Annotated in this window: 26 protein-coding genes and 1 pseudogene; 11 read left to right on the top strand and 16 right to left on the bottom strand. The window is 45.1% G+C overall.

Annotated elements, in window-relative coordinates; translation table 11 throughout:
- Positions 1-129 precede the first annotated feature (129 nt).
- The 3 genes from JGK22_RS23760 to JGK22_RS23750 are packed head-to-tail and all read right to left on the bottom strand — an operon-like array spanning position 130 to position 3,301.
- Positions 130-1,380 (bottom strand): FIST N-terminal domain-containing protein, encoded by a 1,251-nt coding sequence (locus tag JGK22_RS23760; protein ID WP_293183005.1) that lies wholly within the window; start codon positions 1,378-1,380, stop codon positions 130-132.
- 56 nt (positions 1,381-1,436) lie between these two features.
- Positions 1,437-2,711 carry a transposase gene (locus JGK22_RS23755; protein ID WP_293183007.1) on the bottom strand — a complete coding sequence of 425 codons (1,275 nt, stop codon included), beginning with the start codon at positions 2,709-2,711 and terminating at the stop codon, positions 1,437-1,439.
- A complete protein-coding gene (locus tag JGK22_RS23750; RefSeq protein ID WP_293183009.1) occupies positions 2,702-3,301 on the bottom strand; it encodes an IS607 family transposase in 600 nt (199 codons plus the stop codon). Before JGK22_RS23750 ends, JGK22_RS23755 begins: the two co-directional genes overlap by 10 nt.
- Before the next feature lie 500 nt (positions 3,302-3,801).
- On the opposite strand from JGK22_RS23750, the gene JGK22_RS23745 reads away from it, so the two are divergent.
- From JGK22_RS23745 to JGK22_RS23735, 3 genes are all read left to right on the top strand, one after another.
- Positions 3,802-4,038, top strand: coding sequence for a Calvin cycle protein CP12 (locus tag JGK22_RS23745; protein WP_293151347.1), 237 nt, complete (start codon positions 3,802-3,804; stop codon positions 4,036-4,038).
- Positions 4,039-4,349: 311 nt separating this feature from the next.
- Positions 4,350-4,970, top strand: a complete 621-nt coding sequence (locus JGK22_RS23740) for a DUF3177 family protein (RefSeq protein WP_293183011.1) — start codon at positions 4,350-4,352, stop codon at positions 4,968-4,970.
- Positions 4,971-5,095: 125 nt separating this feature from the next.
- Positions 5,096-6,550, top strand: coding sequence for a hypothetical protein (locus JGK22_RS23735; RefSeq protein ID WP_293183013.1), 1,455 nt, complete (start codon positions 5,096-5,098; stop codon positions 6,548-6,550).
- Here JGK22_RS23735 and JGK22_RS23730 read toward each other — a convergent pair.
- Together JGK22_RS23730 and JGK22_RS23725 are read right to left on the bottom strand one after the other, a co-directional pair.
- Positions 6,483-9,944 (bottom strand): response regulator, encoded by a 3,462-nt coding sequence (locus JGK22_RS23730; protein WP_293190613.1) that lies wholly within the window; start codon positions 9,942-9,944, stop codon positions 6,483-6,485. The two genes, JGK22_RS23735 and JGK22_RS23730, sit on opposite strands and share 68 nt — an antisense overlap.
- Positions 9,945-10,007: 63 nt before the next feature.
- Positions 10,008-10,136 carry a hypothetical protein gene (locus JGK22_RS23725; protein WP_293183017.1) on the bottom strand — a complete coding sequence of 43 codons (129 nt, stop codon included), beginning with the start codon at positions 10,134-10,136 and terminating at the stop codon, positions 10,008-10,010.
- Positions 10,137-10,817: 681 nt separating this feature from the next.
- On the opposite strand from JGK22_RS23725, the gene JGK22_RS23720 reads away from it, so the two are divergent.
- From JGK22_RS23720 to JGK22_RS23710, 3 genes are all read left to right on the top strand, one after another.
- Positions 10,818-10,964: a hypothetical protein gene (locus tag JGK22_RS23720; protein WP_293183019.1), complete on the top strand. Its 147-nt coding sequence runs from the start codon at positions 10,818-10,820 to the stop codon at positions 10,962-10,964.
- A 942-nt stretch (positions 10,965-11,906) separates the two neighbouring features.
- Positions 11,907-12,188, top strand: coding sequence for a peptidoglycan-binding domain-containing protein (locus JGK22_RS23715; protein WP_293183021.1), 282 nt, complete (start codon positions 11,907-11,909; stop codon positions 12,186-12,188).
- A 70-nt stretch (positions 12,189-12,258) separates the two neighbouring features.
- The gene (locus JGK22_RS23710; protein ID WP_293183023.1) at positions 12,259-12,531 is read left to right on the top strand and encodes a peptidoglycan-binding domain-containing protein; all 273 of its coding nucleotides are present in this window, start codon (positions 12,259-12,261) and stop codon (positions 12,529-12,531) included.
- Positions 12,532-12,977: 446 nt separating this feature from the next.
- Here JGK22_RS23710 and JGK22_RS23705 read toward each other — a convergent pair whose 3' ends face one another.
- The 3 genes from JGK22_RS23705 to JGK22_RS23695 all read right to left on the bottom strand — a co-directional run bounded on the left by JGK22_RS23705 (position 12,978) and on the right by JGK22_RS23695 (position 21,048).
- Positions 12,978-16,376 (bottom strand): ATP-binding protein, encoded by a 3,399-nt coding sequence (locus JGK22_RS23705; RefSeq protein WP_293183025.1) that lies wholly within the window; start codon positions 16,374-16,376, stop codon positions 12,978-12,980.
- Between the two features lie 358 nt (positions 16,377-16,734).
- Positions 16,735-20,010: a response regulator gene (locus tag JGK22_RS23700; protein WP_293204741.1), complete on the bottom strand. Its 3,276-nt coding sequence runs from the start codon at positions 20,008-20,010 to the stop codon at positions 16,735-16,737.
- A 120-nt stretch (positions 20,011-20,130) separates the two neighbouring features.
- On the bottom strand, positions 20,131-21,048 hold the full coding sequence (locus tag JGK22_RS23695; protein WP_293183057.1) for an aliphatic sulfonate ABC transporter substrate-binding protein: 918 nt from the start codon (positions 21,046-21,048) through the stop codon (positions 20,131-20,133).
- Positions 21,049-21,511: 463 nt separating this feature from the next.
- On the opposite strand from JGK22_RS23695, the gene JGK22_RS23690 reads away from it, so the two are divergent.
- Positions 21,512-21,811, top strand: a complete 300-nt coding sequence (locus tag JGK22_RS23690) for a hypothetical protein (RefSeq protein WP_293151314.1) — start codon at positions 21,512-21,514, stop codon at positions 21,809-21,811.
- 179 nt (positions 21,812-21,990) lie between these two features.
- On the opposite strand, the gene atpC is transcribed toward JGK22_RS23690, so the two are convergent.
- The 3 genes from atpC to JGK22_RS23675 form a co-directional block, all read right to left on the bottom strand.
- On the bottom strand, positions 21,991-22,398 hold the full coding sequence (gene atpC / locus JGK22_RS23685; protein WP_293151311.1) for an ATP synthase F1 subunit epsilon: 408 nt from the start codon (positions 22,396-22,398) through the stop codon (positions 21,991-21,993).
- A gap of 163 nt (positions 22,399-22,561) precedes the next feature.
- Entirely contained in the window at positions 22,562-24,019 is a 1,458-nt protein-coding gene (gene atpD / locus JGK22_RS23680) for a F0F1 ATP synthase subunit beta (protein ID WP_293183033.1), read from the bottom strand.
- Between the two features lie 126 nt (positions 24,020-24,145).
- Positions 24,146-24,946, bottom strand: coding sequence for a PEP-CTERM sorting domain-containing protein (locus tag JGK22_RS23675; protein WP_293190619.1), 801 nt, complete (start codon positions 24,944-24,946; stop codon positions 24,146-24,148).
- A 934-nt stretch (positions 24,947-25,880) separates the two neighbouring features.
- Here JGK22_RS23675 and JGK22_RS23670 point away from each other — a divergent pair.
- Complete coding sequence (locus JGK22_RS23670) at positions 25,881-35,276, top strand: CHAT domain-containing protein (protein WP_293313882.1); 9,396 nt, start codon at positions 25,881-25,883, stop codon at positions 35,274-35,276.
- Between the two features lie 66 nt (positions 35,277-35,342).
- Here JGK22_RS23670 and tnpA read toward each other — a convergent pair.
- Positions 35,343-35,726, bottom strand: a pseudogene (tnpA, locus tag JGK22_RS23665) (IS200/IS605 family transposase); the annotation flags it as partial.
- Positions 35,727-35,796: 70 nt separating this feature from the next.
- On the opposite strand from tnpA, the gene JGK22_RS23660 reads away from it, so the two are divergent.
- Both JGK22_RS23660 and JGK22_RS23655 read left to right on the top strand, forming a co-directional pair.
- Positions 35,797-36,951, top strand: a complete 1,155-nt coding sequence (locus JGK22_RS23660; RefSeq protein ID WP_293183043.1) for a transposase — start codon at positions 35,797-35,799, stop codon at positions 36,949-36,951.
- A 144-nt stretch (positions 36,952-37,095) separates the two neighbouring features.
- Positions 37,096-45,480: a CHAT domain-containing protein gene (locus JGK22_RS23655; RefSeq protein WP_293313879.1), complete on the top strand. Its 8,385-nt coding sequence runs from the start codon at positions 37,096-37,098 to the stop codon at positions 45,478-45,480.
- A 462-nt stretch (positions 45,481-45,942) separates the two neighbouring features.
- Here the strand turns inward: JGK22_RS23655 and JGK22_RS23650 are convergent, their stop codons facing one another.
- The 4 genes from JGK22_RS23650 to JGK22_RS23635 all read right to left on the bottom strand — a co-directional run bounded on the left by JGK22_RS23650 (position 45,943) and on the right by JGK22_RS23635 (position 51,725).
- Positions 45,943-46,371 carry a hypothetical protein gene (locus JGK22_RS23650; RefSeq protein WP_293183047.1) on the bottom strand — a complete coding sequence of 143 codons (429 nt, stop codon included), beginning with the start codon at positions 46,369-46,371 and terminating at the stop codon, positions 45,943-45,945.
- Between the two features lie 387 nt (positions 46,372-46,758).
- The gene (ligA, locus tag JGK22_RS23645) at positions 46,759-49,029 is read right to left on the bottom strand and encodes an NAD-dependent DNA ligase LigA (RefSeq protein WP_293313876.1); all 2,271 of its coding nucleotides are present in this window, start codon (positions 49,027-49,029) and stop codon (positions 46,759-46,761) included.
- Between the two features lie 351 nt (positions 49,030-49,380).
- Positions 49,381-50,445: a vWA domain-containing protein gene (locus JGK22_RS23640; RefSeq protein ID WP_293216182.1), complete on the bottom strand. Its 1,065-nt coding sequence runs from the start codon at positions 50,443-50,445 to the stop codon at positions 49,381-49,383.
- Between the two features lie 293 nt (positions 50,446-50,738).
- Positions 50,739-51,725, bottom strand: coding sequence for an Npun_R2479 family HD domain-containing metalloprotein (locus tag JGK22_RS23635; RefSeq protein ID WP_293204729.1), 987 nt, complete (start codon positions 51,723-51,725; stop codon positions 50,739-50,741).
- Positions 51,726-52,137: 412 nt separating this feature from the next.
- Here JGK22_RS23635 and JGK22_RS23630 point away from each other — a divergent pair, with 412 nt between their 5' ends.
- Complete coding sequence (locus JGK22_RS23630) at positions 52,138-53,895, top strand: alpha/beta hydrolase (protein ID WP_293204727.1); 1,758 nt, start codon at positions 52,138-52,140, stop codon at positions 53,893-53,895.
- Positions 53,896-54,169: the final 274 nt, after the last annotated feature.

Below are 54,169 nucleotides of genomic sequence, written 5' to 3'. Positions count from 1 at the left end.
ACGGCAGTGCCGTGTCCCTACCGAAAATAATATTGTAGGGAAACGGCACTGCCGTCTCCTAATTTTGGCTACTAATAATTCCGATGCCACCGGATTTGAGATGATATCAACCATCAACAGTCAACAAAATTAGGAATTTTGGCGGCAAATCCCGAATACCGAGGTGTAACCGTGCAGAAATGTGCTGCCGCCGACGGGGCCGATTTCGCCGTTGCAGAAAAAGCCGCTCAAGGGGATGTTTTTGAGGTATCTGCCGAACAGTCGCGAGTCAAAGTTCGATTGACCGTAAAGCCCTTCCCCGCGCCCCAGACAGGAGAACATCAAGGCGCCGGCACTGGATGTACCCCTGTCCTCGGCCGATCGCTGATGCCGATCGAGCAGCATTTCTAGATCTTCTGCGGAGGTGCGGGCGTCCCGCAGGTGAAATTGGATGCGCTGTCCGGGACGGACTCGATCGCCGATCGCAATTGCCCCCACTTTCGGATCTACACCCAACAAATTGCGGATTAAAAAATCCCCAGGCTCTAATGTCATCTTGAATTCATCGCTGACTAAGCCGACAAATAACGAGTGCTGCGCTAATTCTCTGTCTGCTTCGCTCAAAGTTTGAACTAACTCTCGCAGGGCGTCTAAGGGCGATCGCTCGATGCCCCTGCTGCCCATATCGTCGGTTTGTTCTTCGAGTTTCAGCAAAATATTGCGCTCTCCTTCCGTCACCCGATAAGGATGCCCGATCGGTCTACAGCCTTGCGCGACGATCGTTTCCAGAACTATATTCCCGCTCAAAGCCACTCCCACCGTCCCTTCTCGGTACAACTGATAGTCGCAAAACAGCGCCGCACCTCTGCCCGCACCGTCCCCGCCGGCCAGTCCTCCTACCTTCGGCGCGCCCGGATAGGCATAATCGAGTCCTTGGAGCAAATCGTTAATTTGTGAGGAAAATGGGTCTGCCAAGATGATAAACTGCGGTTCTTCCTGGGCAGGCACACCCAAGACATTCACCCAAGTATCCGGGGGGCTGTCCAAGTCCGGCAGTTCTTCTGCACCGACGTGAAAAGTTCTGACGTTTACTCCAGGTAAGCGGGCTAAACTCAGGCTGACTGCGGGAGAACCCTCTACTTCTTCGGTGAGCCCGCCCCGGTTCGTGCCGATGACTCCTCCCCCGCCGCAGCCCAAAATCGCGGGCACGGGCAGCAATTCTCGCAGTAAAGGCATCAGCCGAGAATACTCGCTAGCAAAGGCAGATGAGATAAAGATCAGGGCTAAATCTGCCGGGCCTTCTAATTCGCGATCGGCTTGTTCTACAACTTCTTTCAGGGCTGATTCTAAAGACGGACGGGTTGATAAAGCACTGACCCATTGCATTTGGTTTTCGTACATAAGGCAAACTTCTCTATAAAAACTATTTCTATAGCTTGTAAAAGTATAGTCATTTATTACATGACACAGGAGGCATGAAGTCCCTCCCCCTTCTTTCTTACTTCGAGCGGATTGACCCGCCTCGGCTGAGCTACGCAGATCCCTATCCCATTGCTAAAAGCATTTGGGATTGCTTTTCTCATGATATTGTAAGACCCATTAACATCGGCATTAATTAATTGACCGCTCGATGTTTTGTACAATCCTCTCTTAATTCGTTTGCCACTAAACTTGACATCCTGGGCGCTATTCTGACCGTAAACAGAAATCGGGTCTAAAGAAATAAAACTGGAGACAGAAGTATATGATTCTTCCTGTAACATCACTCTTATCCCAACTAATGCAGCCTTATATTCCAACATCTCAATCAATCGATCATGAGGAATTGTGACGAAGTTCTGATTAGTTTTTTTCCCCAAATTTATCTCGTTTTTCCATTGTACATTTTTGCCAATTACCAGAGTCCCAATCTTGAGTTCTCTTAAAAGATTGATAATGTCACGACTGGCATGGTGCAAGTAATTATCGATTTTCTGGTTTCGACAACGAGTCAAGCGCTGAATTCTACGCGATGTTTGGCGCAGACCTTTCAATCGAGACTGTATATGTGCCTTACGTTTGTTGTAGAATTGATTAATTGATTTCAGTGGTCGCCCGTTAATCAGTAAAGGGACAAACCCCGGCTGATTTGAAGTTAGCGCTCCTAAATTATTCAATCCTAAATCTATACTAGCTACTGATTCTTTCTGATTTGCATCACTGGTGGACTCCGGCTCATCGTGAATTACCTCAATCGCATAAGAATCACACTTGGAAACTAACCTAACTTGACATATTTTCTCTGGTTTTACCTGAGTTTTAATTGAGATATCAGTCCCTGAAATTTTGATAATTCCTTTCGGTAATTGCTTACTACTAATCGCCTGAATTGTGTATACAACAAGGTTTCGCCCTTTGACTTTATCTTTATACTTAGGTAGTTTTGGGCATCCCGTGAATTTTGTGGGCTGCATTTTATAAGCTTTAACGGTTGCAAAAAAACCTTGCCAATTCTTGTCCAATATCATCAAGATTTGTTGGCTTACTTTCGCTGGCAATGCTTTGTATGCTGGATGAGATTTCATCAACTGAGCCATTTTGTTGTAGTTGAGATACCCCCATCCGTATACAAAGTTTTGGCGGATAACGTAGTTGGCAGCATTGTAGAGATTTTTTGATTTAAAGGCTAACCGATCGATAGTGGCGAAACGATGTTCTGTGGATTTAATGATATGTCTCTCTGCTAATTGCATTCAGACTCTCCATTTTTTAACTCGGCAATGATTCTCTCCGTTTTTCGTGCTCCCAGGCGTTGTCCGTAAAGTCGAGCAGCAAAACTTGTGACAACAGCCACTAAGTCTTGCATTAATTCATCTCGCCCATTGTCGGCTAAATTGACAATTTCTAGCTTAACTCCTGATCTTAGTAGAAGTATGTCTAGATAATGTGTGCCAAATCTAGCTAGACGGTCTTTATGTTCAATTAAAAGAATATTGTAGTCATCTTGTTGGAGTAAAGCTTCTAGTTGTTTTCTGTTGTCATTTAATCCGCTGCCAATTTCTTTGACATTTCTGACGATTTGATAACCGTTGGCTATCGCATATTCGGTTAATCGAAGTGATTGGCGGTTGAGATTTTCCTTGTTTTCAGAAGACGAGACTCGGCTGTAAATTGCAACTCGATTTTGTTTCAACTCCGAACGTGGTTTTTGTGGCGAATAGTCAACTATAATTAAACCGCTTTCTGTTTGCCGTGCCGGATGTGGTAGCTTGCCAGTCTTCCACCACCGCCAAGCTGTTGTATAACTGATGCCTATTGCTTTTGCGTAATCGGGTAGTTTCATTTTGCCCTCCTGACTATATGGTACTACTATTGCTTACTGTTGCTTATAGTTTTAATAAAGTTTTACAATACTTAGGCTAACCGGAACAGGCCACTGACGGGACGGTTTTATGGGGCGATCGATTCCCCTCGCAGTCCGCGATCGTGTTAACATAAGTTAACATGAGTCTCGACTCAATCTGTTTAGTGTTAAAAGCCGTGTTCAGCAAAATCTTAAAAGATAAAGCTCAATACAGTTTGACACACCAACTTCGTGTAGTGTTTTCATAAAAAGTCAGGTCAGCTCAACCTGCATTCATGCCTGTGGACTAGAACCCGCCGACGGGATCTGGGCAAAGCAGGAAGTAAAGACGGCGGCCGCGATCGCAGTTAGGGATGGTTTCTATCTGGGCTGCCACAGCAGCACATCTCAAGCTAGTATTAGTTGAGATCGCCAGACAGAAACGGCAAGTCAAACACAAGCTAACATCCAAAAAGAAAACCTTTCATACCAACAAGTTTATGACAACAACACCCGCAGGCAACATCGAAGAAAAAATTGAAGAAGAACTAGAAAGCGCTCGTACCGTCTGTGACTTGAAGGGCGCCACTTCCGGGGAATGTGCAGCAGCGTGGGACGCAGTTGAAGAACTGCAAGCTGAAGCTTCCCACCAAAAGCAAGTCAAACCTAAGAATTCTTTTGAAAAGTATTGCGACGACAATCCTGACGCTGCTGAGTGCCGCATCTACGACGAATAAACGAGCAACTTAGTTTTCTCCCTTCGATCCCGCGCCGAAATTAACTTTTGGCGCGGGATTTTTTGATCGGTTTATGAAGCAACTAAGGAATGAGAATTAAATAACTTACAATTTTTTTTATTGTTCTTGTGGGATGGGCGTCCCGCCCGTCCTTTCTGGACGGGCGGGACGCCCATCCCACAAATATGTGTAAATTATTTAATTCACGATCCTAAGAAGACCTAAAAAGACCGCCGTCTTATCTCATCCCTGCTTTTTGAGCGCTTTTGTAGTAAAATCTGTCAGAAATAAGTAAGTATATTTTCCCAAAGATGTTTAGTCTTTTATTGGCAGCCACCGGGCCTTGGTTTCAACCACTTGTGTGGATGGATTACCGGTTGTCGGTGTTATTAACCATTTCGATCCCGCTGGTAGTGCTGATTTGGGCTGTTTTTGCTTCATCTGACGCGATCGCCCGTTTGTTGATGATTTATTGGCGGGTGGCGAGTTTGTTGGCAATTACACTTTACCTGATGATGGCTGCACTGCCTGTAAGCTTTGTGTCGTCGGTGATGGGGAGGGCATTGATTCCTGCTTGTCTGTGGTTTTGGGAAGATTTAAACGACGAAATTGCCGATCGACCGCAGTCGTCTTTAAAGCTGGCTTTTACAGCTTGGCGGTGGGCGATTACTGTTTACAGCGGTTTGGGCGCCCTAGCTCAAATTCCCTTCTTAACCTGTGCCTTTAAATCTCAAATACAAGTAATTGACGAACCTTTTTGCAGCGTTTGGTTTGACCCGCCTTGGCTGTACAAACAGATGTTTCATGCTAAAGCAAGCCCTCAATTTTTGGGATTTTTGGGTTTGACAGGTTTAGCAATTTATGTGGTTTACTTATCATACTTTGTCCTAATTAGATTGGGAAAACAAGGCAGATCTGCTACAGGGAATTAAGTTGATTTCAAGGAAGTATTTGCTTCCTAAATTCCTGTTAATCTCTTCAAAAAAACTCAGAAATAAAAAACGGGGCAAATTTACGGAAAAATAAAAACAATAAGAGGATGGTAGAAGTGGGTGTAATGTTAGTGGAAAAGACTGTGATTGATAGCAAAGAAGCATACTTACAATGCTTAGAAAAGCTGATTTGGGCGATCGCTCGCCTCAACGCAGAAGTCGAACCAACCGAACTAGCTCGGATTGCCGAACTTATAGTTCAGCCGATGACCGGGCCCTGGCGGTTTTTCCATACTCCCGAACATATTTTTGAGGTCGGGGGAAATCAAGATGCGATCGAGGTTTTGGCAGCTTTATTTCACGATATCGTCTACGTACAAGTCGATCACAGCATTAACTTTAACGTCAGCTACTACATCACTCCTGTTACCAAAGAGGTTAACAAACAGCTACGGATTCGGGAGCAATCTGAACTCCCTGCTGATGCTACCTTAGAAATGGTAATGCTCATATTCGGTTTTGTACCCGGAGAAGTGCTCAATCCCTTCGTCGGACAAAACGAATTTCTCAGCGCTTTAGTTGCAGCAAAATCTCTCGAACCATTTCTCAAGCGCGAGCAATTGCTTCAAATTGTCGCCTGCATAGAAGAAACAATTCCGTTTCGCTCCGCCGAGTGGGGAGTAACCCCAACTCGGCGCCTTTATGACCGCTTGCAAGCAATAACTAGCCTGTTTCACCTCAGTTTAACTGATGAGCAAATACGGGAAACCGTGAAAAAAGCTGTGCGAATTGCCAACCGGGATGTAATTAGTTTTGCTCACGAAAGTTCAGCCCATTTTTTGGCAAATACCTGGAATTTACTACCGGAAACTAATCACAATATTACCAGCTACGGTTTTTATACGGTTCGCGACTACCGAGTTGCTTTGCTGAAGATGGAGGGTTTTCTGACTTATCTCAAGCCCGAGGTGATTTTTCGGCAGTTTGAGGGAACCCCAGACGATCGCACATATCAGCGCTGGGAAACTACTGCTAGGTACAATCTCGAAATTTCCCAGCTTTATCTGGGGTGCAAACTGGCTGCTATCGCCCTACTGGAAGCTCTTTCTTCCGGTTTGGGACTCGATGTTTCTCTGGCCATGATGATGGGAGAACTGCCAGATAGAGCCGATAAAGGCATCCGTCTGGAAAGCTTTTTTCCTGAAATAGAGAAACCTCACCAACCTCAAACTCCTTTAGAAACAGAAGTATTCAATTTATTAGAAAATGGGCGGGCGAAAAGCAGTTCTAATACCGATTTGGAAAACTCCCCCCTAGCAACGTTTATGGTCAAAATTGTGGGATTTGACGAAATGCGCTATCAGTGCGATCGGGCTAAGCAATTTTTTAGGGCCAATCTGGAAGCCGATGACTTTATTACCGACTTTAACCCCATCGTTACAGAAATTGTCGTTGACTCAATTCTTAAGTTGTTTGAAACCCGCAAATCTACTATCTACCGATACTACGATATCACTTCTGAGTTAAAGTCCAAACCCCAGACCAATTTTCCGGTACGCCTCTCTCAATCAAATGATTGACTCGCTCCAAATACAGTGCAGCCGTTTTATCGTCAGGATTAACGGCTAAAACTTGATAAAAACAGATTTTAGCAGCCTTAAATTCGTGAGAGCGATAATGTTCTAAACCCCGTTCAAAATCAGTCTGAGTTTGTAACTTCATTTCCCTGAGCAACTCTGTTTCTGCATCGAGGACTTCATAGATAGAAATTGGCTGCTGTTTTCCCTTGACAATTACTCTATCTAAAAAACGGATTTGATACTGTTCGCGATCCGTCAAATTATCCAAAACTTTCTCGGAAATTATCAAAGATACTCCATATAACTTAGTGAGACTTTCCAGACGAGAGGCTAAATTGACATTATCCGAAAAAGCATCTCCCTGCATTCTCTCCGCTTCCCCAACTATACCCACCATCATGTGACCAAAATGCACTCCTACGCCGACTTGAATCGGTGGATATCCGCTGTGTATGCGATCGGCATTATATTCGTACACTTGTTGCAGTTTAGCGATTCCACCTTTGACAGCATCGTCAGCACCGTTGGGAAAAACAGCCATCATCCCATCTCCTAAATACTTGACAATAAAGCCGTGATGTTCTCTAATTTTTGGACTTACTTCTCGCAGGTAATCATTAACAAAGTCAAAGTTTTGCTGCGGAGTCATCGTTTCGGAAAGGGCAGTAAACGAGCGAATATCGCTAAACATGACTGCCATTTGTTTGCTGACATGATTCCCTAATTGGATATCCACAATGCTTTCTTTTTTCAAAAAGTCTAAGAAAGCATCGGGGAAAAATCGCCCGTAGGCGCTATTAGTTTGCGATAAATTGATGTGAGACTTAATTCTGGTTAACAGTTCGTCTTTCGAGAAGGGTTTAGTTAGATAGTCATTTGCTCCGAATTGAAATCCTGCTATTAAGTCTGATACTTGATTTTTGGCAGTTAGCATCACTACGGGCAACTCGTGAGATGGGTATTTCTCTCTGAGTTTAGCGCAGACTTCATAACCAGACATTCTGGGCATCATGATGTCGAGAATGATTAAGTCAAAATGCACCCCGCTTTCCAAGAGTGATAAGGCTTGTTCGCCGTTTAGTGCCTGAATGACACTGTAATTTTGTAGAGAAAGGTGATTGTTTAAAACTTGCAGGTTAATCGGATCGTCATCAACTATCAAAAGTTTAAATTTTTCGACTTCTAATAGCGCAGTGGCTTGCTTTACTGGATTCGGAGCGGGTTTAGGCACATTCCAATTGGAGGATAGATAAGTTTTATTTCTGTTGTTTTCTGATTCTGAATCCTGAATTGGCGATGCTAGCTGCCGATTTATTCCTGCTTCGCTAGGATGAATGGTTTCGGGAGAAAGAGGTAGGGTAAATGTGAAACGCGAACCGATGCCGATTTGGGATTCTGCGTATATTTTGCCGCCGTGGAGTTCGACAAATTGTTTGGAGAGTGTCAAACCTAAGCCTGTGCCTCCGTATTGCCTGACTGTGGAACCGTCGCCTTGTTCAAATGGTTCAAAAATGCGATCGAGATTAGCGACAGAAATTCCGATTCCTGTGTCGGAAACCGTGACAGCTATTTGAAAATCTGGGTTTGATGCTGGGAGATTTGACGGGGACACTCCCAGAGATGTTTTGCCGTCGGTATCTACAATTGCTGCTGATATTTTTACCGTGCCGGATTCCGTAAATTTAATCGCATTTCCAATTAAATTGTAGAAGATTTGTTGCAGGCGGTTTTCGTCGGCTAAAACTAATGGCAAATCTGAATCGATGGCATTAATTAATTCTAAATCTTTGCCAGCCGTTAAATGTTGACAAACGGTGAGAATCACTTCGACAATTGACCTCAATCCTACACTCTGAAGCTGCAATTCTAGTTTCTGATTTTTGAGTTGGGCAAAGTCAAGAATGTTGTCAACAAGTTCGTTGAGTCGCCTGCCACTGCTGGCAATCATTGAGAGGTTTTGTTGTTGAATTTCTGATAACGTTCCGGTGGCGCCGTCAATCATTGATTCGGCAATGCCGATCATTCCGTTAAGGGGAGTTCGGAATTCGTGGGAAGTGTTGGCTAAGAATTCGTCTTTGAGTTTGTCGAGTTGCTGCAATTCTTGATTCTGAGTTTCTAGGGTATTGAAGGATATTTGCAGTTGAGATGCCATGCTGGTAAAGGATTTGGCTAGCTGCCCTACTTCGTCGGTGCGATCGAGATCCAGCTCAACTTTGTGCTCCCATTCTCCTCCCGCAAGGTTTTTGGCTGCTGCGTTTAATCGGAGAATTGGCTTTGTGAGCGATCGCGCTGTCAAAGTTCCAATAATTATTGATAGAAATAGGGCAGCGATACAAAGTAAAATAGTGCTGCGGGTGTTGCTATTGATTTCATCCATGAAATCGTTTGCTGGAATTACTACCACCACCAACCAATCCAGTCCTACCTGGTCTTTATAGGACAGAATATGTACAAAATTAGATTGATTGTTAAGTTTAAATTGTAGCTTTTGTGGTGGTTCAACTAAGCTCAAGTTGAAACTACTAATTATGTGTTTTGCTGCCGATGCAGTTAAGGGATTTGTGCTATCAATTGCTGGCAAGCGTTGCAATTTGCCACTGGCGTCAGTAATGTACGGTTTTTCCTCCGTCGAACTGCCAACTATTGCGCCCGATCGCTCCATAATAAATACCTGACCCGATCGACTAATTTTGATTTTTCTAAGAAAATCGCTAATTTGACCCAAAAGAATATCGACTGCCATGATGCCACGAAAGTCGCCCTTCTTATCATAAAATGGCTGAGCCACCGTGATTCCCAAATCGCCTTGAAAAAATGTATAAATCGCAGTCCATATCGGTGATTCGGCTGCGGTTGCACCAATGTACCAAGGGCGAGTTCGCAAGTCATAAGTTGGTTCAAAACGCAACAGCTTCGTTCGATCGCCGAAAGCATCTAGCTCATAAAAAGAACGTCGGGGAAAGTTTTCTGTAATTCTGGTAACTAATTGACCAGATTCCTCTCGACTAACTCCAATAAACTGACCTTCTTTCGTCCCTAAATAGATTTGACGCACCGATGAAAATATTTTTACCTGCTGCCAAAAGGAGCGTTCAGTTTCTAGAAAATCTTCAGGTCTCAGTTTCCCAAGTTGAGCTGCACCTGCGTTGAGTTGGACAATATTATAAGGTTTTTCTAAGTAATGCGCGAGGTGTTCTTGAATGCGCCCACTGATTTCGCCCTGCAAGTTGTCTGCAAGTTTTTGAATTGCTTGTTGTCCATTTTTGAACGACAAATATCCAACTATACTGACTACGGCGAAAGTTTGCACGACGAATGGCAATGTCAACGCTAAACCGAGGGGCATAGTACCAGATATTTTTGCGATCGATCTACTAATTATTTTCACTAACATAATAAATAGTCTAACTTCTCAGAGATCCAGCCCAAATCCGCAGATTGTTGCATTTGAGCATAATTAGTAATTAGTTTCAGCTAATTGGCGATCGCGAATTCCGCGCAAATTAGCAATACTGGCTGCGTGATGTAATAAAAAGCACCGAGTCAAACATACGCAAATTCCCCAATTTAACGCATTGTACCTCATGATATAAATCTCCGCTACACAATTATTCCCTGCTACTTTACATAATTAAGTGCGGCCTCATAGAATGTCTAATTAAGTCAACCCTCAACCCTCAACTCTCAACATCCATCTGTTACATCCATTAAAATATATTAGCCAACTTCCTTTCTTGTGTCACTCATCTAAGCTACCTCAAACAAGCGTCACTAGAAAAAGCGACTGTTAAACCGCTTTTCCCCACAGCTACAACTGGGGAATAGCAAGTCTAGCAACTCGCAAACAACCAAGGTCAAATCAAAAAACCATCCAAAGCACAAACGCAATTCACATTAAATGACGTTGGGGCTGTTATTGTTACTTACTACCTGAAACTATGCCGTTATCCAAAATGAAAATATCCGCTAACTTCAGCGATGGTTGAATGCCAGCGGAGCTTGTTGGGCAATTACTGATAGAGCATTCAGCGGGCTTATTTCCCGCACCAATACTAGAAGTTTGTGACAACGGCAGATGAGCGAGGGAACACTCGACTATTGATAGCAGCGCATCTAAACTTTATCGCATCAAATCGCCAAATTATATTTGTTTTGCAACATAAATATTAATTTTGGCAGTCAACTATCGTTCGCAATTGAATTAATCATGTATAAATCTGATAACTTTTGTTACCGCCTAATTGTTGGCAGTTTAGCAGGATCGATTATGATTTCACTTACTTTTGGCATGACACTCTCTGTCATGGGCAAGGAAATCCCTCCGCTTTTTGTTGTGATTGGCAGTAATGCGATCGGCGCCATCTCCGGTCTGCTAGCTCCTTCACCTTCAGAAAAAGAAGCAGAAAAAAAATAGGTTGTTTGTGCAGCAAGTCTATTCAACCTTACTGACTAGGTAAGTAGTTGCGCTTCAGCGCGCTCTTTATAAGACAATACAGTTGACTTAAGAAAAATCTGACTTGCCCAAAATGGCTATATTGCCAGAAAATCGTCAGATTAAATTCATCAAAAGCATTAAGTAAACCGTATTGAAATACAATCCACTCCATCAAGAGAAGAGTTTTGAACCACAGAGGGCGCAGAGGGCGCAGAGGGCGCAGAGTATTGCGAGGGTTTTGGATGTCGTAAAAAAACCTTTTATCCCTCCCCTCTCTGTGTTCTCTGTGTTCTCTGTGGTAAAATATTCTTAATATCTACTTCACCTCTTTATAATCCAAAAATCGTCAGATGAAATTCATCAAAAGCGTTAAGTAAACCGTATTGCTTTATAAGATTAGGAAAGAGCGCGATGAAGCGCAACTACATACCTTGGCTCAAGTGCGCCATATCGAGAAAATCCCCAGATCTTAATAGTTGGGGATTTTCGTATTTGAATATGTCATTAAAAAATAGTTGCGAGTAGCGATACTTAAGCTAATTTGAACCAAAAAATCCCGATATTATCTTCGTCAATATAAAATATTTTTTTATATGAAATAACCAAGCACTATCTCAATACGCTAAAGAATTGGTTGAAAGCCTCTCTCTTTGGCGTAGAAATTAAAATCAGACGATTCATTACTCCAATCCTCGGACTTCTAGGTAGAGGTCGCTATCCCAGGTCAACTGTCAACTGTCAACTGTCAACTGTCAACTGTCAACTGTCAACTGAACGAACCTCGTTTCTTCTGTCACTCATCTGAGCTACCTCAAACAAGCGTCACTGAAAAAAGCGACTGTTAAAGCACTTTCCACCACAGCTACAACTAGGGAATAGCAGGTTCAAACAACTTGCAAACCACTAATCCCCAATAAAACCATGCAAACCACAAACGAAATTCACGCTCAATTACCGATGTGCTCTTCCTTGCCCACACTGCGACGAAATGATAGCAGCCCTGCCGCCAATAAAGACGTGCGCTATCTCCAACAATCCTTAGTTAAAAAAGGATATCCCGTAGCAACTGATGGATTCTTCGGCGCCAAAACCGAACAAGCAGTCATCAATTTTCAAAAGAAAAATAAGATTACTGTTGATGGCATTGTTGGCCAGCAAACTTGGACGAAATTAGGCGCTTGCGTTAGCGAACCTCCTTGTTAAATCACTGCCAACATTTGCCCGCACTTCTTTGTCGATCGCAACTTGCAAACAATAAATGGAGAATCCAACCATGCAAACCACAAACGCAACTCGCCTTGAATTACCTTCCTGCCGTTATTTTCCCCTACTCCAACGCAACGATGCTGTCACCCAAAATGAGGATGTCCGCTACCTCCAACGAGTTTTAAATGTCAGTGGAGCTTCCCTAGATACTGATGGATCGTTCGGCGCGAAAACCCAACAAGCAGTCATCAGTTTTCAACAGCAACAAAAAATCGCTGCTGATGGCATTGTCGGCCCAAAAACTTGGAATAAATTGGGCGTTTGTACAACTATATTTTAAAGTTTGTACTACCATATTTTAAACAGAGTAGGGCGTGCCGTGCGCGCCCTATCTTTTATAGCAACCGCGCCCGATGCTGAGGACGTTTTTAATTGCTGACACCAATGCGATCGATTCGGGAGCATCTCATTTTTGAAAAAAGCATTTTTTATTATAGTGCTGTCCCCGCTCAAAAAAGGATCGTAGTACGGACTTCAGTCCGCTCTTTAAAAAATGCTTCTTGCAAAACTGAGATGCTCCCAACTAAAGTCTTCTTCCCGAATCCCTGTTTTTACCAGAAGAGCAAAGCCGAAGCGAACCCTCTTCCTTAGGAGCGCGAATTAAATAATTTACACATATTTGTGGGATGGGCGTCCCGCCCGTCCAGAAAAGACGGGCGGGACGCCCATCCCACAAGAACAATAAAAATTGTAAGTTATTTAATTCTCCTTCCTTAGAAAAGCTGCCTACTTTTCCGCCCCGTCTTCCACCCCAGACCACCCCTCGGGTACTCCATACATTCGATACTTGCGAGAGCGCTTGAAATATAGCGTTGCTACCAGATCCTCAGGATTGATTTCTAAAATATTCTCAAATACTTTTTGAGCAGCAACAAATTTTTTCTGGTAGTAAAAATTGAGAGCTTCTTGAAAAATCTCCGCAGTTTGCTGTTTGAGGAGAATGCTTTGTTCTGTTTCTGCATCATAAATTTCAAATACCGACACAGCAGTTGTCTTTCCTTTCACCGTTACTCGATCGACAAATCTGTAGTTGTATGTTTCTGAATCGTCCAGGCGATCGATAATTTCACCGCTAACGAGAATTCCAGAGCCGTAAACCTTAGTCAATCCTTCCAAACGAGACGCGAGATTCACCGCATCAGAAATCACGGTACTTTCCATCCGTTCTCGCTCGCCAATTGTACCCAACATCAAATTGCCCGCGTGCAAACCAATGCCGATCGCGATCGGCAACAAGCCGTTTTGTTCTCGCTGCTCGTTGTAGATACTCAATTCTTTTTGCATATCAATTGCTGCTCGCACACCATCTGATGGAGATGTCGGAAACAAAGCCATGACTGCATCGCCAATATATTTGTTGATAAACCCGTTGTTTTCCCTGATTGCAGGACTCACCCTTCCCAAGTAACTATTAATAAATGCAAAGTTTTCGGCTGGTGTCATCTGTTCTGAAAGTACCGTAAAAGAGCGAATATCAGCAAAAAGTACAGTCATATTCTTTTCCTGATTGTCGCCTAATTTGACTTCAATAATACTCGGTCTTTCAAGCAAATCTAAAAAATCATGCGGCACAAACTTGCCGTAAGCTGCATTCAGTTTTGCCATACTAATTTGCGTCTTGATTCTGGCTAACAATTCCTTTTTGATAAAAGGTTTAGTTATATAATCATTCGCTTCTGAGTTAAAAGCTTCTACCAAGTCACTCGTTTGATTTTTGGCCGTCACCATCAGAATTGGTATTTCTAAAGGTGAGTATTGTTGGCGAACTGCTCGACAGACTTCATAACCAGTCATCTGCGGCATCATTACGTCGAGTAAAATCAAGTCTGGCTTAAATCCTGATTCAATCAGATTTAAAGCTTCTCTGCCGTTGATCGCTTGAGCGATCGCATAGTTTTCCAGAGCGAGATTATTGATAATGACCTGAATGTTAATTGGTTCATCATCGACCACTAAAACTTTTACTTTTTCACCTTCTTCTATCAAGTCCCTTTTGGTTAAGATAGTAGAATTTACTAGAGATGATTCGGAGTCTAATTCAGGAGCAAGCAAAATCTCCTCGCCCTCGGTTAAACCAGGCTGTTTGCTGTTAATTTCCGGCTGACTCTCTGAGACTGGTAAAGTAAAAATAAATTGGGAACCTACGCCTACACTTGAAGATACCGAGATTTTACCGCCGTGTAATTCCACTAATTTCTTGGCAACAGTTAACCCTAAACCCGTCCCACCATATTCTCTAGCAGTGGAACCGTCAGCTTGTTCAAATGATTCAAAAATTTGCTCTAATTTATTTTCGGGGATGCCAATGCCTGTGTCGGATACAGTAATCGCCAATTGGGGATTAGGTGATGATTCTTCATGGCTCGTTATCAATGCTGCTGAAATCTCAACTGTGCCGCTTTCAGTGAATTTAATCGCGTTGCCGATTAAGTTATAAAGTATTTGCTCCAAACGATTCTCGTCGGCTGCTATTGGTGGCAATTCCGGAGCAACTGAGTTAATCAATTGCAATTTTTTTGTGCCTACCAATGGCTGACATAATTTGAGAATCACAAAGACGATTTCTCGGAGGTTGACTGACTTAGTTTGCAGTTCAAGACTTTTGTGTTTGAGCTGAGAAAAGTCGAGGATATCGTTTATTAAAGAAGCCAATCTTTTTCCTGACGATGCAATCAAAGCTAAGTTGAAATTGGTCGTTTCTGGCAGTTTTCCGGTAGCACCGTCTATCAAAGATTCTGCAATCCCAATAATGCCGTTGAGGGGAGTGCGGAGTTCGTGGGAAGTATTGGCTAAGAATTCGTCTTTCAGTTTGTCCAGTTGCTGCAATTGGGTATTTTTAGTTTCTAAGGCACTAAAAGATGTTTGCAGTTGTGCTGCCATGCTGTTAAAAGCAGTAGCAAGCACGCCCAACTCGTCGGAACGATCGAGCTTGACAGTTCTGTCAAATTGTCCTTGAGACAAATCTATTGCTGCATCTTTTAATTTTAAAATTGGTTTGGTAATCCAGCGAGAAGTGCAAATTCCGATCGCAGTAGCTACAGCCAAAGCTGCCAGACATAGCAAGATTGTAGTTCTATTGCCGGCATTTATTTGTTCCATAAAATCGGCTTCTGGAACGACGACGACAATGAGCCAATCTAAACCTTTGCCATCTTGGAATGGCATAACTTTTAAAAATTGCTGCTTCCCGTTGATTTCAAAATGGATTAGTTTCGATTCGGTAATTTGCTGCAAGTCTTGAAAGTGACTTTCTAAGTATTTAGCTGTACTCTGGGTTACGATATCGCTGCTTTCTTTGACTTGAAACTGTTGTTTTTTACCGTTTTTGTTGCGGAAAGGTTTTTCTGGGGTGGAAGTTGCCAGCAGCGTTCCCTTTCTTTCGATAATAAAAGTTTGACCGGATTTGCCTATTTTGAGGCTGTTTAAAAATTCACTGATACTGTCCAGACGTAAAGCAGTAATTAATACTCCGTCTAGCTGTTTCTGGTTGTTGTAAACTGGTTGCAGCGCGCTGAGGAGCAGTGTGGGTTCTAGCGAGGAGACATCCACTGAACTCCAAGTGGTTTTGCCTGCTACAGAGGCATCTTTGTATAAAGGGTTCTGTCGGATGTCGAAGTTTTTGATGGTGGCTGCTATTTTTGTGCGATCGCCACTATCATTAGTATTGTAGGAATAAAAATTAAATTTGGTAGACGGGCCGGAGGCGTTAATCAACAAAGTCCCATTCGACATCTTTTCGCCAGTGCGGTATTCTCCATTGCGATTGGCGAATGAGGTAAAATTGATATAAGGATATAATTGCACTTGCCGCCACAGATACTTTTCCCAAGCTGGCAAGTCTTTGATGTTCACAAAACCCAACTTCAGTGCATCCAGCTTGCTTTGATTGATCTGGTGCGGAGTTTGCAAATAAGTTATCAAATTTTGCTCAATGCGATTGCTCACTTCCCCCATTAACTGATCTGCAAGATCGTTCACGGCTTTTTGAGAGTTCTTAAATGATAAATATCCCACAATTCCCACTGCCGCAAATACTTGCAAGACAAACGGAACTATGAGTACAGTTTGCAGCGTCGTTTTTCCTGAAAGTTTGGCAGCTAAGCGATTGAGAGAAAAAGTTGACATAACATTAATTTAGATTAAAAGACACGGTTTATACTCGGAGGGAAGCTACACCACTGTTAAGTATTGTAAACCTTGTTGTAGTTGAACAAAAGTTACACAATAACAGCCTGATTCTAGGTTGTTTCCTGAATCGCTGTCAAACCTGAGATTTTTTATAGAAACCAGGTTTTTTTTCGCATAGCTTTACGCATTATATTCGATTATGAAGTCAAATCTAGCGAACTCTACAGCGGATTTTCGGGGAAATTCCCCATTTTGGGTCTTCAGGCTTCGGTATGAATATATTATGACTGAGACTAGCTCCAGAAAAATCGATGAAGACCTGAAAATTTCTGACTTCAGATTGATGCTACTTTTACTACTTTTCATCCAAACATTCTATCCCCGACCATCCTTCTGGAACTCCATACATTTGATGTTTCAGAGAGCGCTGGTAGTAGATTGCTGCCAACTTATCTTGAGGATTTGTTTCGCAAATATTCTTAAAGATTTTTTGCGCTTTAGGAAAATTTTGCTCGACATAAAGCTGTATACCTTGTTGAAATACAGCAGCAGTTTCCTGTTTTAGCTGAATGCTTTGTTCTGTTTCTGCATCATAAATTTCAAACACCGACACGGCAGATGTTTTCCCTTTTACGGTGACTCGATCGACAAATCGGCACAGATATTGCGATCGATCGCCCAAACGCTCTAAAATTGATTCAGTAACGAGAATTCCAGAGCCGTAAACCTTAGTCAATCCTTCCAAACGAGACGCGAGATTCACCGCATCAGCAATCACGGTACTCTCCATCCGTTCTTCTTCGCCAATCGTACCCAGCATTAAAGTGCCCGCGTGCAAACCAATACCGATCGTAATTGGTGCGTAATCCCTTGTTTGTCGGCGATCGTTGAAAAGAATAACTTGTTTTTGCATTTCCACTGCCGCGCGAACAGCATCATCTGCCGACTCAGGAAATAGTGCCATAATCGCATCGCCAATATATTTATCAATGAAACCTTTGTGATCGCGAATTACCGGACTGACTCGACTGAGGTAGCTGTTGAGAAAATTAAAATTTTCTTGGGGAGTCATAGCTTCGGAGATAGTTGTAAAGGAGCGAATATCAGAAAATAAAACTGTCATTTCTTTCTGGATTTGATCGCCTAGTTGAACATCAACAATACTTTCGTGTCCCAAAAATCGCAGAAAGTCGTGGGGCACAAATCTACCATAAGCTGCATTGATTTTTGTGAGACGGATGTGAGTTTTGATTCGAGCTAGCAATTCATTTTTGAGAAAAGGTTTAGTTAAAAAATCATTGGCTCCTGCATTGAAACCTTGCACTAAGTCAGATACTTGATTTTTCGCGGTTAGCATGACGATTGGCAATTCGCTAGCCGTGAATTTCTCCCTGACTTTATCGCAAACTTCGTAACCAGTCATCCGTGGCATCATGATATCTAGCAATATTAGATCGGGTTTGTAGCCTCTCTCGATAAGAGCTAAAGCTTCTCTACCGCTGCTAGCTTCGGCAATTGTATAATTTTCAAGAAGTAGATTGTTAGTTAATACCTGAATATTTACAGGTTCGTCATCTACAATCAAAATTTTTACTTTGTTGTTTTTCAAAGAACATTTAATCGCACTCGAACTGTTATTGTTAAAATTTGGTGGAGCAGCTTCATTAATTATCAACTTGCGCTCTTCTGTTCTCGAAACTAAAGAATGTCGAGCAGTTGCTGGCAACTGCTTGTCATCGAGATATTGATTTTTAGAAATTGGCAAACTAAAGGTAAACTGGGAACCAACACCGAGTTCTGAAGATACTTGAATTTCGCCACCGTGCAGCTCGACTAACTGCTTTGTAACTGCCAAACCTAAACCAGTTCCTCCGTGTTCTCTAGCAGTGGAGCCGTCTGCTTGTTCAAAGGATTCAAAAATTCGTTCTAACTTATCTTCAGCAATGCCAATTCCCGTATCGGATACGGTAATTTGCAGTTTTGACCTGACAATTAAAGATAGAAGCTGGCTCGTTACTGAACTTTCTTTTTTTGCCAACTGCGGCGATTCCAAGCCGATCGCATTCGCCGAAATTTCTACAGTACCATTGTCGGTAAATTTAATCGCATTGCCGATCAAGTTGTAAAGAATTTGTTGCACCCGATTTTCGTCGGCATCCACCAGGGGAATGTCGGGAGTGACTGAATTAATCAACTGCAAGTTTTTTGTGCCAATTAGAGGTTGAGAAAGAGTTACTACGATATCGACAATTTCTCGAATGCCGACGGGCTTGATTTGCAGTTCAATATTTTTGTGTCTCAGCTTGGAGAAATCGAGAATGTCGTTGATGAGATTTGACAGTCTTCTGCCACTAGATGCAATAATTTCTAGATTGGAAATAGTCAGTGCTGGTAATTGTCCTGTAGCACCATCGATCAAAGATTCTGTTAAACCGATAATGCCGTTTAGTGGGGTGCGGAGTTCGTGAGAAGTATTGGCTAAAAATTCGTCTTTGAGTTTGTCAAGTCGCTGCAATTGAGCATTTTGATGCTCTAATTTTGTGAAAGATACTTCCAATTGACCGGCCATGCTGTTGAAGGCATTAGCTAATTTTCCTAGTTCGTTAGATGAGGCAATATTTACCCGAGTTTCCAATATGCCGCTAGTCATTTGAGTAGCTGCGGATGTTAGAGATTTTAAAGGATTTGTGAGCGATCGCGCAAAAGCGACTCCCAAGCCCACGGCGGCGAGGGCGCTGACGGTGGTAACTGCACCCATGACGTAGATGAGCGATCGCACAGGAGCGTAAGCTTCGGCTGTAGGTAGCTCTACAACCACCATCCACTGTACCCTGCGGACGATCGCACCCGTTCCCATGACTTCTTCCCCGTGCCAGCCTCGATAAACCAGCGGAGATTGCATTCCCGAAGCTAAAGCTAATTTCGATAACTCTCCCACAAACGATCGCCCTTTCAAATCTGGGAGTAAATACGGATTAACCTTGTTTCCTGTTTCCGAAATCAGCACCGAGCGGTTGTCGATAACATAGCTGTATCCAGTTTTTCCAACTTGCGATCGGGCTGCAATTTGAATTAAAAAGTTTAGACTTACTCTGGCAAATAATACTCCAGCAATTTTATTTTTACTGTCACGAATAGGTACGGCTAAATTAACAACATTAACCGTTGTCTTCATATCGACATCTACCGAGCTAACATAATTTTGAGCCTGTCGAAACGTCTCCCAAAATAGAGGCGCATCTCCCGAAATACCTGCTAAACTTAAGCTAGATGTAGAGTATGATTCGTAAGGCGACATTACTTGTACGACTTGACCTTTACTGTTTAAAATTCCCACCACTTCGTAGGCGCTGTTGCTATTGATTAATCCTTCAAGAATGCTGCGCTGAGTTTCAGTATTAAATTCTGTTAGGCCACGCAATTCTGACAAATAATTGAGTTGGCGCTGCAAGTTATCCAGATAAGCGCTAATTTGGGCGGCCGCAGCTTGCGATCGCTCGTACTGAAGCTGTTTTGTCTGTTCTATTTGTCCCCGAAAGCTGAGGTAAGCTAACGTACTCCCTGCCATCAATACGCTTGCCACAACAATCGAGACAAAACCATAACGCAGTTGATTGGCAATTGAGGACATTTGATTCTGCTACTTAACAGTTTTAACTCTCTTTCTCTAGGATACACCTAATTTCATTTTTCGTAGCGCTGCTACAATCGCCACCTTTAATTTATCGTTACCTTTGGCTAACTTGTGGTTTTATAAATCTAATTTTTGTTTCCAGATCCGATCTTCAATCCAAATTCGATCCGGCAGGAGTCCCAACCTAAAGAAAATTTCAGCAATGCGTTGTTGTTCTTCAACTGCCCTATCTTGAATTGGTAACAAATCGTAGGTACGGCTTTTAGTTAAACTTCTAGCTGTGGTTTTTTTCATTCCGGTTCGAGCGGTAATAAAGTCTACTGCTCGCTCGGGATTTTTAGTTATCCAATTAGCCATCTGTCGCGTTTCTCCCATGACTGTTTTAACAATATCGGGAAAGTCGCTAGCAAAAGAGCGACTTGCCAAATAGAAGTTTCTGTCATTGATCAGTTGCTCGCTATCAGTCAGGAAATGAGCAGGCATGGTTTCCTGTAACTTAGCTAAAAACGGCTGCCAAACCGCCCAAGCATCAACTTCGCCTCTCAGAAATGCTTCCTGAGCTTTTGGCGGAGACAAATCGACTAATTCGGCATTTTTTAACTTCAATCCGCCTTGAGTTAACGCCCGAATTAACAAATAGTGAGCTGATGTTTTCCGAGTGGCTGCTATTTTCTTGCCTTTAAGATCTGCGAGAGTCCGAATAGGAGAATTTTCAGGAACTATGATGCCAATGCTGCCAGGTAAAGCTGAATCATTAGCAATATAAACGAAAGGTATGCCCTCTGATTGGGCAAAAATTGGCGGCGTAACTCCTGCATAACCCAGATCGATTTTTCCTTGTCCTATTGCTTTTAAAATTGGTGGCCCTGTGACAAATTCCGTCCATTCTACAGACCATCCCATTTTTGCTAAACGGGTTTCCAAAGATCCTTTAGCTTTGAGATAAAACAGGGATCCGAAAGGCTGATGGCCGATTCTTACTATTTTTGTTAAGTTTGAGAATGAGTTTGTTTTTTTTGCTGTAAAGCTATTTATCAGATCGGAGTTGCAACTTGCTACAGTTAAACTCAAGCAAAAAAATAGTATAAATAGCAGCGAATATTTCCAAGCCAAATGCTGTTTAATATTTTGAATCAAAAACGATAATTGAAACCTCGGCTTTTTGTGGCTCATAAAATATCGTCGAAGTAGGTTGTGCAGGAGTAATATTTTCCAGATGTTTTTGACAATACTTATATTACAATACGGTTCAGTTAACAATCTAATTGCTTTGCGCGCAGATAAATTCATTGAGAAGCACCATAGTCTTTGCGATTGCTTCGCTAAGAGCTCGCAATGACATACTTCGCTAACCCAAGCGTATTGACTTATATTATGTCCGCTGATTTCCGGGTGTTAAAAAAGGTAGAATTAAATATAAAATTTTGGCTGGCTGTCTCTGAAATTAGCGACCAAATTAAGCTATATTATAGCAGATTTCAGGAATGTGAGATTTGCTATGGCTGACTCTATTGCTCGCCGTTTGGAACAATACACGATCGCCCGATCGCACGAAGTGTTAATCGTGAAGGCCGAAATAGACGGCGAATTCGACGAAATTGCTATTTTTAAAGGGTTTTCTAGCTCCCTGGTGCGATCGACCGCGAGCGATCCAGAAGTGCCAGTTTTGCCGGAGACAGCAAAGATTGTTAGTGTCGATCGGCTCTATAGTCCCTACAATCCAAATAACCCCCGCTATATCGAGCAAGGGCTATCTTGGGAAACAATGCAATTTCTCTTGTCCGAAGCCGGAGTTTAGAAGACCGGGCGGTTTCAACCGCCGTCTATACAAGAACACCGGGCGGTTTCAACCGCGTCTATACAAACAAAACCCTTCTAGTGCGGGTTGAAGAACTGGCGGTTAACATTACGTTATTTTCTTCAGTCCGCGGAGGCGGACTTTGTTTTTGTAGGCGCGGTTTCAACCGTACGTCCTATCTAAATCGTGCCGCCGGCCGCTTGAAAACGAGCTCTCGCGCGTTTGATTGCTTGCTTAGCTTGAATTTGCTCTTGCAAAGTGCCACTAGCAGAGCTTTCCAAACGAGCTTCTGCTTCGGTGTAAGCAGTACGAGCAGCTTCTTTATCAATCGTTTCGCCTTTCTCAGCGCCGTTGACAAGGATAGTTACTTGGTTTTCTTGGATTTCTGCAAAGCCGCCCATCAGAGCAATAGACACCCATTCCTTACCAGGACGGACGCGCATCACTCCGGTATCCAAAGCAGTCAACATCGGAGCGTGACCGGTCAAGATACCCAATTGGCCTGTCGTGCTTGGCAGAATTACTTCTTCAGCATTAGAATCCCAAACAGTTTTGTCTGGGGCCACTACGCGCACAGTTAATGTCATAAATAGTGAATTGGGAATTGGGAATTGGGCATTGGGAATTGGGCATTGGGCATTGGGCATTGGGCATTGGCCAAACAGGTAATTGGTTATTTGTTAGTTTCAATAACCAATAACCAATTACCAATTACCAATTACCCATTACCCATTACCCATTCCCTACTTTCTACTTAGCGTCAGCCTTCATTTTTTCAGCTTTGGCGATCGCTTCGTTGATATCGCCAACCAAATAGAAAGCTTGTTCAGGTAACTCATCAAGTTCGCCACCCAAAATCATTTGGAAGCCCTTAATGGTATCAGCCAACTTGACGTACTTACCGGGGGAACCGGTGAACACTTCTGCTACAAAGAACGGTTGAGACAAGAAGCGTTCAATTTTGCGAGCGCGAGAAACAGTCAAGCGGTCATCTTCCGACAGCTCGTCCAAACCCAAAATCGCAATAATATCTTGCAATTCCTTGTAGCGTTGCAAAATAGACTGCACCTGACGCGCAACACCATAGTGTTCTTCGCCTACAATGCTAATTTGCAACATTGTGGAGGTAGATTCCAGGGGATCAACAGCCGGATAAATACCCTTCGCAGCCAAACCGCGAGACAACAAAGTTGTAGCGTCTAAGTGAGCAAAAGTCGTAGCCGGCGCTGGATCAGTGAAGTCATCCGCAGGTACGTACACAGCTTGAACCGAAGTAATCGAACCTTCGGTAGTCGAAGTAATCCGTTCTTGCAAGTCGCCCATGTCTGTACCGAGAGTCGGCTGATATCCCACAGCCGAAGGCATCCGACCCAACAAAGCCGATACCTCAGATCCCGCTTGTACGAACCGGAAGATGTTGTCAATGAACAAGAGTACGTCTTGCTTGCTGACATCGCGGAAGTATTCGGCCATCGCTAGAGCCGACAGGCCCACGCGCATCCGAGCACCTGGTGGCTCGTTCATTTGACCGTATACTAGGGCAATTTTCGATTTGCTGCGGTCTTTTTCGTCAATAACCCCAGACTCGATCATTTCTTTGTAAAGGTCATTACCTTCACGGGTGCGCTCGCCCACACCGCCAAACACGGACACGCCGCCGTGAGCCTTGGCGATGTTGTTCACGAGTTCCATCATGATCACGGTTTTGCCGACGCCTGCGCCGCCGAACAAACCGATTTTGCCACCGCGACGGTAGGGAGCCAGGAGGTCGATGACCTTGATCCCTGTTTCAAACACCGAAGGCTTGGTTTCTAGTTCGGTGAAAGCCGGCGGCTGGCGGTGGATGGGCATACTTTCGGAAGTATTGACCGGGCCGAGGTTGTCTACGGGTTCGCCGATGACGTTAAAAATACGGCCGAGAGTCGGGATTCCGACGGGAACTTGGATCGCTTCCCCGGTATCTAATACTTCCATACCGCGCATTAAGCCGTCGGTGGTACTCATGGAAACTGCACGCACTTGGCTGTCTCCGAGGAGTTGCTGAACTTCGCAGGTAACAGAAATGTCTTGACCTGCTTCGTTTTTGCCGGCGATCGTAATAGCGTTATAGATTTGGGGCAGTTTGCCGCCTGGGAATTTTACGTCTACAACTGGCCCGATGATTTGGGTGATGTAGCCTACGTTCGTTTTTGTTGCGGTGGATACCATGAATAGTGCCTTTGTTAGGATTCTATTTTTCCCGTTGTGGAAAAACTCTTAACATTTAGAAATGCTATTTCTCAGAGTACCACTGAACAGACTCACTATTTAGATTTGTATGGGGATGCTTAAGAGTCATTTTTTTGGTTGCTGCTGTCGCTTTTTTTTGCCGCGAGCCGCCGCCAAAGCCCCGATCCCCAGCATGGTGCCGAACACTGTCACAGGCTCGGGTGCTAGCTCGGCGGAGACGGTGAAGTCTTGGAAGTCGCGATCGTTTCCTCCTCCGGCATCGTCGAAGGAGATTTTGCTTCCCTGAGCCAGTTGGGCCATTGTGAGCGATGAATATTGTTCTGGGCCTTTACCGCCGTTGATACTTGTAAATGAGTCGGGGGAGCGGGGGTTGAGCCCAAATTCGCCAAATACGGCTTGCTGACATCCGGCCACCACACAGTCATCTCTGCGAAACTGGGTGTTGGCGGCAAACCATTCGGGGCTGTTCATGAAGGTGCTGCTGGAGGCGTACTGCTCGAATTGTTTGCCACTGCCGCTGTCACTCCAGAGCAGCAGGGCATAAACTTGATCCTGCAAAAAGGTGAAGGTTTGAGTTGGGGAGCCGTTGTTCGATCCCACGGAGTTGCCGAAGGTTCCTTTCCATTCATCGGCGTTCCCGTTATCTGAGGGTTTGAACTCGTAAAACAGTCGGGTGATGTTGCTGTAGCCATTGGCTCCTGTCTGAGCTTGGGCTACCCACAAGCTAGACTGGTAAGCGCCGTGAGATTGGTCGAATGTAAAGTTGATATTGGTATCTCGATCGAACTGGATGCCAGTGCTGCCAAACATGAAAGCTCGGGCGGGCGTGCAGATGCTGAGCAAGATTGTGGTTGCCAAGCTGGCGACTGTAAAAGATGTTTTTTTGACTAGCGTTAAGGTAGTCATAACCCTGATTCCTCCAATATTGTTAGTTAGTAAGCTGGTCAATGCTATCTTGTCAAGACAGGAATAGACGATCGCGACCCTCGGATATTAAGGGCGATCGTCAAACCGACAAAACAGACTCTACGGCAGTGACTCTACGGACTGATATCACTTAGGTGTTTTTTTGAGTCAATGAGTGCTTGTTTTAAGAGTTTTCACTGACACTCTAGTGGCAGACTACTTTCATCTGTCACAGCCAGATTTTCACTCAGTATAGATTTACAAGCTACTACATCTATTGGTATCGCTAACTGTCTCAAATTGACTGGAAGACTTGCAAATATTAGCTTTCATCAAAAATATATAAATTTTTTTAGTCAATTTTTGTAAAATTTTGGTAAAGCTCATCCCAAACTTATAAAGTTTCTCAGAAAAATTTGGCTGTTGGGTGAGTTGCTCCTGGAAGCGGACTGCAAGCTGCTCGCCCTGGAATCGGCTGTGGCGCTGTCCAGAGTAGGAATTGGAGCGAGTTGTTTGGCACTAGCAGCAAGTTGCTTTCACTGGCGATCGGTACTTACGCATTTTTGACTGCTAATCGTCAAGGTTGACAGTTGACAGTTGACAGTTGACAGTTGACAGTTGACAGTTGATAGTTGATAGTTGACAGTTGATAGTTGACAGTTGATAGCACTTGACAAAGGAAAGAAGAGGATTGGAGTAATGAATAGTCTGCTTTTAATTTATCCTTAAAAGGGTTCCGGCTTTAAACCAATTATTTATGGTAATTAAATAGATAGATTTCCTGCGGATTTGCTATATTTTTTCGAGGCAAAATACCGTAAATCCTATTGACAGGAGGAACCTTCATGAGTCAGAATAGGGAAAGATAAATACGATCGCACTTTTAGCACAGATCTTTAACCACAATGGCAGCCAACAAACTAAATTTGCTCGGATGGTTATTCATACTTGGCTGCCTCAATGCAGCGGCCGGCTCGGCTTCCGCGCAACCCATCACCCCCGCACCAGACGGCACGAATACAGTCGTGACACCCAATGGCGAACGGCAAACTTTTTAACCAATCCCAACATTCAAAATATCTTAGGAAGAATTAACGGGGGAAATCCTTCTGTAATCAACGGCTTAATTCAAGTGACAGGCGGCAATTCCAATCTGTTTTTGATGAATCCGTCGGGGATAATTTTTGGACAAAATGCGAGTCTCAACGTACCGGGTTCTTTTAGCGCTACGGCGGCGACAGGTATCGGTTTTGGGAACAATCAGTGGTTTAGTGCGATCGGCAATAACAACTGGGCCAGCTTAATCGGGAAGCCAAACAGTTTTGCCTTTACCAGTCCGCAAGCAGGAAGCATTGTAAATGCCGGGAATTTGACGGTGGCACCCGGTCAAAGTTTAAGTTTGACGGGGGGGACGGTTGTGAATACCGGCCAGCTAAACGCGCCAGGAGGCGGTGTTCTGATTACGGCTGTACCCGGTCAAAATTTGGTGCGGATTTCTCAAGCTGGTAATTTATTGAGTTTGGATGTTCAACCAGTAGTAACTCAAAACTCGCTGCCGAATAATTGGACGCAACCGGTGTTATCTTTGCCGGAGTTACTGACAGGAAAAGGCCAGGAACAAGCAACGAATTTGACGGTAAATCCGAATGGGGATGTGGTGCTGGGGAATTTGGCTGTGCCTGTTGTGGCGGGAACTGCGATCGCCAGTGGCAGTATCAACGTCTCTGGCAATACTGGGGGTAATGTTAACATTTTAGGCGATCGCGTAGGCGCGATCGCGGCTAACATCGATGCTTCGGGTATTAACGGCGGCGGGAATGTACTGATTGGCGGAGATTTTCAGGGTTTGGGGACTGTGCCGAATGCTGTGCGGACGTTTGTGAGTGCAGATTCGACAATTAATGTGGATGCGATTAGCAACGGTAATGGCGGGCGAGCGATCGTTTGGGCTGATGAAACTACTCGTTTTAATGGGAATATTACTGCCCGAGGTGGCTTGTTTTCTGGGAATGGCGGGTTTGTGGAGGTATCGGGAAAACAATCGCTGGATTTCGCTGGGTTGGTGGATTTGCGATCGACTGTCGGCAGTGCCGGAACCTTATTGTTAGATCCTACTAATATTACTATTAGCACAGCTCCGGATGCAGCCGGTGCATTCGGGGGAGGAGTGTTTACTCCCGGTATCGCTGCGCCTACGGCTACAATTAATAACGGGACGCTGCAAACGCAATTGGGTTTAGGTAATGTCACTATTTCTACTACATCTCTTGGTGCGAGTGCAGGGGATATTACAGTTAGCGCTCCGATTGCTTGGGCTAATAAAAATTCCCTGACTCTGAATGCCAGTAATAGCATATTTGTTAACAACAATATCACAACTCAGGGAGGCAATATCACCCTGAATGCTGATACCGACAATCTCGCCGGTGGTAATGTCACCATTACCAATGCGACGATTAATACAAATGGTGGCAATTTTACCGGTATTGGCCGCGGGAATACTGTCAATGGAAATGGGATTAATATTAATGGTGGTACGATTAATGCTGGTGGTGGGAATATTGACCTCACTGGTAGTAGTGCAGGAAACACGGCAATCAACGTCGGCCTTCAGGTATCTGGCGGAACCATTACACCTACTTTAGTAACTACTGGAACGGGAAAGATTACCCTTACTGGCACTAGCGGTACCAGCCTCAATAGTGACGGGATAATTTTGCGCGGGCCTACTATAAGTTCAGCCAATGGTGAGATTACACTGATTGGTAACGGCAGCGGATCTGGTAACGGCATTCTGATTTTGAGTAATGCCGTGGTGGAATCAACGGGGACGGGAAAAGTTGGCCTGACTGGTACGGGCGGCAATGGGATTAATGGCAGCAATAGAGGGATATCTGTTGAGAGCAATAGCAGCGTTAAATCATTCGATGGAGATATCAGTCTTGTTGGAAAAGGTGGCAGCAGTGGAAGCAGTAATTACGGTATTGCGATCGACAACGCGGCCTTAGTGCAATCAACAGGCATTGGAAGTATTAGTTTCAGCGGTACCGGCGGTGCGGGCAAAAACAATAACTCCGGGATATTGATTAACGCCGCCAAAGTGCTATCAAACAATGGAAACATCAGTTTCGCAGGGACAGGTGGTGGCACTGGAATTGGTAACCACGGTATTCGCATGGAAAACCTGCCGTCGTCAGAGGTACCACTTCTAAATGGATCGTTAGTTGAATCAACTGGAAGCGGAAGTATTTCTTTCAACGGTACGGCTGGTGCGGGCACAGACAATAACAGCGGGATATCTGTTGCTAATTCTAACGTGCGATCGGCGAGTGGAAATATCGCCATGACTGGCACAGGTGCGGGGACTGGTATCAATAAAACAAATTATGGCATTATTGTTGAGGGTAATTCAGCAGTAGAATCGACGAAGGCAAGTATCGATCTGAATGGTAAGGCAGCAATCGGTTCGGCGGCAATTTATCTGAATAATGGAGCGCTCAAATCGACGGTGGGAAATGTTGCTCTGACTGGTAATGGGCCAAGCGGTACTAATGAAATTAACCTGAATAATAGCAACATCAACCTGACGGCGGGAACCGGTAATGATGTTACTTTGACCAGTGATGCAATTACGGTTTCACCCACGTCTCAAGTCAAAGGCAACGGTACTATTCTGTTGCAACCTCTGACTCCGAGTTTAGGTATTACTGTTGGCACTGCCGGTAATTCTGCTGATTTGAATCTCAGCACTACTGAACTCGCAGCTTTCAAGGGATTTTCCCAAATGATTGTCGGGCGGGCGGACGGCAGTGGGACGATCGCAATTGCTGACCCCAGTGCTGTTACTTTTGATTTTCCGGTTACATTTCGATCTCCCCAAACTAGCGCCACAACTAGCGGCACAATTGCAGTCAATGGCAACATTAAAGGTGTAAATAATGCTTCAATTAGTTTTGATGCTCCCACTACTAACTTAAATGCAAATGTTGTCACCAACGAACAGAATATTACGTTTGGTGGTAAAGTGTCTCTCGTTCAGGGTTCTAATGTCACTCTCGATACTGGGTTGACGAAGGCAGGCGACATTAATTTTAAGGGAACTGTTGACGGCGATGGGAAGCTAACTTTGACTTCGGGAACAGGTATTATTAATCTTAACGGGGCTGTTGGGGGGACTGTGCCTTTGGGTTCCCTGACAATAGTCAATTCTCAGAATGTTACCAGTACCAGTCCGATCGCGATTACCACTACTGGCGATATTACTACAGGCAATATTACGAATCCCGGACGGGCGATCGCGCTTACGAGCAACAATGGTAACATTACGAGGAGTTCCACAGGGGCGATCGATACCAGTTCTACTACTGGAAGTGGCGGCCCGATTGCACTGAGTGCGAACAATATTACTCCTGGTAATCTTAACTCAAGTTCCACGGCGGGCGATGGTGGAAAAATTACCCTCACGGGTAAAACAGGCAACATTTTAGCAGATCCCGGAGTAGTTTGGAACTCTAGTTCTACGAACGGTGCGGGTGGCGATATCGCGATCGCCACACCCAATCTAGTTCGGATCAATATCATTGATGCTAGGGGATTGTCCGGTACGGGAAATATTAGCATTAGCGGTAATGACATGAGCTTTTCGGGAGGCCCAGATTCCGTACAGGGTAAGGGTACTTTGTCAATTGCGCCGTCTTCGCCTAATGTCGGAATTCGCTTCCAGGATGCACTTGCTGACGATCCGAAGGCGATCGATTTAGGAAAACAATTTTTCTCCTCCTTGGCTAATGGATTTAGTGGAATTGCGATCGGAACGAATAATACAACAGGCAATATCACGGTAGACAATTTGCCTGCTGTTTTCAAAGATCCTGTGACTTTCAATACTCAAGGCACAATTTTTGTAAATAAAGCTCAAGCAATTTCGGGAACTGATGATGCTTCAGTTACTCTCAACGCTACTACTAATAACCTGAAGGGAAATATTACCACCGCCGGTCAAGATATCACCATTAAGGGTAATGTCTTAGTCGGAGATAGCGTCTTGATCGGCAATGGAAATTCAGCAAGTGGCAAGATTCTGTTGAATGATAATATTGATGGCAGTGGCAATCTCACTTTAGAAACAGGTACGGTAAATATTGCGGTGAAAGGTGCTATAGGTAATACCGTACCCTTAGGAAATATTATTGTCAACAGTGGTGGTACGGCTACATTTAATGCTGTCACTGCTAGCAGTTTCACTACCAATGCTGGCGGCAAAACTGAATTAAATGGCAATGTGACTACCACCGGCGCTCAAACCTATGGAGATGCTGTCACGATTGCCAACAATCCAATTCTCGCAGGCACGGGCGTTACTTTCAACGATACTGTGAACGGTAGCAGCAATTTGACGGTGAATGGGGGTAGCGGTAATATTACATTTAGCGGTGCAGTTGGGACTATAAGTGCGATCGGCAATCTGACAGCTAACTCTACAGGTACAACCACATTTAATACTGTCAGTTCTGCCAGCGTCACTACCAATGCGGTTGGTACAACTATACTCAAGGGCAATGTCATTACAACTGGCCCTCAAACCTATGGAGATGCTGTCACAATTGCCAACAATCCGATTCTCTCAGGTAGCGCTGTGACTTTCAATAATAATGTTGACGGCACTGGCGATTTGACTGTGAATTCGGGTAGTGGCAATATTACATTCAGCGGTGCAGTTGGGGCTGCAAGTGCGATCGGCAATCTGAAAGCTAACTCTCAAGGAATAACTGCATTTAATCAAACAGTCAAGGCCGCGAGTTTGACTACAGATGCGGGTGGCACAACTCAAGTGAAGGGAAATGTCACTACAACTAACCCTCAAACCTATAACGATGCAGTCACGATTGCCAATAATCCGATTCTGTCAGGTAGCGAATTAACTTTTAACAATACTGTTGATGGTGGCAGCGATTTGACGGTGAAGGCGGCTAGCGGTAATGTTACCTTCACAAGTGCGATCGGCAAAACAACTCCTCTGACAAGTTTAACTGCCAACAGCAAAACATCTTTAGGTGGCAGTGTTACGACAACTGGCGGTCAAACTTATGCAGATGCAGTGACAATTGCCAACAATCCGATTCTCGCAGGCACCGATATTACTTTCAACAAGACTGTTGACGTAGCTGGCAATCTCGGTATTGCTGCTGACAATGTTAATCTCAAAGGAATTGTCACAACCACCAATGACGGGGCGCTCACAATTACCAATAAGGTTAATCTCAATATTGAGAAAAACCTGAATTTAGACGGTGCATTCAGTCAAAAAGGGGCGGGAACTGTTGCGGTTAGCGGCAATATCGCCACAACTAATGATAACATCAGTTTTCAAGGCCCGGTGACACTAAAAGCTCCTGTAAGTTTTACACCGGGAGATGCAACTATTGCTTTCGGTTCGACTTTAGCAGCAGGAAGTAACTCGCTGAATTTAACAGCAAGTGAAATTAATTTTTCCGATAAGGTTTCTGGTACGGCCTCGCTAGCGTTGCAACCGACAAAGGCAGGACAAAATATTGTGGTTGGTGGCACCGACAACACTACTCCCGCTTTAGATTTGACGGCATCAGAAATTAATTTGATTCAAAAGGGATTTAGCTCGATCGCGATCGGGAAATTGAATGGTAGTGGCAATATTACCATTCCTAACGATCTCACTTTTACCGCCCCAGTCACGATTCAAACGGGAACTGGTACGATCGCACTTAACGCCAATATTACCGGAAATGACAACAGCAGTATTGCTCTTAACAGCAATAATGTCAAACTCGGCAATGATGTCGCTCTCAGCAGTGCCGTCGGTAATGTTAGTATCGCAGGTGCGATCGATGGCGATCGGCGCTTGAACATCAATGCTACTAAAGGCAATGTGCTGCTGCAAGGAAATATCGGAAACACAACACCACTGACAGGTTTGAATGTTACTGCCTTAAATACTAAGTTGGGTGGCAATGTTACCACTAATAACAGCAATATCAATATTAACGGTTCTCTCGGGTTGACGAAAGATGCTGTATTCAAGACTGCTGGCGGGAATATTGGCTTTGGGGGTGCGATCGACAGTATAGATGGCGCCCGGAATCTAAATCTCGCAGCAGGTAGCGGCAGCATCACTTTTAATGGATCGGTGGGCGCAACCACAGCCCTAGGAAATCTGACAGCCAATGCTGCGGATGTTACAGCAAACTCGAATATTAACGCGCAAAGCTTGCAAGTAAATAGCACCGGAAATATCAATTTGTTGGGAAATGTCACTGCTTCAAACGGGCAAAATGGAGGGACAATCGAGCTTTCGAGCCCTACCGGAAAAGTGAATGCTAGAGATTTGAATACAGCGGGAAATACTGGCGGGAACATTACCGTTAAAGCTTTAAATTCAATTACGGCGGGAAAAATTACCTCCTTCGGTACACCCGGAAATGGTGGCAATGTGTTCTTAGATCCGATCGGCGATCTTCAAGTAGAGTCAATTAATGCCCAAGGCGGTACGCGTGGCACTGGTGGCGATGTGTTTATTTCGACGGGGAATTTTTTCCGCGCTACAGGTGGTTTTTCCACCGCACTTTCGCCGACAGGATTTGCTAGTATTTCTACTGCGGGTGGCGCCGGTGGTGGCAAAATTACAATTGTGCACGCTGGTGGAGATCAAGGCCCACCGATTCAACCGTTTGTCGTGGGAGATACTACTATTAACGGTACGGCGGGTGCAATTACAACTGGACAATCTAGAATTACATCGCAGTCGTTTCCGCGTTCTAGTATTGTGGGTAATATTGTGTTGTTGACTGACGACGGCAAAGATCCAGCGCCAACAAATCGGCAGCCAATCCCGCCGACACCTGAAGTAATTCCGCCGACAAATGGGCCGACACCTGAAGTAATTCCGCCGACAAATGGGCCGACACCTGAAGTAATTCCGCCAACAAATGGGCCAAACACGGGCATCATTCCGCCGACAAATGGGCCGACACCTGAAGTAATTCCGCCAACAAATAGGCCAAACACGGGCATCATTCCGCCGACAAATGGGCCAAACACGGGCATCATTCCGCCGACAAATGGGCCGAACACTGGCATCATTCCGCCAACAAATGGGCCGAACACGGGCATCATTCCGCCAACAAATGGGCCGAACACGGGCATCATTCCGCCAACAAATGGGCCAAACACGGGCATCATTCCGCCAACAAATGGGCCGAACACTGGTATCATTCCGCCGACAAATGGGCCAAACACTGGTATCATTCCGCCGACAAATGGGCCGAACACTGGTATCATTCCGCCGACAAATGGGCCGAACACTGGTATCATTCCGCCGACAAATGGGCCGAACACTGGTATCATTCCGCCAACAAATGGGCCGAACACTGGTATCATTCCGCCGACAAATGGGCCGAACACTGGTATCATTCCGCCGACAAATGGGCTAATCTCGGAAAATATTCCGCCGACAAATGGGCAGATCGAGGGTCTTATTCCGCCGACAAATCGGTCAACAATTTCGTCGCCCATAACTGACATCATTCATCGATCGACAGTTTCGCCGACAACCGAAGGAATTGCGCCGACAAATCGATCGACAGTTTCGCCGACAACCGAAGGAATTGCGCCGACAAATCGATCGAGTGTTTCGCCGACAACCGAAGGAATTGCGCCGACAAATCGATCGAGTGTTTCGCCGACAACCGAAGGAATTGCGCCGACAAATCGATCGACAGTTTCGCCGACAACAACAGAAGCAGCAGTACCTGCGATCGATTCTAACCCATTGTCGATCGCACGTGGCAGCACAGTAGGAACAGCAGCATCAGCATCGTCCGCACCGGCAGCTACACCCACACCGGCAGCTACACCCTCAACCCCCGAAACAGAAGACTTGCAGCCCCGGAGTATTCCACGCCTAAACAGTTCCGGTGTTGTTAACGATCGCATTTTAAGACTTGATTCTAGTATCATCAGTAACTTGCCCTCGGGCGAATCACAGCCAACACAAAGCAGCAACGAATCAGCGCCAGCAGCCAACTCTAATTCTCGTTTAGCGCTGGGATATGTCTCGTCTCCCGATCGACTTTTTGAAACTAACGACATCCAGAAAATAGTCTGGGGAGTCGAAGGACTGAGGAATCAAGAATTTGCAGCATACCTGGGGATAAAAAGCAACCTCCCAGACGAACAACTCTTGGTTCCGACATTCCAAGAAACATTAAGAAATATCGAACAGCAAACCGGCAAGCGGTCTGGTATTATCTACATAGTCTCGCGAGTCGATCGACTGGAACTAATTTTAATTCCTCCCGTAGGGCGATCGATTCACTACAGCGTTCCGGAAGCCAACAGAGCAGCTCTTTTCCCGGTTGTCAAAGAGTTGCGGGATGAAATCACCACTCCCGCCAAACGCAATACTACCAGTTATCTACCCTCCGCCCAGCAACTGTATAAATGGGCGATCGCACCTCTAGAAAAAGACTTAGAAAGGTTAGGAATTAAGACTTTATTGCTGTCAGTAGATCCGGGATTGCGGAGTGTACCTTTTGCCGCTTTGCACGACGGTAAAGGCTTCTTGATTCAAAAATACAATTTCAGCCTAATTCCGAGTTTTAGTGCCACTAACACTAATTACAAATCGGTTAATAGCACCAGAGTGCTAGCAATGGGACGATCGGAATTTGTGGACAAAAAGCCATTACCCAGCGTCCCCCTAGAATTGCAGATGATTTCTGGTAAGTTGCAGGGGCCATTTTTCCTCAATTCAGCTTTCACCTTAGATACACTCAACTCCGAACACGCCAAGGGAGAATTTCGGATTGTTCACCTAGCAACCCATGCGGAATTCCAACCAGGAAAAGCGAGTAATTCCTACATTCAACTCTGGAATTCTAAATTGCGACTCAATGATATGGGAAGTTTAAATTGGCGCAATCCGCAGGTAGACTTGTTAGTATTGAGTGCTTGTACAACTGCTTTGGGCGATCGCGAATCAGAGTTAGGTTTTGGAGGTTTAGCGGTCAAATCCGGCGCTGCATCTGCCCTAGGGAGTTTGTGGTATGTTGACGATGGAGGCACTTTGGGACTGATGAGCGAATTTTACTACCAACTTCGAGGAGGCACAACTAAGGCAGAAACTCTGCAACTTGCTCAACAAGCAATGATTGCTCGTCAAGTTGGAATTAAAAACCAACAGTTAGTGACAACAGGAGGGAAGTTGAATTTACCAGCTAATATCAAACAAAGAAACCAAGATTTTTCTCATCCTTACTACTGGAGTAGTTTCACCCTGATCGGCAGTCCTTGGTAAGCTACCATATGCAAGATTCCGAACTTACCTAACTGACCAAAAAATTGGGATACAAGCCCCGTCCTTCTAGGACGGCTTTTCTTGATTTCTAATATATTCCTTTAAGACTTCTAGAGGCGCGCCCCCTACAGAAACCGCAAAATAGCTAGGACTCCATAAAGCTTCTTTGTGAGGTTTTTTGTATCCAGCCTGTCCGTAGCGACGGCTAGAAACTCCTTTCAAAGCATTCACTATTTGAGAGATAGAAAGTTTAGGCGGATACTCAATCAGCGCATGAATGTGATTACCTTCACCATTAAACTCCAGAACCTGAAAATTCATTTTTTCAGCAACCTCTCGAAACGTTTTTTCAATCAAATCAAGACTTTCGCCCGTAAATACAGGCCGACGGTACTTTGTCACGCAGACCAAGTGCATTTTAAGTTCTGTAACAGAATGCCGTTCTCGGCGGTAAGTAAATAGTTGTCATTGCCTGTAGACCAATATATAATCAAATAATAGACCAATTTTAACACAACCCGTGAAAGCAAGATTTCGTTACAGATTTTACCCAACCGACCAACAACAGCAGAGCCTAGCTCGGTTGTTTGGCTGCGTCCGGGTAGTCTGGAACGATGCGCTCGCACTTTGCAAACAGTCAGACAAAAAACCAAGTTCGGCAGATTTGCAAAAAATCGTCATAACTGGGGCTAAAAATACTGAAGAAAGGGCTTGGCTGGGAGACGTGTCGTGCGTCCCGCTGCAACAATCAGTTGCCGACCTGGATATTGCTTTTAAGAACTTTTTCAACTCCTGCAAGGGAAAGAGAAAAGGTCGTAAAGTCGGATATCCTAAGTTCAAAAAAAGAACCAGCAGTCAATCGGCGCGTTTTAGAGTTGGAGGATTTTCAATCAAAGGTGATGGAGTTTATCTAGCCAAGATTGGAATTGTCAATCCGATTTGGTCGAGGGCGTTACCATCTGAACCTAGTTCCGTCACGGTAATCAAGGATTGTGCAAATCGTTATTTGCTGAGCTTTGTAATAGAAATTCAACCCATTTCATCTGAGGCTAAAAACCCCAGCATCGGAATCGATTTAGGAATCAAAACCTTTGCGGTGATGAGCAACGGCGAGAAAGCCGAAAGCCCTAGCTATAAAAAACTAGACCGCAAAGTTCGCAAATTGCAACGCAAGTTAGCCCGTCAGCCCAAAGATTCCAAGAGAAGGAATGTAACTCGCATTAGAATCGCCAAGCTGCACAATAAAATTGCCGATACTCGCAAAGATTTCTTACACAAGTTTTCAACCAAAGTAATCAACGAAAACCAAGTGATTGTTTTGGAAGATTTAAATGTGTCTGGCATGGTAAAGAATCGCAAACTCTCAAGAGCAATTAGCCAACAAGGATGGTATGAATTCCGAACTTTGTGCGAGGCTAAATCAGAGAAGTTTGGCAGAGAGTTCAAGGTCATCAGTCGATGGGAACCTACCAGTCAGGTTTGTTCAGACTGCGGTTTTAAGTGGGGGCAAATCGATTTGTCTATTCGCTCAGTGCTTTGTTTGAATTGCGGTACTGAGCAAGATAGAGATGAAAACGCCGCTAAGAATATTGAGAAAGTCGGGATGGGGAATCGCCACGACTCTAAACGGGCGCAGAGGGACTGTCAGACTACTTCGGTAGCTTTTCCCCGATGAAGCGTCAAGAATCACCGTTGCTTCAGCACGGTGAGTATTTCAAATGAGGAACTTTGAGGAGTAAGACTAAGGATAGATAAATACATCGCACTTTTAGCACAAATCTTTAAACACAATGGCAGCCAACAAACTACATTTGCTCGGATGGTTATTCATAGTTGGCTGGCTCAATGCAGCGGCTGGTTCCGCTTCCGCGCAACCCATTACCCCCGCAGCAGACGGCACGAACACCGTCGTGACACCCAATGGCGATCGCTACGACATTTCCGGGGGGTAACGGCAAACTTTTTAACCAATCCCAACATTCAAAATATCTTAGGAAGAATTAACGGGGGAAATCCTTCTGTAATCAACGGCTTAATTCAAGTGACAGGTGGCAATTCTAACCTGTTTTTGATGAATCCGTCGGGGATAATTTTTGGGCAGAATGCCCTGCTCAACGTACCTGGTTCTTTTAACGCCACGGCGGCCACAGGTATCGGTTTTGGGAACAATCAGTGGTTTAGTGCGATCGGCAATAACAACTGGGCAAGCTTAATCGGGAATCCGAACAGTTTCGCATTTACCAGTCCGCAAGCAGGAAGCATTGTAAATGCAGGGAATTTGACGGTGGCGCCCGGTCAAAGTTTAAGTTTAATCGGTGGTACGGTAGTCAATACCGGTCAGTTAACTGCGCCGTCTGGCAATATTACCGTGATGGCCGTACCCGGTCAAAATTTGGTACGGATCGCTCAAACCGGAAATTTGCTGAGTCTGGAAATTCAGCCGACAGCTAGCCAAAGTTCCTTGCCGAATAATTTCGCGCAGCCAGTGCTATCTTTGCCGCAGTTGCTGACTGGAAAAAGCCAGGAACAAGCAACGAATTTGACGGTAAATGCCAATGGGGATGTGGTGCTGGCGGGGAATGTGGCTGTGCCTGTTGTGCCTGGAACTGCGATCGCCAGCGGCAGTATCAACGTCTCGGGTAATACTGGGGGTAATGTTAGCATATTGGGCGATCGTGTAGGTGCGATCGCGGCTAACATCGATGCTTCGGGTATTAACGGCGGTGGGAATGTACTGATTGGGGGAGATTTTCAGGGTTTGGGGACTGTACCGAATGCTTTGCGGACATTTGTGAGTGCAGATTCGACGATTAATGTGGATGCGATTAGCAATGGGAATGGCGGGCGAGCGAGCGTTTGGGCTGATGAAACTACTCGGTTTAATGGCAATATTACTGCCCGAGGTGGCTTGTTGTCGGGGAATGGCGGGTTTGTGGAGGTGTCGGGAAAACAATTTTTAGACTTCCGAGGCAATGTTAATACTCTCGCTGCTAACGGTAATCCTGGATTATTGTTGCTCGATCCCACAAATATTACGATTCAAAATGGCGCGGGAACTTTTACTGCACTAACTCAGGTAGATCAATTTGCCGATCCTGACATTGGCGGAAATACGATTGATGCTGCTCTAATTAATAGTGCTGCGACTAATGTGATTTTGCAAGCTACCAATGATATTACTTTTAATGCTCCGGTCAATATAGCTACTCCGGGAGTTGGATTGACGGCTTTAGCTAATAACAACATTGATGTCAAGGCTAATATTACAACTAAAGCAGGTAACGTTACTCTGAATGCTGATGCCGACAATCTCAATGGTGGTAGTCTCACCATTGGCAATGTGACGATCAATACAAATGGTGGGAATTTTACAGGTATTGGTCGCGCGAATGTTGCCACTACACCAGGAATTAATGTTGGTGGAAAAATCAATGCTAATGGTGGAAACATTGACCTCAATGGTAGTGCAGGAAACACAGCAAACAACACTGGTCTTGAGATATTTACTGGCACGTTAACAACAACTGGAACAGGAAAAATTACCCTCAATGGGACTAGCGGTAGTAGTCTCAATAGTGACGGGATAGTTTTGCGTAGCTCTACGATAACTTCAGTCGATGGTGATATTACTTTCACTGGTATTGGCAGCGGATCTGCTAAATACGGCATCCGGTTAGTGAATAACGACTTGGTGGAATCAACGGGGACGGGAAAAGTCAACCTGACGGGTACGGGTGGTAATGGGATAGGTAGCACTGGAGGGATATTTATTGCTAACAATGGCTTACCAGTTCGATCGAAGGTTCTATCGAAGGATGGAGATATTACCCTGACTGGAACAGGTTCGGGGAGCGGGGATAACAACACGGGCATTGCGATTTTAGGGTTGGTGGAATCCACAGGCATTGGGAAAGTGACTCTAAACGGTGTTGCCAGTGATGGGAATGGGAATAACAATAATGAAGGGATATTGATTTCTTTTCCTGCTCAAGTTCGATCGACGAACACTGGGGATATCACGTTTACTGGAACAGGCAAGGGAAGCGGGGATAACAACACCGGCATTCTGATTCAAGGGTTGGTGGAATCCACAGGCACCGGGAAAGTGACTCTAAACGGTGTTGGCGGTGATGGGAAGGGGAATAATAATCAAGGGATAAATATTGATGCTCCGGCTCAAGTTGGATCGACCAAAAGTGGGGATATCACGTTTACTGGAACAGGTAAGGGAAGCGGGAAGGACAACATCGGCATTGCAATTTTAGGGTTGGTGGAATCCAAAGGCACCGGCGGAAATGTTACTTTGACAGGCGATCGAATTCAACTGTTAGCCCCATCTGAAGTCAAGGGTGCTGGTACAATTCGGTTGCAACCTCTGACGCCGAGTTTAGGTATTACTGTTGGCGGCACCGATCTCGATGATCCTAATGTTTTGCAGCTCAGGAATGCTGAACTTGCACGGTTCAAGGGGTTTAATGAAATGGTAATCGGACGGGCTGACGGGAAGGGGACGATCGCCATTAACCCCGCTGGTGTTACTTTCCCTTACTCGACAACTTTGCAATCTCCAAGCGGAGGCGCGATCGCAGTCAATGGCCCAATTACTACTCAAGACAAGAGTATCTCGTTTGTCGGCAAAGTTTCCCTCGGTAATGATGTCATTCTCAACACTAAAAACCTCAGCGGTGGGAATATTACCTTTGGCGGCACTGTTGACGGCAACAATAAATTAAATATTACTGCTGGAACTGGTACTATCAATTTTAACGGGCCTGTCGGTGACACTAATCCCTTGGCTGCACTTGGGGTAAATCCAGAAGCCAATATTACCAGCACTGGCGCTATAAGTATCAAAACAACTGGCGATATTGCCACGGCCAATATTACTACTAAGAATCCCGGAGGGGCGATCGCGCTTACGAGCAATAAGGGCAATATTACAACATCAGGATCAGTTAACACGAGTGCTTCGGGGGGAGATATCACTCTGAAAGCTTCTAAGAATGTTAATGTGGCTCAAATAAATTCCGGCACGGGAAATATTTCGTTAATTGGGAAAGAAGCTAACTTTGGTGGGGCTGCTAATTCTGTTCAAGGTACGGGTACTTTTTCTCTGCAACCGTTTGATGCAAGCGGTAATATTCAGTTCATAAATGGATTAGCTAATCCTGTCGATCCGAATACTATTTATGTGGGACAGCAGTTTCAAGATGCCCTGCAAGATGGATTTAAGTCGATCGCGATCGGCAGAACAGACGGCACTGGTACAATTACCTTTGACAGACCTCACAGTTTCCAAGATCCGGTGACTGTTAAATCTCCCGGCGGTGCGATCGTTATCAATCAACCACTCACCGGAAAAGATAATGCCTCGATCGTTTTTGACGGCAAGACAACACTCAACGCAGGCGTTAGCACCATCAAGCAAGATATCACTTTCCAAAGTCCTGTACTCGTCCAAGATAATGCTTCTGTCAACACAGGTGCAGGTGCAAATATTCTGTTCAACAACACCGTCAAGGGCGCACTGACAGGAACCAAAGACCTAAGTTTAACGGCAGGTACGGGAAATATTATATTCACCGGTGCAGTTGGGGATAAAAGTGCGATCGGCAATCTTAAAGTTAACTCTCAAGGAACAATTCTATTCAATGAAACAGTCAATGCTGCAAGTTTGACTACAGATACTGGCGGTACAACTATACTCAATGGTAATGTGACAACCACCGGCAGTCAAACCTATCAAAATACAGTTACAATCACCAAAATAAATCCAACTCTCACAGCAGGTAACGGTATTACTTTCAAGAATATTGTTAACCTTAGTAACAGTGGCAGCGATTTTACTGTGGATGGGGGTACTGGTGATGTTACGTTCAGTAGTGCAGTTGGAAATCTAAGTGCGATCGGCAATCTTAAAGTTAACTCTCAAGGAATAACTGCATTTAATAAAACAGTCAATGCCGCAAGTTTGATTACAGATGGTGGTGGCACAACTACACTCAATGGCGATGTCACTACCACCGGCCCTCAAACCTATGGAGATGCTGTCACGACTGCCAAGAATCTCACTCTCTCAGGCACAGGCATTACTTTCAATAATACTGTTAAGTCTAATAACATCAGCGATTTGACTGTGGATGGGACTACTGGTGATGTTACATTTAAGGATGCAGTTGGGGATAAAAGTGCGATCGGCAATTTAACAACTCTATCTCAAGGAACAACTGCATTTAATAAAACAGTCAATGCCGCAAGTTTGACTGCTGGTGGTGGCGGCACAACTCAACTGAAGGGAGATGTGACGACAACCGGCTCTCAAACCTACACAGATGCAGTTACAATCGCCAACAATCCGATTCTCAAAGCAGGTAGCGACGTTACTTTCAACAATACAGTTGACGGTAGCGGGGATTTGAAAGTCAATGCGGGTAGTGGTAATATTACATTCAACGGTGCAGTTGGAAGTCCAAAGGATCTCGGCAATTTAACAACTAACTCTACAGGAACAACCGCATTTAATCAAACGATCAATGCAGCGAGTTTGACTACAGATGCAGGCGGGACAACTCAGGTAAAGGGAAATGTCACGACAACCGGCAATCAAACTTACGGAGATGCAGTGACATTAAATGCTGCTGTAACTTTTACACTAGGAAATGCAACTATTGCTTTCGATTCGAGTTTGTCGGCAGGAAGTAACCCGCTGACTTTAAAAGCAGGTGAAATTAATTTTGCTGGGCCAGTTTCTGGTACTGGTGCGCTCACACTGCAACCGGCAACAGCAGGACAAAATATTGTGGTTGGAGGAACTGATAACACTACTCCCGCTTTAGATTTGACTCCATCGGAAATTAAGTTGATTCAAAAGGGATTTAGCTCGATCGCGATCGGGCGATCGGATGGCAGTGGCAATATTACTATTCCTAGCGATCGCACTTTTTCCGATCCAGTCACGATTCAAACGGGAACTGGTACGATCGCACTTAACGCCAATATTACCGGCAAAGACAACAGCAGTCTTACTCTTAACGGCAAAGTCCAACTCGGCAGTGATGCCATTCTCAGTAGTGACACAGGTAATGTTAGTGTCGCAGGTGCGATCGATGGATCTCGGCGCTTGAACATCAATGCTACTAAAGGTAATGTGCTGCTGCAAGGAGATATCGGAAAAACAACGCCACTGACAGGTTTGAATGTGACTGCCTTAAATACTAAGTTGGGTGGCAATGTTACCACGAATAACGGCAATATCAATATTGATGGTGCGATCGGGCTGACGAATGATGCTGTATTGAGCACGGCTGGGGGGAATATTGCGTTTGGAAGTGCGATCGACAGTATAGATGCGGCCCGGAACCTAACTCTGGACTCTGGTAGTGGCAGCATCACTTTCAATGGATCGGTGGGCGCCAGCAGCAAATTAGGAAATATTCTGATTAAAAATGCTGGCGATGTCACAGCCAATTCGACAATTAATGCAGCACAAGTGACAGCACAAAACACGAAAACATTCAACTTATTGGGAGATGTAACCGCAGGCAAAGTTAATATTACTTCCAACGGCGATATCACGGTTAAAAATATTACTACTAATGGTGGAGAAATTTTCTTCAAAAGCGGTAACGTTTTCACAGCAGGTAATTTGAATACATCGGGAAGTACGAGCGAGAATATCAACGTTAATATTACTGCCACTGGCGATATCAGCGTTAAAAACGTTACTACTAATGGTGGAGAAATTTTCTTCAAAAGCGGTAACGTTTTCACAGCAGGTAATTTGAATACATCGGGAAGTACGGGCGGGAATATCACTGTTGATGCGAAAATTTCAATTACAGCAGGACAAATTAACTCCAGCGGTACAGCCGGAAATGGTGGCAATGTGCTCTTAGATCCGATCGGCGATATTCAAGTCGGTTTCATCAATGCCCAAGGCGGTACTAACGGCAAGGGCGGCAATGTTACAGCCGTCGCGGGAAATTTTTTCCGAGCTACAGGCTCTTTCCCAACAACTTTTTCGCCGACAGGATTTGCTAGTATTTCCACTGCTGGTGGCACCGATGGAGGAAATATTTCAATTGCCCACACTGGAGGAGATGGAGGGGGAGTGATTCAACCGTTTGTCGTGGGAAATGCAACTATAAATGGTACGGCGGCTGCAATTACAACTGGGCCATCTAGCATTACATCGCAGTCGTTTCCTCGTACAGCTAGTGGTGTGCCTAGTATTGTATTTCCTACTGATGATGGGATCGATCCAACTCCAACTCCAACTCCGATTCCAACTCCAAATCCAACTCCCACTCCGATCGCAACTCCAACTCCAAATCCAACTCCCACTCCGGTTGTGGTTCAAACTCCGAGTCCAACTCCCACTCCGATCGCAATTCAAACGATCGCAATTCAAACTCCGAGTCCAACTCCCACTCCGATCGCAATTCAAACTCCGAGTCCAACTCCCACTCCGATCGCAATTCAAACTCCGAGTCCAAATCCAACTCCGGTTGTGATTCCAACTCCGAGTCCAAATCCAACTCCGGCGGTGATTCCAACTCCGAGTCCAAATCCAACTCCGGCGGTGATTCCAACTCCGAGTCCAAATCCAACTCCGGTTGTGATTCCAACTCCGAGTCCAAATCCAACTCCGGCGGTGATTCCAACTCCGAGTCCAAATCCGATCGTAATTCCAACTCCAAATCCACCTCCAACTCCGATCGTAATTCCAACTCCAAATCCAACTCCAACAGCGGTTGAATCGTCATCCCCCGAGGATCCAGAAGACGTTCCAAATCGCCGTCGAATTCCACCGTTAGACACTCCCGGCCCTGCTGCGGGTCAAATTTTAACACTGGATTCAAGTATCACCAGTAAGTTACCCCCCAGCCAATCGCCAGTAGTGCCCCGCCGCGAAACACCGCCAGCAGTCAACCCTACTCCTAATTTAGTGCTGGGATATGTTCCGCCTCCCGATCGACTTTTTGAAGGTAACGACATAGAAAAAACAGTCTGGGGAATCGAACAAATCAGGAATCAAGAGTTTGGAGAATACCTAGGCGTCAAAGCCAACCTTCCCAACCAAAAAGTGATGATGGCGCAATTCCAACAAACATTAAGAAATATCGAACAGGAAACTCACAAGCGGTCTGGTATTATCTATATAATCTCGCGAGTCGATCGACTGGAACTAATTTTAGTTCCTCCCGTAGGGCGGCCGATTCACTACAGCGTCCCCGAAGCTAACAGAAAAGCTCTCGATCCCATAGTTAAGGAATTCCGCGAACAAATCATCAATCCCGCAAAAATCGGTACTACCAGTTATCTTCCCTCCGCCCAGCAACTGTATCAATGGGCGATCGCACCTCTAGAAAAAGACTTGCAAAACTTAGGAATTGACACCTTGTTGCTGTCAGTCGATCCCGGATTGCGGAGTGTGCCCTTTGCCGCTTTGCACGACGGTAAAGGCTTCTTGATTCAAAAATACAGTTTCAGCCTAATTCCGAGTTTTAGCTTGACTAATCGCGAATATAAGACAGTTAGAGACGCCACAGTGCTAGCAATGGGACGGTCAGAATTTGTTGACAATAAGCCCTTGCCCAGCGTGCCGATCGAATTAGAAGCGATTTCTGCCCAGTGGCGCGGGCAATCTTTCCTCAATTCGAGTTTCACTATAGACAATCTCAACTCGCAACACGCCAACAAAGGATTTCGGATTGTTCACCTAGCAACCCATGCTAACTTCACCTCGGGACAACCGAGCAATTCTTACATTCAACTCTGGAATTACAAATTGCAGCTCAATGACATGGAGAGTTTAAATTGGCGCAATCCGCAGGTAGACTTGTTAGTGTTGAGTGCTTGTAGAACTGCTTTGGGCGATCGGGAAGCAGAGTTAGGTTTTGGAGGTTTAGCGGTCAAATCCGGCGCCAAATCTGCCTTAGGGAGTTTGTGGTATGTTGATGACGGAGGCACTTTGGGACTGATGAGCGAATTTTACCACCAGCTTCGAGGAGGCAAAACTAAGGCAGAAACTCTGCAACTTACTCAACAGGCGATGATTGCTCGTCAAGTTCGGATTGAAAATCGGCAATTAGTGACAACAGCAGGTAACTTAAATTTACCGAATAACATACAACAACAAACCCAAGATTTTTCTCATCCTTACTACTGGAGCAGTTTCACCCTCATCGGAAATCCTTGGTAAGAAGAGTTGACAGTTGACAGTTGACAGTTGACAGTTGACAGTTGACAGAAGGAAGAATTCAAGGGTAGGGTGCGTCAGGAAAGGTAATTTTAAATCATTACCCCTAATCTAATTCTGACGCACCATTTATGCTTGGCATCGGCATCATATTTTCGGCAAAGCTAATCAAAAGTTCTCTCAAACTAGCAAAGGAAGAAGGAAGAAAGAACAATTCAAGGGTAGGGTGCGTCAGGAAAGGTAATTTTTAATTATCACCCCTCATCTCATTCTGACGCACCATTTATTGGAAGTATCTCAGTTTTGCATTTAATAGTGCGAGCGTCCCCGCTCGCGAGCGATGCAAGACTCGCGAGCGGGGACGCTCGCACTACAATAAAAAATGCTTTTTGAAAAAATGAGATCCTCCCTCATTTATGCTTGGCATCGGCATCATATTTTTAGGATGGCAAAGCTAGTCAAAAATTATCTAAAACCAGCAGCAGCTCTGGGCCCAAGCTGTTTCAAATTAGGTGCCGCAGTTCCATAATTGACGCGACAACCGATGTTTAACAAACTAGAACTGCATTCGAGAGGGACAATTTGCTGGTCGAGGAGAGCGCTGCAACTGACATACTCGTCGTTATTAGTATCTCTTACCATACATTCGATCGCCCTAGCGCCCGATCGAGCCGCCCAACTGTTCATACCTACAACTGCAATCATGTGCTGCCAGAAAAACGACAACACTAAGACTCCCAATAGTACAGCCACTCCCAATCCTGCTTTCACCTTCCAACTGCTCAGGATGTTTCCCACGCTACTTTTTACGTTTTCAGTCCAAGAAATAGAGCTTTCGGAACTTGTTTCTGGAGCCGACAAATTTGTTTGTGTTTGTTCTGGGGTTTCCGACATCACGTATCTCCTCTGATTGCTGGAACTTTGTTCGGTTGGCAGTTACGCGCGATCGCAAATCCCAACTATATCAAATTTTAGCAAAACTAGCCTGTGCCGACAACCGATTCGGGCGCCCAGGCGAGAGAAGTATGTATATTGACGAAGTGCGAGCGCAATTTCTATGCCTTTTGAGGTATTGCGTAATTTGCGATGGCTATCTTGCGCCTGCCGCAAAACAGGTTCGTAGTGAGGACTTCAGTCCTTATCAAAATCAGAGGAATGAAGTCCGAATATCAAACACAAAACAGGTTCGTAGTGAGGACTTCAGTCCTCATGAATTTAGAGGACTTCATTCCTGACTACAAACATTGCTGATGGCTACACCTTACGAACAATTATCAATTTTTAAGTTGCCAAAAGTTCCAATAACTCAGCCTCCGACAGTAGCTTAACTCCCAAAGATTGAGCCTTTTCCAACTTAGAGCCAGCATCTTCACCTACAACCACATAATCGGTTTTAGCACTGACAGAACCTGTGACTTTTCCTCCAGCTTTGACAATCAAATCCTTAGCTTCATCTCGTTTCAGAGTCGGCAAAGTTCCGGTAAGTACAAATGTTTTACCTGCAAATTGTAAATTTTGAGCTGCCGAGTTCTGAGTTTTCATTTCTGAATGCAATTGCAATCCCGCAGTTTGCAACCGTGCAATTAAACTTTGATTTGCCGGAACTCGAAACCACTGATAAACAGCTTGTGCAATTTCCGGGCCGATGCCGTAAACTCCCTCAATTCCTGCCGCCGATACCGCTGCTAACTCTTCCACATTGGCAAACCTTTCAGTCAACAATTGAGCGTTGACACTGCCGACGTGGCGGATGCCCAGGCCGTAAAGTACCCGCGAATAAGGTTGATTTTTCGATCGGGCGATCGCACTTACCAACTTTTCTGCTAACTTTTTACCCATGCGTTCCAAACCCATCAACCTGTCAGCAGTCAAATCAAACAAATCCGCCGCCGACTGCACCAGATTGCTATCCACCATCTGCTGCACCAACTTTTCCCCAACACCGTTAATATCCAGAGCATCCCGGCTGCAAAAATGAATCAGGGAACCCCTCAAAATCGCCGGACAAGACGTGTTGATGCAGCGAGTCACGGCCTCCCCCTTTTCGCGAACCACAGGCTGCGTGCATTCGGGACAGCAGCTAGGCATTTGAAAAAGTTGAGCATTTGGGGGACGAAGTTCTGCTAAAACTCGGACAACTTCTGGTATAATTTCCCCAGCTTTTCTGACAATTACAGTATCGCCGATATGGAGATTGAGATCGGAAAGTCGATCGCTATTGTGGAGAGAAGCCCGCGAAACCGTCGTTCCAGCCAACTGCACCGGTTTGAGTTCCGCCACAGGAGTCAGCGCGCCGGTTCTCCCGACTTGTACAGTTATTGCTTCTACAATTGTAGGGACTTCGGCAGCCGGATACTTAAGTGCGATCGCCCAACGCGGAAACCTCTGAGTAAAACCCAATTGTTTTTGCAGCCAAACCGAATTAATCTTAACAACAACCCCATCAGTCATATAGGGTAAATTTCGCCGTTCAGTATCCCAATATTCGTAATACTCCCGCACCTCATCCAACGAAGAGCAAATTTTCCGATTGGGATTCACCTTAAACCCCATCCTTCGCAACAATTCCAAAGATTCCCCTTGCGTCTTTTCCTCATTACCCTCATCTAAATGTAGAGTATAAGCAAAGAAATCCAACCGTCGCTTATCTACAATCTTAGAATCCAACTGTCGCAGCGTACCCGCCGCAGCATTGCGAGGATTAGCAAACAATTGTTCCCCCGCTTTTTCCCGTTCCCGATTAATATCCTCAAACACAGCCAAAGACAAAAAAGCCTCTCCCCGCACTTCCACCACAGGCGGCGGATTATCTAAATTAAGTTTGAGAGGAATCGAGCGAATAGTCTTAACATTTTGAGTAATATCCTCTCCCGCAATCCCATCTCCCCGCGTTGCACCCCGAACTAAAACCCCATTTTCATAGGTTAACGCTAAAGCAGAACCATCAATTTTTAACTCACAAACATAGGAAACCCCCCCCAACCCCCCCTTGCTAAGGGGGGGAGTAATTTCCTGGTAGGAACCCCCCCCCAGCCCCCCCTTGCTAAGGGGGGGAGTAATTTCCCTGTTTTCGTCATTGCTAGGTAGATGTGCAATTCCATCTTGTCCCCCCCCTTGATAAGGGGGGGTTAGGGGGGGTGCATTTCCCCCTTGATAAGGGTGGGTTAGGGGCGGTGAAATGCCATCCTCGGAAGGTAAAATCATATCTTGTCCCCCCCCTTGATAAGGGGGGGTTAGGGGGGGTGCAATTCGCTGCCAGCGTTCCTGCCATTTGGTCAATTCCTCAAAATTAAAAGCATTTTCCAAACTGTAGAGAGGAATATTGTGCTTGACGCTAAAAAATTGAGTAGCCGGCTTTTCTCCCACGCGCTGAGTCGGACTTTCCGCAGCAATCAACTCAGGATAATCTGATTCTAACTCTTGCAACTCTCGGTAAAGGCGATCGTACACCTCATCTGCCATCATCGGCGCATCAAGAACATAATAAGCATAGCTAGCTTCCTGTAGCTGCTGCCTCAATTGTTTAACTCGCTGCTGAATTTCTGGTTGCATATTAATTTAAAAGTGTATATTGTCTAACCGCAGATACTAGAATATAGCGGTTCTCAAAAAGATCGGGTACGTAGTTGGGCTTTAGCCCTCCTAGTTTAGTAGTTATATTAAACTGTCAGTCATACCTCATCTTTTTGAGAAAGGCTACAAACACAAACCATAGAAATTTTAGCATTATCTGCGCTGCTCTGCGGGGTGCATCTGTTTTTGGTAAATATGTTTGTAGAGGCGAAGCATGACCGTAGTCAATATGGGATTATAACTAATAACTTATATGCGGTCATGCTTCTTCAGGCTTCAAAAACCAGATGCACCCTACTCTGCGGTTGTAGTTAGGACATTTAAAATCGATTAACGATCCCAATCTTCAACTTCATAAAGGAAACGAGTTCCCCCCATCAGCTTGCGATTAGCCGAGGTACTTTGCACAAAAACCGCATACTTTTCTAGATTGCTCGGCTTGATGCGAACTGTCTCCCCCATTGGCAAACCCAACATTTCTCGGGCCGCTTCTCCTTCAAATAAATCCCCTGTCGAACGTTCCATCAGCACAATTTCTTTCTTACCTTGGATAGTTTCTGTTTTGGTAAATTCATAAAACCCGCGCCCGGTTTTAAAAGCCAAACCATTTTCCAGAACAAAAGCTTTAATAGAAATCTCGTTGTCTACTTCGAGAATCTGAAATCTCCCCGGTTTGACAGCGCGCAATTCTGCTGACTCATAAACAGCAGTCCCTTCCCGCTTCATCATGGTATCAAACATCTTGTTTAAGCCGCGACTCATGCGACCTTGACTGACAACTTCTTGTTCGTAAGCTTGTAGTTGTTCGTCAGATGATTGTTGGTAACAAACTGCTAAAAAGAAATCTGTGATGTAGGAAAACTGGTCGAGATTGAGGTGAAAACCGCCAGATTTTTCCGCTAGTTCTTTGTAGAATAAAGTAGCATGGGGACGGTTGAGAGCTTGGATGCCGTAAACGGCAATTCCCATCTGTGCTAACTTATCTACTTCTTGACGCCAGTTAAGTTTTTGGGGGGTTTGAGCGGGTGCGTGGGGGATATCGTCGCCAATTAGTACGAATGTTTTGGAATTAGTGGGAGTCCAGGAAAGTGATTGAGCTTCGTGCAAGACTAATTCATAACATTCTGGAGCATCGCCGCCGCCAGTAGGTTCGACATTTTCCACAAAATTGCAAATCTTGCCGACATCGCCCGACAAATCGAGGTGTTTAGTCACGTAGGTGCTGCCAGCATCGCAATAGTCTCCGTGAGCAATAATGCCAATGCGAATGCCAGGAATTTCATCAAGCAATCTTGTTACCGTCTCTTTGATTTTCCGACGAACTTGCGTCAAGCAAGGGTACATACTGCCAGTTGTATCAAAGCTAAAAACGACTTCAATGTTGTTGGTTGCCATGACCTGAATTTCCCTAAGGGACAACGATTTCTTACTCTTATTATAGCTCAATACATTTTACTTAATCTTGTCCTACAAGAGCAAGGAAGCAGATGAGGTACGTTGTTGGGCTTCAGCCCTCTTTCCGAATATTATAAAGAGGGCTAAAGCCCAACAACGTACCTAATTTGTATTACGAATCTAGTAAACAGTATTTATTGTAGCTCAAACAAAAAGGAGCCAGCAAGTAGAAAATCTTAAAACTTTCTAATGATGACTCGCGTCGATAAATCATGAATTATGCGAAAACACTCTCACAAATTCAGGTCGGAAAAATCGCTAAACTTCTTGTTGTTATCTCCACCGGACATGGAAGGTTGAAGATTATCACTATTTTTTTCAACCTTCGAGTTGCCGTTGGCGCAGGACTTGAGCGAATCTTGAGAGTTCGGCTTGGTGAAAGCAAGCGGTTCAGCGTGTTCTACTTGAAACACGTTAGCGTATAGGTTGGCAATAATCTGTTTGCCACCCTGGGTCAATTCCAAGTAGTTCAAAGCTGCTGGAATGTATGGGAAAACTCCGTTCCAATAAAACTTGGCGTAATTTTGGCGCAAATCTCCCGGGGATTTGTAGCCCAAGATTTTATTAGTGCCGACTTCCTCAAATTCGTAGAATAGGGCGCTGATTTTGCGGAGGTAATTTGGGTCACTCAACTGACCGATTAAATCGGCGGCCCTGGCGAGCCCAGAATAGTTGTTTCTGTCTTGATGGGTTTCACTAGCAGGAACTGGGAAGCGTGTCAACTCAATATTGCGCTTGATTTGTTCGGCATCAATTAATGTGTGGCCGCCGAAGCGTTCGTCTATTACGAGTTTTCCTCGATCGACATGATAAGGAGTTAGACTAGCAGAAGTGGCGCCGATCGCCACAGAAACCATGCCTCCATCAATACCAGTAGCATAGAGTCCCACAGATTCTTGGTCTTGGCGGCAAACACCTTTCACGTAGCCGATATCGTGGCACAGCAGCGAGATCAGGTAGTGTAGCCAATCTTCCGGCGACACACCCCCTTCGCGAATATGCTTGCCGCGAAGAATCTCTTGTCCCACCAAGGCCACGAGCATTGTGTGTTCCACATTGTGGTAAAGAGCATCGCAGTTAGCGATGTTTTCGAGAGCCATAGTCCCCGCCCAGGCGATAATTTCAGGGTAGTCAGGCTTGTACTTGCCGTAGGTGCGGCGGTAGCCGGCCTGTAGCTCTTGCACAAAAGCGTCAATCAGGATGGCAGTTGCATTGAACATGATAAATTCTCTCACTCAGGCTATAGTTGCAAACTCGATCGCAAATATCTGGGATAGCTGAAACAATAATCAATGGGCATTAGAATAGGTTTGACCCCTCGCCCAAAGACGGATACAAGCGTCGGCTTAAGTCCTAGATGCTACCCAAATTTTAGACCCAAGTTTCAGCTTCCAGATTCATCTGCCGAGTAAATCTCAAATCTCAACTCTCAACTCTCAAATCCACTCACCCCTCGGCGTTGAATTTTAAAGTTCAGCTAGTCTTGTTAGGTCAGAAAATTGCTCTTTTGGATATACTTCCCACGATAACCTAATTTCCCCAGTAAAAGATCGATTTTTTGGTATTAAATATTAGTGAAACAATTTACATCGTTTCACCGACTAATTATTAGAAGTTCTAGGTGTTAAAGTTATGAACTGTCTGTTTCCGAGTATCTCTACTGCGGCAATTCGCGCTCGGCGGTCGATCGCCCCAAAATACCTAGGATTGTTTGCATTCACGGCTGTTTGCACTGCTGCACCGGCCTTGGGAGCAGAACGAATCTATATAACTTACGGGCCGCTAGAAGTATCAGTGCCGATCGAATCGCTGACACTCTTCGCCAAAGAAGGCAAAATAGACTCAAACTTGGACGGCTTCGCTCAGTACGCCAAAAAATCACAGCTAGCGGAGATTCGCAACGGCCTGCAAGCGAAAGCAGAAATCAGCCACGTGACGATCGCCCAATTCCTCTACACGCCTCAAGGAGAATTGCTGCTGGAACGCTTGGGGCGAGTAATTCAAACCAAAGCTCGGCAGCCCGGATTTTATGCCATCCGAGCGGCCCTAATTTTAGCAGCCTCAGATCCAGAAGGCATGACAATTCTCAACGTGCTGCGGAAATTCCCCACTTACGGCATCAGGATTGACATTGCGCGCGGCTTGGGTATCGCCAACGAGCTGACATCGCTGATCAACCGTTCCAATCGGACGATCGCCGGAGTCGCCAAGTTGTCGGAAACACAAGCAGCCGAGGAGTCTGGGATACCGCCCGCCGAAATGCTACAGATCCAGGAAAAGGGCCCCTATAATTGGAAAAAATCATCGGTAACTCTGACGAGTCCAAATCGCGATCGTACCTTTGATATCGACATTTACCTGCCGCTCAAAAGTCCGCAACCGGCTCCAGTCGTAGTAATTTCTCACGGTTTAGGTTCCGATCGCATTTCCTACGAGTATTTAGCCAAACACCTAGCCTCCTACGGCTTTGCGGTCGCCGTCCCCGAACACCCCGGCAGCAACGCCCAACAAATCCAAGACCTAGTAACAGGTAGAGCCAGCGAAGTAGCAGAACCAGCAGAATTTGTCAACCGCCCCCTAGACATCAAAGACCTGCTCGATTATTTAACCCAACTTTCGACAACCAATCCGGTCTACCGAGGACAGCTAGACTTGCAGCGAGTCGGCGTCATCGGCCAATCTTTCGGAGGCTATACGGCTTTAACATTAGCGGGAGCCGAGATTAACTTTGCACAGCTAGACAAAGACTGCAAGCTGGAAAATGAAACTTGGAACCTCTCGCTGCTGTTGCAGTGCCGCGCCCGCAGCCTCGATCGCAACCAGTACAATTTCGGCGATCCGCGCGTCAAAGCTGCGATCGCCATTAACCCGATCGTCAGCAGCATTTTAGGAGAAACAAACCTCAGCAAAATCCAAATCCCAGTCATGGTAATCGCAGGCACCGCCGATACCGTCGCCCCCGCTTTGCTCGAACAAATTCAACCTTTCACCTGGCTGACATCGCCCAACAAATATCTGGTGCTGATGAACAACGGGACTCACTTTTCCACGATCGACCAATCCCCTCAAAGCGTCTTTTTGCCACCAGCACAGGCGATCGGGCCCGAACCCGCCTTAGCCCGCCGCTACCTCAACGGACTCAGCCTAGCGTTCATGGAAAGCTATTTGAACAACAAATCAAAGTTCCGCCCGTATTTAGAGCCAAACTACGCCCTGGGCATCTCCCGAAATACTTTGGGACTGAGAATTTTGCGATCGCTCACCCCCCAGCAACTGCAACAGTTCAGCAGTGCTCCACCTCCTCGCAGCCCTGCACCTGCACCTGCGATCGCTCCAGTTGCTCCACCTTCTCCAGTTGCTCCACCTCGGGTAGCTCCTGTTCCCCGTTAGGGTTAAGTGCGATCGAAGCGACGCAATCTTTTCGCCTCTTTATCGTTTCATCAGCTTTCCTGATGACTCTCATCAGTTAAGCTGTTGTTACACCCCTTTACAAACCGAAATAAAAGGTTTATATTTATTTACATGGCGGAACACAAAGCCGTCACGAACATTGAAAACCAAATACAGCAATCATAAAACCATGACAGCAACCTTACAGCAGCGCGAAAGCGCCAACCTGTGGTCGCAGTTTTGCAACTGGGTCACCAGCACCGACAACCGCATT

This window comes from Microcoleus sp. PH2017_08_TRC_O_A, assembly GCF_020738665.1.
Taxonomy (GTDB): domain Bacteria; phylum Cyanobacteriota; class Cyanobacteriia; order Cyanobacteriales; family Microcoleaceae; genus Microcoleus.
The sequence above is the reverse complement of the archived record's forward strand: the minus strand, read 5'-3'. Positions and strand labels throughout refer to the sequence as shown.

Excerpts from the sequence above, each read along its gene's own strand:
- JGK22_RS23750 (WP_293183009.1), bottom strand. The coding sequence starts at position 3,301 with ATGAAACTACCCGATTACGCAAAAGCAATAGGCATCAGTTATACAACA.
- JGK22_RS23755 (WP_293183007.1), bottom strand. The coding sequence starts at position 2,711 with ATGCAATTAGCAGAGAGACATATCATTAAATCCACAGAACATCGTTTC.
- JGK22_RS23710 (WP_293183023.1), top strand. The coding sequence starts at position 12,259 with ATGCAAACCACAAACGCAACTCGCCTTGAATTACCTTCCTGCCGTTAT.
- ligA (WP_293313876.1), bottom strand. The coding sequence starts at position 49,029 with ATGCAACCAGAAATTCAGCAGCGAGTTAAACAATTGAGGCAGCAGCTA.
- JGK22_RS23700 (WP_293204741.1), bottom strand. The coding sequence starts at position 20,010 with ATGTCCTCAATTGCCAATCAACTGCGTTATGGTTTTGTCTCGATTGTT.
- atpD (WP_293183033.1), bottom strand. The coding sequence starts at position 24,019 with ATGGTATCCACCGCAACAAAAACGAACGTAGGCTACATCACCCAAATC.
- JGK22_RS23740 (WP_293183011.1), top strand. The coding sequence starts at position 4,350 with ATGTTTAGTCTTTTATTGGCAGCCACCGGGCCTTGGTTTCAACCACTT.
- JGK22_RS23760 (WP_293183005.1), bottom strand. The coding sequence starts at position 1,380 with ATGTACGAAAACCAAATGCAATGGGTCAGTGCTTTATCAACCCGTCCG.
- JGK22_RS23640 (WP_293216182.1), bottom strand. The coding sequence starts at position 50,445 with ATGGCAACCAACAACATTGAAGTCGTTTTTAGCTTTGATACAACTGGC.
- JGK22_RS23690 (WP_293151314.1), top strand. The coding sequence starts at position 21,512 with ATGGCTGACTCTATTGCTCGCCGTTTGGAACAATACACGATCGCCCGA.
- JGK22_RS23720 (WP_293183019.1), top strand. The coding sequence starts at position 10,818 with ATGATTTCACTTACTTTTGGCATGACACTCTCTGTCATGGGCAAGGAA.
- JGK22_RS23745 (WP_293151347.1), top strand. The coding sequence starts at position 3,802 with ATGACAACAACACCCGCAGGCAACATCGAAGAAAAAATTGAAGAAGAA.
- JGK22_RS23655 (WP_293313879.1), top strand. The coding sequence starts at position 37,096 with ATGGTTATTCATAGTTGGCTGGCTCAATGCAGCGGCTGGTTCCGCTTC.
- JGK22_RS23705 (WP_293183025.1), bottom strand. The coding sequence starts at position 16,376 with ATGTCAACTTTTTCTCTCAATCGCTTAGCTGCCAAACTTTCAGGAAAA.
- JGK22_RS23730 (WP_293190613.1), bottom strand. The coding sequence starts at position 9,944 with ATGTTAGTGAAAATAATTAGTAGATCGATCGCAAAAATATCTGGTACT.
- JGK22_RS23670 (WP_293313882.1), top strand. The coding sequence starts at position 25,881 with ATGGTTATTCATACTTGGCTGCCTCAATGCAGCGGCCGGCTCGGCTTC.
- JGK22_RS23735 (WP_293183013.1), top strand. The coding sequence starts at position 5,096 with ATGTTAGTGGAAAAGACTGTGATTGATAGCAAAGAAGCATACTTACAA.
- JGK22_RS23650 (WP_293183047.1), bottom strand. The coding sequence starts at position 46,371 with ATGTCGGAAACCCCAGAACAAACACAAACAAATTTGTCGGCTCCAGAA.
- atpC (WP_293151311.1), bottom strand. The coding sequence starts at position 22,398 with ATGACATTAACTGTGCGCGTAGTGGCCCCAGACAAAACTGTTTGGGAT.
- JGK22_RS23715 (WP_293183021.1), top strand. The coding sequence starts at position 11,907 with ATGCAAACCACAAACGAAATTCACGCTCAATTACCGATGTGCTCTTCC.
- JGK22_RS23675 (WP_293190619.1), bottom strand. The coding sequence starts at position 24,946 with ATGACTACCTTAACGCTAGTCAAAAAAACATCTTTTACAGTCGCCAGC.
- JGK22_RS23635 (WP_293204729.1), bottom strand. The coding sequence starts at position 51,725 with ATGTTCAATGCAACTGCCATCCTGATTGACGCTTTTGTGCAAGAGCTA.
- JGK22_RS23725 (WP_293183017.1), bottom strand. The coding sequence starts at position 10,136 with ATGAGGTACAATGCGTTAAATTGGGGAATTTGCGTATGTTTGACTCGG.
- JGK22_RS23630 (WP_293204727.1), top strand. The coding sequence starts at position 52,138 with ATGAACTGTCTGTTTCCGAGTATCTCTACTGCGGCAATTCGCGCTCGG.